Source organism: Vibrio sp. 10N.247.311.51 (assembly GCF_041467855.1).
Lineage (GTDB): Bacteria > Pseudomonadota > Gammaproteobacteria > Enterobacterales > Vibrionaceae > Vibrio > Vibrio coralliirubri.
Genome location: NZ_JBFSVK010000011.1, coordinates 57,672 through 115,342 on the forward strand (window position 1 = coordinate 57,672; position 57,671 = coordinate 115,342).

Consider the following 57,671-nt stretch of genomic DNA (forward strand, 5'->3'; position numbering starts at 1 on the left):
GCATGGTTACGCGGAAGTTCTTACCAAACATGGTGAAATCATTCACGTACAGAGAACCTAGGTTACCTTGTAGTGTTTGGAAGATTTCCGACAACGGAATACCAAGTTGCTGCGCTTTCTCACGGTCAATGTCGACATAGTAGTGCGGTACATTGGCACGGAAGGTACTGAATGTATGTGAAATCTCGGGCTGTTTAGCGGCCTCTGCAATCACGTCATTCATAACCATCGCTAGATCAGTTCGGCTACGACCTAATGTATCTTCAAGAACGAACTCAAAACCAGAAGCTGCCCCCATACCCGGTACTGCTGGAGGTCCCATTGCAAATACAATCGCTTGAGGCAATTCTGTTGCTGCTCGACCGTTAATACGTTGTGAGATAGCTTGCGCTGAATGTTGACCGTCCAGTGCGTTACGCATATCCCAATCATGCAGTTTGATAAATAACGAGGCACCATTCGAAGCAGAAGCGCCCGTCATGAATGCATAGCCATTAACCAATGTTACGCCATCAACACCCGGTTCTTGCTCAACCATCTCTAGCAATTGCTCAGTCACATCTTCTGTACGAGACAGTGATGCCGCGTCAGGAAGTTGCACGTTAACCAGTAAGATGCCTTTATCTTCTTGAGGTACAAATGCCGTAGAGGTGTTTTTCGCGAAGTAAGTTACCGCCGCTAGCGCCACAACAAAGAAGGTAAACAGTAGAACACCCTTTTTCACAAGGAAGCCTGCAATTTGACCGTACTTGTTGGTTACGGATTCAAGACCACGGTTAAACGCTTGGTACCAACGTGCTGTGTTACCACCGCCCTGTTTAAGAACCAATGAACACAGTGCTGGTGACAGCGTTAGAGCGTTAATAGAAGAAATAACAACCGCAATACAGATAGTCAGAGCAAACTGACGATACATGATGCCGGTGATACCTGGCAGCATCGCTACTGGAATGAATACTGCTAACAGAACCAATGTAGAAGTAATGATCGGACCCGTTACTTCTTTCATCGCGATGAGCGTTGCTTTACGCGGTGAAATGGTTGGGTCTTTAGCAATCGTGGTATCAACGTTCTCGATAACCAAGATCGCATCATCTACTACGATACCAATTGCTAGTATCAAACCAAACAGGGTTACCGTGTTGATGGTGAAACCGGTCATCTGCATGATGGCAAACGTACCAATCAAAGATACCGGAATCGCAACCACAGGAATCAAGGTTGCACGCGCACTACCCAAGAACAGGTACGTTACCGCAATAACCAGCAAGATAGCTTCGATAAGTGTTTTGACTACCCCTTTGATCGACTCAGCAACGAATACTGTCGTGTCATAGCTCGCCTCATAAGCAACGCCTTCAGGGAAGTTTTTGCTTAGATTGTCCAGCATCGCCATTACCGCTTTACCACTTTCTAGCGCGTTAGCGTCTGATTGAAGTGACAGCGTTACGATTGAAGCGTCTTGACCACGATATTTACCATTGCCGTCGTAGAACTTTTTACCAAGCTCAACACGTGCGATGTCTTTTAAGTAAACCGTTGAACCATCTTGGCTAGCGCGAAGCACAACATTTTCAAACTCATCAGCCGTTTCTAGTCGGCCTTTGGTTACCAAGTTGAACTGCACTTCTTGTGCGTTGTCGTAAGGTGCTGCACCAATACGGCCAGCCGCTACCTGAACGTTCTGTTCAGCCAAGGCGCGATTCACGTCAGAGGTGGTTATATTGAGGTTAGCCATTTTCTCAGGATCTAACCAAACACGCATCGCGTATTCACCACCACCCAATACGTTAACTTCACTGATGCCCTTCACACGAGCCAGCTGATCTTTAATGTTCAAGTTCACGTAGTTGATCAGGAATTGGTCGTTGTACTCACCGTTTGGCGAGTAGAAGTTCAATACCATCAACAGATCCGGAGAACGCTTCTTAACCGTTACACCCACCATTCTTACTTCTTGTGGAAGCTTCGATTCGATCTGAGCAACTCGGTTCTGAACGTTGACCTGAGCCATATCTGGATCAGTACCAACATCAAAGGTCACGTTAAGGTTGTATGAACCATCGTTAGCACTTTTAGAAGACATGTAGATCATATCTTCTACGCCGTTAACCGACGTTTCTATGGGGTCGGCTATCGCCTGTTCCACCACTTCAGCACTTGCGCCCGTGTAGAATGCCGAAACACTAACCGACGGTGGACTAATTTTTGGATATTCAGCCACTGGCAAGATAGCGAGAGAAATCGCACCCGCCAGCGTTAAGATTATGGATATAACAAGGGCGAACTTAGGCCTTTGAATAAAGAAACGACTTAACATAAATAGTCCCCTTACTCAGCTTGTTCAGCAGAAGCTTGAATACGAACAGACATACCATTACGTACACGCTGTAGGCCTTGAGTAATGACCGCGTCGTTATTCTCTAATCCAGAATGAACAATCACGCCACCTTCAATCTGGCGACCCATCTCGATGTTTCTACGCTCAGCAACGGGTTCGGCTTCGCCTTCAACCAATACCATCACGAAGTCACCTTCGAGGTCAGTTTGCACTGCGCGACGAGGAATAGTCACAACATCAATAGGTTGTTTTTCACGTAGATCAACGCGAACGTGTTGGCCTGGAAGTAGCTGCTGATTCGGGTTGTCAGCAATCGCGCGCATCGCGATCGTACCAGTATTGAGGTTGATACGGTTGCCCAAGAAGTCAAGCTGACCTAAGTGTTCGAACGCTTCACCGTTCTCAAGCATGATCTGAACTTCAACACCTGCAGAGTCGCTGCTGCCATCGCCTTCGATGCGGTCCATACCCAGCTCAATACGCTCACGCTCACTGATGCTGAACGATGCGTGGATTGGGTCTAGGCTAACCAACGTAGTCAATACACCTGAAGACGGTGAAACCAGATCACCCGTGCTCACTTTGGTATCGCTAATACGGCCAGAGAACGGCGCGATGATTTTAGTATGAGAAAGCTGAACATTCGCAGCATTTAGCTGTGCTTGGCTTGCTTCAAGCTGTGCTTGTGAACCTAACAAGTTTGCGGTTAATGCATCAAATTCAGATTGAGAGATACTGCCTTTCGGGAGTAGATTTTTACCACGATTAAAATCAAGCTCAGCTTTTTTAAGGTTCGCGTTCGCTTGAGCAACAGACGCTTTTGCGCTTGCTACTTCGGCTTCAAACGAAGAAGGTTCAATCGAGTAAAGCAATTGACCCTTTTCAACCATTTGGCCTTCATTGAAATGACGGCTTTGTAGATAGCCCGAAACTTGCGCTGTGATAGCCGTGTCTTCAACGGCTTCAATACGACCGATATACGACTTACTTTGCTGGTGAGAAACAACGCTAACATCCTGTACAGCTACGAGAGGTAGAGGCGCTTGCTTGGCATTTTGAGCATCTTGCCCACATCCAGCAAGAATAAGAGAGCTTGCAAGAGCCGTAAGGATCAACTTTTTACGCATGGTTATACCGTCACTTATTAGTATTTGAACAGCATAAAATTTACGTAACACACTCGTTACCATTGTCCGAGGAATATCAATTATAACTAGCTAAAGTGTATCAATATGTTAATTGAAACCAAGTGCTTATAAAGTAATTACAAACACGCTACAATTCCTAAGTAAATCAATCTCTCAGCTTTTGTTCTCTATGGATATTGTCTAACATAATGTATTGTCAGGCAGATAAGCATTCACATTTAATTGTTAAGGAATTTTCATGATTTCAAAATGGGCTAAACGTTTCTATCAAATGGCGGAATTGGTCGGTTCTTGGAGTAAAGATCCTTCAACTCAAGTCGGCGCCGTAATCACTAAGCACAACCGTATTGTTTCCGTTGGTTTTAATGGCTACCCACATGGCGTGTCTGATAGTGCGGATACTGATGACAGAGAGATGAAGTACCTCAAGACACTTCACGCTGAAGAAAATGCGATCTTATTCGCCAAGCGTGATTTGGACAGTTGTGAGATCTGGGTGACGCATTTCCCTTGTCCAAACTGTGCAGCAAAAATCATCCAAACAGGTATTTCAGCAGTACATTGCCCAGAGCAAAGTGAAGATTTCCTTTCTCGCTGGGGCGACAAGATTAAAGTTAGCCAAGATATGTTTGAGCAAGCTGGTGTACAAGTGGATTGGTTACCACTCGCTGACCTAGATTAAGCTAACAGATAGCAAGAACAAAAAAGCCGAGAGTCGATATTATCGCTCTCGGCTTTCTGTTATTTGGACTTATAGTTTGGAAGCTATAATTTAGAGGCTATAGCTTGGTCACTATAAACTCATGAGCAAACTAAGCGTTCGTTGGGAATGCTTCCGCGTACGCTTCCATAAAGTCTTTACGAATATCTTGCTCTAAATGAATCGCTTTTTCGGTCGGACAGAAGATCATAAAGTGCACTTCTTGCTCACCTGTCGAACTGCTTGTGATATGGATATGAGGCTCAGAACCCGGGAGGTCAACGCCAGCGTGCTTTTCGATCACACCGTTGTAACGGCGCGCAACATCGATAAACTCTTCGCAATGCTCTTCAATTTTCACAATAAGACCCGGTACCATAGGGTATAGGTTTACAAAGTCTTTCACCGTCACAAAAAAGTTATGATAAACATAACGCTTCATGAAGTTGAGGTTCTTTACCGGATAAGTGAAGAACATGCTATTAGGCAGCGTGGCTGTCTTGCCAGTGAAATGATATTGCCCATGATACAAATCGATTTCTTGAATCACAGTCGCCATCAAATTGTGCTCAATCACCTCACCGCTGATTTTACCCACTTCGATCCAGTCGCCGATTCTAAATGAGCGAGAACTCGCACGCTGAATAGAACCGGTGAAACACAAAATGATCTCTTTAGATGCGACGACTATAGCAACAGCAATGGCTGTTACCGACAGCGCAAACTCGCTGATTTCGGATTTCCACAGCACAAATAACGTTACAACAATAATCGCGAATGTGCCGTTTTTGGTTCGTGACATCCAGTTACGTTGGTCTTCGCTAAGGAAAGCAACATCACCTCTTATTTGAGATAAGGTGATTCGGCGAATGATTAAAATAATAGTGATAATCAACGCACTAAAAATAAACTTATGAGCGAGTAGAAAATCAATTACTTGCCACAACTTTTCCATTACTTATTCCTTTAGCTTTATAACGACGAGCTTTACAACAATTAGCATTTTCACGATTAGCGGAAACTTCGCTATGAAAAAGCGCTCAATTGTTGAGCGCTCGATTTCATGCTTTTATCAGCTATTGGTAAGGCTATCATTTTATCTTGGCAGAAGTAATAAATTGGCCAAAAGTTTCACACCAAATCACAACCGTATTAAATCGATTAAGATCAGTACCTTCGGGAAGCTCAACCATAAAGCGGTCGAATGTTTTCACATCTCCGACTCTCAGTAACTCATTCTTGCTGTCATTGAAAGCTTGCTCGGTTTCAATGAACTTAGGTGAGAGGTAAACCTTGTAATCAGGCCCCGGCGCCAATTCACCTTCAAAAGCGATCGCACTTTCAGATACTGAGACGATGCCTTCTCCCCAGTGCAAGAAGTCACTGTCTTGTCGATCTTTAGTAAACTCGCCCGTGTAGATAGCCTGCTCACTGATCGCTTCAACAGAACTCGAAGAAGGAGAGTCAGGCTCAATCAAGATAGGTAATGCGTAAACACCCAGCCCAAAACCAAAAGCACCCACGGCTAAGTGGGTGCAAAGTAAAACTAACTTTTTCATCGCGTACTCCCTTATGCTTAAAGAGAGTATTATTGAATACTCTCAAAAATACAAAGAGATATAACGCTCTGATGCTCTATTTTTGGTAATGCGTCGCTGTACGTTGAGACAATTCGACAATCACTTTTACCGCTTGCTCCATGCCTTGAATGGTAATGAACTCATGAATACCGTGGAAGTTGTAGCCACCAGTAAAGATATTCGGACATGGTAGCCCCATGAAAGATAAGCGAGCACCGTCTGTACCACCTCGGATCGGCTTGATCATTGGCTCAACATCGCACTCAATCATCGCTTGCTTTGCTAATTCAATAATATGTTGATGCGGTTCAACCATCTCTTTCATGTTGAAGTAGCTATCGGTTAGCACCAGCTCAACACGGCCTTTCTCAAGGCGCTCATTCAGCTCATCGACTTTCTGTTGCATGAATGCCTTACGCGCTTCTACACCCTCACGTTCAAAATCACGGATGATGTATCCCAGTTCAGAGCGAGCCACACCCATTTCCGCCGATTTCAGGTGGTAAAAACCTTCATAACCTTCTGTGCACTCTGGTGTTTCTTGCGCAGGCATCATCAATTGGAATTGCGCTGCAATGTTCATCGAGTTCACCATTTTACCTTTTGCGGTACCCGGGTGAACGTTCACGCCATGACAGATAACATCAGCGCTCGTGGCATTGAAGTTCTCAAATTCCAACTCCCCTACTGGGCCACCATCGATGGTGTACGCCCACTCGGCGCCAAATTTTTCAACGTCAAACAGGTTCGCACCGCGACCAATCTCTTCATCCGGCGTGAAACCAATGCAGATGTCGCCGTGTTTGATGTCTGGATTCGCTTTCAGGTAAGCAATTGCACTGATGATTTCAGCGATGCCCGCTTTGTTGTCGGCACCAAGCAGAGTTGTGCCGTCAGTCGTAATCAGGTCGTGACCATGTAAAGAATCAAGGTCTGGGTATTGGCTTGGATTCAAACTCTCGCCACTTTCCCCTAATTCAATCGTTCCACCTCGGTAATCTTTAATCACTTGTGGTTTCACGTTGGCGCCTGATGCGTCAGGAGCGGTATCCATGTGTGCCACAAAGCCAATCGCAGGCACTGGATAATCGACATTCGACGGCAGTTTCGCCATCAAGTATCCATTGTCATCTAAAGACACATCAACTAAGTCTAATGCCACCAATTCTAACTTTAAGGCTTCAGCAAAGGTAATTTGACCCGGTGAACTTGGGCATTGCTGATTAGAAGGATCGGATTTGGTATCAAAAGTAACGTAATTCAGAAAACGTTCTACAAGCTTTTCCATAATTCATCTCACCATGGATTAAGTAATTGATTTACTGACCTAATTATTATGCCGATAAGCGATGTATTTTTAGAAACATACGAACGCAGAGTCAGTAGCGAAGTTTTTCATCTTACGCCCCTGACCATGTATGTAATTGCTCTAAATCATTATTGTGCGAAATTTGATGCGCTTCCTATACTTGAAAACAGAGGGTTTCGTCAGTTCAACATTGCATACGGATGATAAGAGATCGCTTTGTACGCATTCTACGCCCTCCGATCTCAGCCTAACAAAAGTACAAAGTGGATGATGATCACAATTTATCCTTGATGCAGAATCTGTCATACGTTACACGGAGACACAGTTATGACGATTAATAAATATTTCATTTTCTCTCCTCAAGCCTCTGAGGAAACGCTTCGACCAGTATTAACTGAGAAAGAAGTTCAAAGGCAGGAAGCTCTAAGACAGGCGCAGACCCAGGGTGGGTTAGACACAAACGCGACCTCGTAACTCAATGAATACCTAGCACTATCAAGACCCCTATAAAAAAGCTCTACGCTCTATCCTGTAGAGCTTTTTTTATTTTTAATCTGTTCTCCTCTCCCTCACTCCCAAAAAAGCTGAACATTAAACCTTCGCTCATTGCTTGTTGTTCTTCAATTTTCGCTCACCGTTTGGCTCATAGTTTCTCGCGAATGTATTTTCACGCATTACACACCCTAGCTTGCAGCGCTGAGAAATGACTCACTAAACTCCCCGATGCCATACCTTGTCGTGTCATTTTGTGCTAATAATTCATATTCGTTTTCATTCCTCACTCGCCCTCTTTTCAAAACTATAATGCGAGTACCAGAGAACCTAACCACAGGAACCCCGAATTCAATGGAATATTCAAAGCTAGGAAGTAGTCAAATTCCCGTTTCCCGTATCTGTCTTGGCAGCATGACTTGGGGGCTACAAAATACGCAACAGCAAGCCGACCAACAGATTGAGTACGCATTAAGCCAAGGTATTAACTTTATCGATACTGCAGAGATGTACGCAGTTCCACCTTCTCCAGATACCTACGGAAAAACAGAAGCGATCATTGGTAAGTGGTTATCGCGTAACCCACAGCGTCGACAAGAGTTGATCATTGCGAGCAAAATTGCCGGGCCTGGGCTTCCTTGGGTTCGAGATGGTGGCCCGATAACCGGTGAAGCTGTGATCGCCGCGGTTGATGCGTCATTAAAACGCCTACAAACAGACTATATCGACCTTTACCAACTTCACTGGCCAAATCGCACAACGCCTCACTTTGGTAAGCATTTCCCGAATCACATTCGATTCAGTGATATTGACCGAAAGCAGCATGAAGCTGAGATGTTGGAAATCCTACAAGCACTGGCAAGCTGCATTAAGGCGGGGAAAATTCGCCATGTCGGACTTTCAGATGATTCTACTTGGGGCATTAACACTTACCTCAAGCTGAGTGAAAAACACGATTTGCCACGTATGGTTTCGATTCAGAATGAATTTAGCCTACTGCACGCAAAAGACTGGCCATATCTGATTGAGAACTGTGTGCATGAAGATGTCGCTTACCTGCCATGGTCACCTTTAGCTGCAGGCATGTTGAGTGGAAAGTACATCGATGGCGCAAGACCGGAAGGCAGCCGTTGGACTTACATGCAACGTAAAGGCATTTTTCGTGATACTGAATCTGCCAATGAAGCGGTTAAAGGCTATGTTGAAGTGGCGAATGCTCATGGGTTCACTCCGAGCCAACTGGCATTGGCTTGGTGTAATCAAGTTGATGGGGTGACGTCCACCATCATTGGTGCAACGACCATGGAGCAGCTAAAAGAGAACGTAGCCGCTTTCAGTAAACCGTTATCAGAAGAGATCCTAACTGATATCAACACAGTCTTTAAGCGCTACCCGGCTCCGTATTAGGCTGTCAGTTCAGCTTAACTTAGGTAAGTAAATCCCATAAGAGCGCGCTATTTAGTGCGCTTTTCTTTTTTAAGTGGATCGCTTTTGCTTTTTATATGGATCGCATTGAGTCATCACGCTTTTGGTTCGCCAACCTTTGCTCTATAATGCGCGGGCTTATATCTAGGATAAAAACATGATTTCAAAAAACCAATTAAAACTCCTTCGTGCTTTGGGTCAAAAGAAACAACGTAAAGCCCACGGCCTGTTTCTAGTTCAAGGTGAAAAGAACGTTCTTGAGCTGTTCAATAGTGACTTAGTGGTGAAGAACGTCTTTGCTACCGCTGATTTCTTATCTGAAAATCATGCTTCACTGATTGAGTTTGATTGTGTTGAAGCCTCGCTGGATGATCTAACCAAAGCGAGCACTTTGGTCAGTAACAACGCAGCGATTGCGGTTGTTGAGATCCCAACGTTTGAACTACCAGAAGCAACAGGACTGATGATTGCACTTGATGGCGTTTCAGACCCTGGCAACCTAGGTACGATTATTCGTGTCGCAGACTGGTATGGCATCAAGCATATTGTTGCGAGCAGCGATTGCGCAGACCCATACAACCCTAAAACGATCAGCGCGACTATGGGCAGCTTTGGCCGAGTACACGTAAGCCAAACTGACTTACCCGCTTACTTAGAGCAAGCGAACCTACCGGTTTACGGCGCATTTTTAGAAGGCGAAAGTGTTCATAATACTGAGTTTACTGCCAACGGTATTTTGTTGATGGGCAGCGAATCTCACGGTATTCGTGAACATGCGACTAAATACGTGACTGATAAGATTACCATTCCAGCATTCGGTGGCGCAGAGTCTTTGAACGTTGCAATGGCGACAGGCATTATTCTCGACAACATGCGTCGTCAGCATAGTTAATCGACTCAAGAATAAACAACTAGCCAGACTTAGCGGATACAAAGAGCAAGATTCCCTATCTTGCTCGTCCCTCACAGTAGGGAATGACGTAAAAAAGAGAATCGAAGTAAAGTTTACTTCAGCCGTCATCCTCAAGAAGGAGGGACGACTGAGTTGGGGATCTTTTTTGAGGACGGTTTATTTCAAGTAACAGAATTACTTTTCTAGCATTGCCAACTTATCAGCTACACCATTCCACTTTTCAGCGTCATCCATTGGTGCTTTTACTTCCGTTTGCACAGGCCAAATCTCAGCAAGCTCTGCGTTCACTTCGATAAAGATCTTTTGATCTTCTGGCAGTTCATCTTCTTGGAAGATTGCTTGAGCATCACATTCAGGTACACACAAGCCACAATCAATACATTCGATTGGGTTGATTACCATGAAATTTGGGCCTTCATGGAACGCATCTGCGGGGCACACTGCCACACAGTCTGTGTATTTACATTGAATACAATTATCGCCTACGACAAATGCCATGATGCTCTGCTCTATAAGTTAGTCAAAATTGAAGAATGGGGATAATACTCATCCCAAAGCAAAATTCAACATCATACGACTCTAATATCGTGTCTATTTGCTCCATGTTTCCAAATTAGTATGACAGATAAATCAATTTCTCGTAAAATGCGCGCCATTGTGAGCTTATTGCTTCTTTGAACATCAGTGTTTCCATCAAACTCTGTATTAAGAAACGATCAAGCTAAGACACCTATAAAAACGAGACATCGAAATGATACGTTTAACCGAAATTAAACTCCCTCTAGACCATGAAGAGTCTGCGATTCAAGACGCTATTGAAGCGAAACTTGGTATTAACTCTGATCAGGTACTCTCTTTTAATATCTTTAAACGTGGCTACGATGCTCGTAAGAAATCAAAGATCTTACTTATCTACACGCTTGACGTTCTCGTTGAAAACGAAGCTGACTTGTTAGAACAATTCATTAGCGACCCGCACGTAAAAGTGACTCCTGATATGGAGTACAAGTTTGTTGCTAAAGCAGTTGAGAACCAAACTGAGCGCCCTGTGGTTATCGGCTTTGGTCCTTGTGGTCTGTTCGCTGGCCTAGTGCTTGCTCAAATGGGTTTCAACCCAATCATCGTTGAGCGCGGTAAAGAAGTTCGTGAGCGTACTAAAGATACCTTTGGTTTCTGGCGTAAGCGTACACTGAACACTGAATCAAATGTGCAGTTTGGTGAAGGCGGCGCAGGTACCTTCTCTGACGGTAAACTTTATAGCCAAGTTAAAGATCCAAAACACTACGGCCGTAAAGTAATCGAAGAGTTCGTTGCTGCGGGTGCACCAGAAGAAATTCTATACGTAAGTAAGCCACACATCGGTACATTTAAACTGGTTACCATGATCGAAAAGATGCGTGCTTCTATCATCGAACTAGGTGGCGAAATCCGTTTCAGCACTCGTGTTGACGACGTTCACATGGAAGATGGTCAAATCACTGGCCTAACGCTTTCTAACGGTGAAGAGATCAAATCTCGTCACGTGGTATTGGCTGTTGGCCACAGTGCTCGTGACACGTTTGAAATGCTATACGATCGTGGCGTTTACATGGAAGCGAAGCCTTTCTCTGTTGGTTTCCGTATCGAACACAAACAATCGATGATCGATGAAGCTCGTTTCGGTAAGAACGCAGGCAACCCAATCCTAGGTGCTGCGGACTACAAACTGGTTCACCACTGTAAGAATGGCCGCACTGTATACAGCTTCTGTATGTGCCCAGGCGGTACTGTAGTAGCGGCAACGTCTGAAGAAGGCCGCGTAGTAACTAACGGCATGAGCCAATACTCTCGTGCAGAGCGTAACGCAAACAGCGCAATCGTTGTAGGTATCGACCCAGAGCGTGATTACCCAGGTGACGCACTGGCTGGTATCCGTTTACAACGTGAACTAGAAAGCGGCGCTTATGTTCTTGGTGGTGAAAACTACGATGCACCAGCTCAGAAAATCGGTGACTTCTTGAAAGGTCGCGATCCAAGTGCAATCGGTGAAGTACAACCGTCATTCACGCCGGGTATCCACCTGACTGATATTTCAAAAGCGCTGCCTGATTTTGCTATCGAAGCGATTCGTGAAGCAATCCCAGCGTTCGAGAAGAAGATCAAAGGTTTCTCTACGCCAGACGGCCTACTAACCGGTGTTGAAACTCGTACGTCTTCTCCTGTATGCATCAAACGTGGCAAAGACTTCCAAAGCATCAACCTTAAGGGCTTCTTCCCGGCTGGTGAAGGTGCAGGCTACGCAGGAGGCATCCTGTCTGCTGGTATCGACGGCATTAAGGCTGCAGAAGCGCTAGCACTATCAATGGTAGAGCAGAACCAAGCTGAGAAGATTGAGATCGCTTAAGCGCTTTCAATAAAGCAAAGCTAGATTTCGATTAACCAAAACTAAAAATCCAGTGTATTGTCGACACTGGATTTTTTTATTGCATAAAGGTATCTAAAATTATTTAGTCACGACTTCGTCAGCGTTACTTACAAGTCTCTTTTGACCAGTTCACACCATCATCTGAACACTCAAATAGACTTGTTCCATTTTGGTAATAATAACCTTTAGTCCAGCTACCATGAGAATCTCTAGACGTTATCGTTTGAGTATAATCAAACGGAGTATTTTCAATGTACGCATACTTATGTCGGTTCCAGCTGTCAGAGCCATATGAACTGTTGTCATTAAAATCTACCGATAGATAGTTGAGCGCATCAAAGTCGCTGCGCGAAACACTATCTAACGAATCACCAAGATTAACCCACTCTGGATGTGGCACGTTATTCTCAAAATTAAATTTCGCTTGTACTTGGGTAAACTGGTCTTTGTAGTCACCGACAAGATCTGCCGTCAAGGTTTGCATAAAGCCCGCACCAACGTCTTGACGAGAACAGCTGTCCCAATCAGGTTGTTTAGACCAACCACGGTTCATCACACCAAAAGTCGCAAGTGAGTTAGGTAAAACTTGCTGCTTGATGGTCTCTTGCACTGAGCATGAGTGTTGGTTTCCATCAGGGTCCAATGAGAACGAAGCTTCTTTGTCATACTCTAAGCCATTTTTCTTCTGACCATTACGCTCAAAATGTTCACTTAACGCCAGTTCTGTCTGCAGGTCGGCTGAAACTTCATGTTCAATGACAATCAGCTTGTCCGCAGTCATCACTGTTTTAACTTTATACCACTTATTAATTTCGTTCTTCTTGGAGTAATCCCAATGCTGCCAGTAATAGTCAACATAAGCTTGCTGGGCTGTTGGGTTCTCTTTTTGAGTCTCTTTGGTCTCTTGATAGGACTTTTTAATGGCAGGCATCATCTTCTGCGCTAAATCGTAGAGCTCAGTGTTTTGATCTTTAACGAAATCACCATACAAGTCCTCGACTGCGATGTTGTATCGGTTCGCAATTCGGAAGTCATGCTCTTTCACATTTTGGATAATGCTATTTTGGGTGTTCACGGCTTGCTTCAAAGCAGAGCAACTGTTTAAACCACCTTTATACAAGTCGGCTTGGATCTGATTCCATAACACGGTCGTAAGTGGCGTAGTCGACTTAATTTCTTGCTCAGAACTCACCGTCATGACTGGCGGAAAGATTAACTGATAAGGTTCAGTAATCGGTGAGTTTGGGCTGTCCGCATCAATAGCGCCTACTGGCACGTTCACTACGATTGGAGCGTAGTCCATACAGTCTGAGTTAGAGCCCGTCAAAGATAGCTCATAGCTGCCCTCATGGTCCGTGATACTGCTAGGCTCACCTTCATCTAATACGCCATTATAATTGATATCTAGAAACGCGGTCGCCCCGGAAATATACCCGTCAATGGCGACACCTTGTAAGGTTCTCGTTTGAGGAGCAGGAGCACTTGTGTTGCTACCACCGCCTCCTCCGCCACAAGCCGTAAGGCCACCAGCTATAAGTGCGATAGAAATAAGCTTAAGTTTCATTCGATTAGATCCTAATGAAATACATTATAAATGGAATTGTCATTGGGGGGATGACCGGAAATGACTGTGGTAGTCATAGCCAGCCATAATAGCGATTAGCATTAGAAAGAAACACGAAAGGGTGATAGCCGATTCGTGCATGTTTTCATTTTGAACAGAAACTAAAAGATGGGGAAATGGGGTTAAAATTGGACTATTTACTTCTCGCTCGAAGCTATCCAAAGCTTATAAAAGTCACTATAACCGGTTTGGTTAATCTCTACGCCATGAACCTCAACACTATTAAAAACCTTCTCTTTGCCGTGAAATAACGGACAAAGTAACTTCTGTTGATAAAGCGAATCTTCAATATCTTTCAAGTCGCTCATCGGGTTCTCGCCACTCATCGCGGCTCTAACTCTCTCGCAATGTGCTTTCATCTCTGAATTGTTGAAAATGAATCTGAGCCCAGAGGAAGCAAGCAGCCAATCATAAAGGCCATAATCGGCTGGCTGTTCGATAACTTCTTCAATGAATAACAGGTCTGCCGATTCACTCATGGAGCTAGGGTCACTGATATTGGGAAGCTCAACAACTTCAATAATGACACCTGTCTTTGCAATCGTTTGTTGCAGCCAGTCAGCCATCTCTTGAAGTAAAGGAATCGTCATTCTAGGTCGTGTTAACACAACAGTGCCCGTCAAAATTGGAATGGGGTTGCTGCATGTTAATTTACTCGGCGAGAAAGAGAGATCATCCGTCACCATATCAGCATCAAACTCTTTACTGCTGGACTTGATAAACGATACTAGCCTGTCGAGTTCTTCAGGGGTTATGCCCGAGTTTTCTCTACGATTAACCGCAAGATACGAAAGTGCATTGATAGTGGTTTCTTCAGCGACACCAGATTGATTAAAACTCAGGGTGTGATCATTCAAACCTTCTATGTCGGTGAGCGTTATCTGTTCTAACAAGGCATTTTGAGCAAAGTAACCTCGGTGACGTTTAAGAACCAAGCGCTCTTCGCTCCAATCATCTAATGAGAAAGGACCAGTTCCAATATAGGCACTGCGACCGCTCGAAAAATAAGTACGCTTGCAGCGGTAAATAGACGCGTGAGGACTACTCAATGCATAGAGAAACATTGGGTTTGCGTGTGTTAGCTCAATAGTCAGTTGTTTATCACCCACAACTTGAACATCACTGACCTGATCAAATAAAGACTGTACTGGCCCTTCGATATTTTTTAGCTGCAACAAACATTGAGCAACATCTTTAGCCGTTAAAGTTTCACCGTCATGGAATAACAGATTCGGTCTCAACCAAAAATGCAGAAAGCGCCCTTCCATCTTCCAATGGTGCGCGAGGCTCGCTTGGGGATTTCCGTCATGATCTTGGACGAGTAACGTATTGTAGAGACTTCTTAAGATGTGATGTTCGGCGGTTCGGTATGTTTTTGCTGGATCAAGGTTATCAACCCACGGATATTGAGTGATCAGCAAATGGTCATGTTGTTGATTGAACAGACTATGTTTTTCAGTCGCTAGCGTCAGTGCCTTTATTGCAGCATCACCATAGCTTTCTAGAAGACGAGGAATAACGTTAAAGCACCCTTGTTCTAACTGAAGCGCTAACACTTGTTCTAATGCTTCGGGAAAGCTGACCAAAATTCTAAACTGGCTAAGCTTCCCTCTTCCTTTGGACGGAATCCAACAAATCCAGCGATATTCTGATAAGCATTTAAGAATGATCGAAGTGTTTCTGCGAGAAGTCGATAGCGAATGTTCTAGATCATCGATCGTTAGGTGATACTCTTCACCTAATTCATACTTTGCAATAAGCTGCTGAAGTCTACGTAAGTTAGCGTCGTTCAATGGATATCCGAAATAAGCGTCTAGAGGAACGAGAATAGCTGTAACCCAAATGGGAGGTCTATTTACTCGTTCAAGTTGGAATATGCTTTATGAAACTGTTGATATAAATAATATCAAGATCCAACTTAATTTATAAACACCTCTTTTAGCAAACAAAATAATCACTGATCATGCATATTCAGTGACAAAAATAAGTGGGAGATTAATCCTCCACCGGATTCGCTATTTGCTCTGCATTCCACTTACCTTCATGAATCGCTGAATTGACGTCTCTTCTTGGTAGCCAACCCATGGTTTCAAGTTCTGGTTTATCTTTGAAGTGATCAACGTAGCCAATACACAGGTACGCCACAATATCGATGTTTTCCGGAATATCGAGTGCGTCTCGCAGGACAGAATCATGGAGAATGCTCACCCAACCTAACCCAAGGTTTTCAGCTCTTGCCGCGAGCCATAAGTTTTGCACCGCACACACGGTGCTGTACAGATCCATCTCTTGTTTGATGGTTCTGCCTAAAACTACTTTTCCGGTTCGGTTTCGGTCGCAAGTCACGCAGATGCCGATAGGCGACTCAACAATACCTTCAAGCTTTAATCGCTTATACATTGCCTGCTTTTCATCGGTGAACATTTCCGCTGATTCGGCATGCGCTTGATTAAAACCCGCTTTGATCTGTTGCTTGGTTTCGATATCACGGACAACGACAAAATCCCAGGGCTGCATAAAGCCAACGCTAGGAGCATGGTGCGCAGCGGTTAACACACGCATCAACACATCTTCAGGGATCTCATCAGGAAGAAACTGTCCACGAACATCTCGGCGAGAAAAAATCGTTTTATATACTGCATCGCGTTCATTCGGCGTAATTTCCATACATCCCTGTCTTATCGTCGTCTTATTGAGCCAGTATTATCCAACTAAAGTGTGTATGTTACTAGCGGTACACAAGCAACATGGTAGAATGCCGCCATTAATCTTATCCTTGTATAAGATTGTTAAACCTTTCCATCGCTATTTAGCCAAATCATACCGAGAAACTTATGCCATTTTCCAAGCTTGGATTAAGCTCACCTATTGTTAAAGCCGTTGCAAAACAAGGCTATGAAAAGCCAACCTCTATTCAAGAAAAAGCAATTCCGATTGTGCTTTCTGGTAAGAACCTTATTGCGGCAGCACAAACAGGTACAGGTAAAACTGCGAGCTTTGTTCTCCCTATCTTAGAAATGCTAAGCAAAGGTGAAACGCAGCGTAAAAAACGTATCCGCGCAGTTATCCTGACGCCAACGCGTGAGCTGGCAGTTCAGGTTGAACAGAACATCACTAAGTACGCGAAGTTCCTAAACCTAACATCATTAGCGATGTACGGTGGCGTATCTTACCAACACCAGAAAGATCGCTTGATTGAAGGTGTCGACATTCTTGTGGCAACACCAGGTCGTTTGATCGACATGTACGGACAACGTGCCGTTCACTTTGATGAAGTGGAAGTACTGGTTCTAGATGAAGCTGACCGCATGCTAGACATGGGTTTCATTGAAGACATCAACAAGATCATCGCACGTCTACCACAAGACATCCAAAACCTACTTTTCTCAGCAACGCTTTCAACGCCAGTGCGTGCGCTAGCGAAAAGTGCTATCAGCGAAGCAGAAGAGATTTCGATTGCCAAGACTGATGCGTCTAAAGCGAACATTGAGCAATGGTTAGTGACCGTAGATAAAGACCGTAAGTCAGCACTATTGAGCCACATGATTACCGAAGGTAACTGGGACCAAGCGCTTATCTTTATCGAAACCAAGCACGGCGCTGCTAAGTTGGTTGCTCAACTTGAGAAACGTGGTATTCAAGCGGAAGCTTTCCATAGTGGACGTAGCCAAGCGATTCGTGAAAAAATCTTGGCTGACTTCAAGAAAGGTCGCCTAAAATACTTAGTCGCGACGGGTGTTGCTGCTCGTGGTATCGATATCGACAACCTAAGCCGCGTAGTGAACTACGACATGCCTTTCCCAGCAGATGATTATGTTCACCGTATTGGTCGTACTGGCCGTGCTGATGCATCTGGCGAAGCGATCTCTTTCCTATCGAAAGATAACTTCAAGAACCTATGCATTATTGAAAAGCGTCTTGGTCACTTGATTGAACGTCGCGTTGTTGAAGGTTTCGAACCACGCAAAGAAGTACCCATTTCAGTATTGAACTTCGTTCCTAAGAAGAAAAGAGAACAGCAACAAGACTAAGTAATTTCAGCGACAGAAAATGCAAAGTTGCATTAACCAAAAGAAAAGTCGCGTTAGCCAAAATGAAAATAAAACGAAGCCCTATGTGGCTTCGTTTTGTTCTTTGAAATACATATAACGTTGAGGCAATAAGATGATCACTCCTATCGCAACGAGATTAACCCGCGGGCAAGACCTAAAGCTTGAGATCCAAAGGTTAGTGACCACACACAACATCTCGGCAGGCTCTATCGCGTCTTGTGTCGGTTGTGTCTCTCAACTCAATATTCGTTTAGCTAATGCGAACAACACCAAGCTCATCCAAGCTCCGTTCGAAATTGTGTCTCTTATGGCGACGCTAACCCCGAACCACCAGCATGTTCATATATCCGTTGCTGATGAAAATGGAAATGTGATTGGTGGGCATTTACTGGAAGGAACAATAATCGCAACCACAGCTGAATTGATAGTTCACCGCTACGATACTTTGACCTTCAACAGAGAGCATGACGATTCGACGGGTTACACTGAACTTACTATCAGCAATAGCAAATAACTGATTTACCAATAGTTACACCAAACGCCCCTTATAAAGCGATACTACCAAACAGCAATTAGGAAACACGATGGCTTCAAACTCCGCAGATTCCGTTATCGTTCTCGATTTCGAAACCACAGGCTTATCACCCAATATGGGCGACCGAGCGATTGAGATCGGTGCGGTAAAACTCGTTAACGGCGAAGTCGTCGACACCTTCCAACAGCTCATGAACCCGGGATTTCGTGTGAGTGGCTTCATTGAAAGCTACACCGGCATTACTAACCGAATGCTGAGCACCGCGGCCAGTTGTAGTGAAGTGATGGATGAGTTTGCTGACTTTATTCAAGACAGTCAGCTTGTTGCTCACAATGCATCGTTTGATAAACGCTTTCTCGACGCAGAATTAGACGATATAGGACGTGATTACATCGGGCAGTTTGCATGTTCGATGTTGATTGCTCGTCGGCTAATCCAAGATGCACCAACCCATAAATTGGGCGACCTAGTTCGATTCAAGCACATAGATAACGACGGCACATTCCACAGAGCGTTAGCCGATTCAGAAATGACAGCTAGACTGTGGTTATTGATGATTGATGAACTACAAAGCGACCACGGCATTCAACAGCCAAGCTTCCAATTAATGCAGAAAATATCCAAGACAGCCAAAGGTTCGATTCCAAAACTACTGATGAGTAACAGGGGTTAGGTTCCGAAATTCACCTTAAAGTTTGGTGAAAGGCTAGCTCGACAATAACCGCTAGCCTTTAAAAGGGACGCTTTACTCTTGCAGTGACTTCAACGTTCCTTTGAGGCTTTCTAATTCATTCATAAAATACGCCCACTGCTTGTTACTGCTGGTCGCGGCCATATCTACTAAAAACTTGGCTGATGTTTCCATGTTTTGGTTGAGCTGCTGCTCAAGTTCATCAGGATAATAAGCTTCATTGTTTAAAAGCAATTTCATGATAATCGGCTGAGCAATATGCAGATCGCTCTTCTTTGCCATCAGCGTCGTTAGCTCTTGATAGGTGTTGTTTTGATATTGTCGCCAACTGCTATTGGTATTTACCCACTCTTTAGACCAAGCCAAAATAATCTGTTTTTGTTCTTTCGACACCGAACCTAACCACCGCTCTGCCCGCTCTTCTATTCTAGTTCTGTATCGCTCTCTCGAATCTTCATCGTTCAACGACAACCTTTCTTCATAATAGTCTTGCTGCTTTTCACGAAAGTTCTTTAAAAACTCTCTGTCTTGCTCAGGGCTAAGCTGCATACTCAAGGCGTAAATATCTGGAGCGAACTTATTGACGATTGAGCGAATCTGCTCTTTAGTTTGTTCACTTTGACCCACAATAAAAGCGGGATTCATATCCGACCGATCTACGTTTTGAATCGCTTCTAATTGCGAGATATACAGAGGTAGCTGAGTTTCTTTATGCCATTTCTGCAATATATCTAATCGCTCTTCAAGCTCGGATTCTTGGCTATTTGAGAGGGAGACAAAATCTTCTATATAGCTAACAACAAACCAACCTATATTGTTATAGGCGAACTTGGTCCCGCACCCAGTAAATAGAAAACAGATCACTAAAACTAACCACCGGCACTTTCTCATTCTACCCTCTCACGACATTCAACAAAGCCACAAACCAATTAACTCATCCCATTAAGGTTAGCCCAGTTCTTATAACGCTAATTCTAGCTCTTATAAAAGTAGCCTTAATAAACAGTGGTCGTAAAAACTTTGAGATAAATTGAGACCCAGACTTGCTAATCTAGCTATTTAGGCAAATGATTAAACTAAAAATAATTAACAGCAGTGATGTAACTTGATTTTTATTACTCATTTGACGTAATACGACCCTTTAAAAGAGTTAGGAGAACGTATTTTCAAATGATTGATATTTGGGAGGGAAGCTATGGCCGCTATTCCTGATCATACAAGCGATTTAGAATATGAGCTTTGTTATTTTGACGATGGATCAATAACCACAATCACGATATTCGTTCACAATCGACAGGAAGCGATGACTTGGTATCTTAGCGAAGGAAAACATATCAACGATCTTTATTCGATAAGACCCGATGAATAATGCTTTGGTATAGAGAACTAGGTCGATAAACCTAAGAGAAGAAACTTGAGTGGCATTTTGTGAAACACCCTTTACTGCAATGCCATTAATTAGCAATGTCATTAATTAGACATATCGCAGCAAAGGGATTCAGTCTCGAATTACTTAAGGATTCGGGCGCGGAATTGACGACCCTTCATTTTACCTGATTCGATTTTGTTCAGTGCTTTCTTAGCTACAGATCTTTCTACCGCTACGTAAGCACGCATTGCGAACAGATTGATCTTACCTACTGATTTACCATCAATGCCGCCTTGGCCCGTCAGTGCGCCAAGAATATCACCAGCACGAAGCTTAGCTTTCTTACCGCCATCAATTTGGATGGTAACCATGTTTGAGTAGTACGGCTTAGCAATTGGTTTTGCTGGCAGTTCAGATGGCTCGATTGGCATGTCCATGTACTCATCGATTTGAGCAACACGGTACATCTCTTTTTCGCTAAAGAAGCTGATCGCTACGCCTTTGCTCCCTGCACGGCCAGTACGACCAATGCGGTGTACGTGAACTTCAGGGTCGCGAGACAATTCAAAGTTGAACACAGCATCTAGGTTATCAACATCAAGACCACGAGCCGCAACGTCTGTCGCCACTAGAATCGAGATGGTTTTGTTTGAGAACTGAACCAAAGCTTGGTCACGTTCACGCTGTTCCATGTCACCATGAAGTTCGATAACGCTGAAACCACGATGGCTTAGCTCATCGTTTACGTTCTGCACTTCTTTCTTAGTGTTACAGAACACAACCGCAGATTCTGGTTGGTGATGAAGTAACAGCAACTCTAGAGCGTCATCACGAGCTTCAGAACCTTCTAACTTGTAGAAGTGTTGTTGGATGCTTGAGTGATCGTGTGTTGATTCAACCTTCACCATTTCTGGATTGCGCATGATGCGGTCTGCAACAGATTTGATCTGTTTAGGGAAAGTCGCACTGAATAGTAGAGTTTGGCGTTCTTTTGGCGCTGCTTCAATCACAGCATCCAAAGCGTCTTGGAAGCCCATTTCTAGCATGCGGTCAGCTTCATCTAACACAAGTGTGTTCAGCTCAGACAGATCAATACGACCTTTCTCTAGGTGGTCAAGGATACGACCAGGTGTGCCCACAAGAATGTGTGCGCCATGCTCTAGTGAACCAATCTGTGGGCCCATTGGCATACCGCCACATAGTGTCAGCACTTTAATGTTGTGAATACCACGAGCAAGAGTACGAATCTCTTTTGCTACTTGGTCTGCAAGCTCACGAGTCGGACATAACACTAAAGACTGAACACGGAAACGCTTAACGCGTAGGTTCTGCAGCACGCCTAAACCGAAAGCAGCTGTTTTACCTGAACCCGTTTTACCCTGACCGATAACGTCCTTGCCATTTAGGATAGTAGGAAGACTTAACGCTTGGATAGGCGTCATTTCAGTATAACCAAGAGAATCTAACGTGTTTAGAAGCTCTGGTTTAAGGGCGATTGAAGAGAATTTTGAAGTGCTCAATGGAAATATCCAACTGGTGAAAAACAGAGTGCATTATGAGTGTTTTTGAAAATTATTCCACCTTAATCACAGTTTTGGAGAAACATGTTAGGCGAACACAAAAAAGCCAGCTTTGTTAGCTGGCTTTGACATCTATACGAATTGCTTCCTATGGCACACCGTGACCTTTAGATGCCACCCATACGCGATACCACTGCTCGCGCGTCAGTTCGATTTTCAGTGCATCAACGGCCGTCTTCACACGCTCAATCTTACCTGAGCCAATAATCGCAATTGGATTAGACGGTAAACGACGAACCCAAGCGTAAATCACTTGGTCAATGCTGCCTGCACCCACCTCTTGACGAATCGCTTCTAGTTCATCACGAACGCGAATTGCTTGCGCTGAATCGCCACTGAAGATGCTACCACCACCGAGACAAGACCACGCCATCGGGCGAATGCGGTTCATCTGCAGTTGATCTAGCGTGCCATCATGAGCCACTTCAAAGTTCAATGGGTTGATTTCAACTTGGTTGGTCACTAACGGCTTACCGAGTCGAGATTGAAGCAATTCGAACTGACGCGGTGAAAAGTTAGAAACACCGAAGTGCTTAACTTTACCTACTTTGTGTAGCTCTGCGAACGCTTCTGCTACTTCATCTGCATCCATTAACACATCTGGGCGGTGAATCAACAATACATCGATATCGTTAACACCTAAGCGCTCTAATGAGTTATTTACTGATTGGTAAATATGCTGCGCGCTAGTGTCATAGTGATTGATCTTGCGATCTGGAGTGTGGTCACCACATAGGTTGATATCGCACTTGGTGACGATTTGAATATCATCACGAAGGCTTGGTTCAAGGGCTAGCGCCTCACCAAACAACTTTTCACATTGGTAGTTACCGTAAATATCCGCGTGATCAACAGTTGTGATGCCAAGATCAATATGTTGCTTCAGGAAAGTCAGGCGTTGTTGCGGGGTCATGCCCCACTCTGCTGTACGCCAGTATCCTTGCACCAGCTCAGAAAGTTCTGGGCCTTGTGGCGCTATCGTTACTCTTGCAACCATGGGTTGTCTCCTTTATCAATACTGAACGTATCCTAAGCTCGTTTTACCGAAGGCTCAACGTATAACAAATGGCAAAGGTAAACGCTTATTAAAAATGTGAGAGCCGCAGAAAAACGAACACTTAAATAAATTATAACTTGCTGTCTGCCCGTGAGCCGTTCTCCTGAAAGCTTTGTTTAGCCTAATAAATAACGAAACTATCTATAAATTTGAGCAATTAAAAACGATTAAGTTCAACCGTTAAGTTGGCACCATCACTGTATAACTGGACCCGAGGAGAAGTAGAGCTAGAAGAAGATAAGTTAGGCACATTCCATACACTCAGTTTCTCTGCTGAACCGTGAGGCGCGTTGATGAATTCGACCAGCTGTTTATCCACCTTGTCGAAACCAACACCTTCATTTCGAGCTTGTTCGAGTTGAGCAGTAACATCGAATTCATCTTCACCAATACGAATTGAACTGAGAGCAAAGCCATCTTGGCGAAGGTATGCCTGAAGCTTTGTGTAACTTAGGTCCGAATATGGCAGGTTTAAGCGAACTGTTTCAACGCTTGAATCCCCCAACTCCAATTCAACATAAACATCCAAATCGTAATATTGGGTTAAGTCACTGCACAACAGAGTGCCTTCGATCTCACCACAATCCATCAAGTCGATATCGTTAATATAGTTTTGAGAATTTGGCAGACCTGGGCTGCTGTTAAATACCGTTCTTAGCCACCAGCTTTCGGTTGCTTGCGCTGAAAATGAAATAGCATTGAGGGACAGCATTAGAGGCAAGATTAGAACTTGAAAGATTTTCATCGACTGGGCTTATTTAGCGCTATATGAAGTGTCCATTATACGTGACCAATCGACAAACAACTGCTCGAGTCGCAAATTTTAGGCGAAAAAAAACGGGCATACATGCCCGCTAGATAAATTCATCATCGAATAACGTAATCCGTCACGTTGAGAACCATTACGAAAGAGAGGATATCACTCTCCCACAACAGTTACAATACACCGTACCCGTTACTTATAGCCACCTTCAATCGCAGGCTCTTCAAGCGACAATCTCACTTTGTTACGTTGAATAGCTTCTGGCGGTAAACTGATGAAACCGTATTGGTTCAACACGCCTTGATGATCTTGTGACAAGGTAAGCCCAACAAAGAACTTCTCTTGTTCCGAAAAGCCTTTGCGATGCGCTGGAATATTCAAGTACATGTAATAAACCGTTGCTAACGGGTAGCGACCAGAGAGGATCGTTTCTTTGTTTAGGTCGTAGTTCACACCTAGGTTATCAACCACGCTCAACCATTTCACGTCTGAGATTTGATCTGAGTAGACGGTGTACCCAATGGCTGCATCTTCGTCTTCAATCTTGTTAATCAGATCAGGCAGATCCGCTAAGAACTGAGTATGGGCATATTCGCCTTCCGTTCCACATTCGACCCAACTTGAAAAGGTAGTATGGCCTTTCAGGTTGTGATCAATGGCAAAGGGCAACATATGAGTATCTAGGCTTTCACCGTTACGAATATCACTACTTGCTGACCATTTGGGATGTTTAGGATCGTTAGAGCAACCAAACACATCAATTAATTCAGCGACAGTGATTGATGTTGCTGGGTTATTTTCATTGGCTAGAATCGCTATGACATCGGCAGTGAACATCAACTCTGTTGGCCTATAACCGTAACGCATATCAAACCTTGCCATCTCTTTGTCAGTCCACTTTTTTGAAGTGATACCAACACGCGAGCGCTGCATGATCATCTGTTCTGGGACGCTGTCACTCAACAAGATTTCTAAGTCGATCTCTTGACTCTTGAGCAGATCTTCTACAAGCCCCTGCATATTCGGCTCAATCGCGACCAAACCAATGTCACTGGCGTCATTCGCAAACGTCGATACAGAGAACAACGCAGGTACAGCAGCAAGTAGCAAGCCCGATTTATTAGATAGACATTTCATTACTGGCCTCCTACTGGATCAATCGACGTTTTAGACTCAACATCGCTATTACTATCGAGCTGCATTTCTGAAGTGAAGATGTTCCAAGATGGATTCACTTCCATGCTTTCTGTCTTAATCACCGCAATCGTTCTGCGCTTACGCTTGTGAAGATGCTGAGTTAAGCTGGTTATCTGAGTAAACTCTTGTTCGAAGATTCGCTCACCATTGATGCCTCTATCAATCAATGCGTCTCGAATCACGCCCGTTCTTTTCTTCGCTAATGCCTTGTTATACGCGTTTGTACCTTCAGAACTGGTATCACCGACCAAGGTAACCGAAGCATCAGGCTGCTCTCCTAGTAAACGCACCAACTCATTTAATACAGCGGTATGATCAGGTTTAAGGTCATACTTATCAAAATCAAATGCCACACTTAATACTTCAACATCTTCGACAATTTTCCAATTGGCACACCCTTTAATGTCTACCGTTACACCTTCTGGCGTATCGGCACATAGATCTCGCTGGTTAATCACACCGTCTCGGTCATTATCGGCTAAGTCATCAATTTGGTGGCGCGTCATTGTCGTATCAGGCGTTTCTGCACATCCCATTAGCAAGATAGAGCTAAGTAGCGCTAGTTTAAAATGTCTCATTACTTATTCTCCCCTTGCCACTCTTCTGGATGTTCAATCCTCAACGCATACGTCAACATACCCATCGCATTTAATACTCGATAAGCCGCTAACGTTTGATCATATTCAGTGCTGATGAAGTTTCTTCGAGCCAAAAACACTTCTACTTTTGCATCAAGTACATCAAGAAGGCTTCGTCTGCCAACATTGAATTGTTGGATATAGCCAAGCTCTGCAATTTTCGCTGCATCAACGTTCTGTTGAAGTAGAGATTTTTGCTGCTCTAGCATTTTGTATGCGTTCCAAGCCAGTTGTGTACCCTCTCGAACCTCACGCTCTGTTCGTAATCGGATCGCCCTTGCCTCTTCCACTCGCCAAGCTGACGATTCAACTCTAGAGTCGGTAGAGAAGCCATTAAACAAGTCATAATCCATCGTCAACATCAGTCGAGCGTCTTCATCGACACCGCCTGGAGGGTTAGATACGTTGTCATTCTTGTTAGCATGAAGTTCGAGTTTTAGCTCTGGGTAGTAATCCCCTTTCTCGCGGCGCATCTCTTTACGAGCCGCATCGATATCAAGCAAAGAGGCTTTGATTTCAGGGTGGTTCTCGACAGCTTGTTCAAGTGCGACCTGTGCTGAGCTTGGTAATAGAGCGTAATCAAAACGTGGATATACCAAGTTCACCGCAGGTTTGCCAACCAAGCGTAGATACTGAGTTTGCAAATCAAACAGGTTGTTCTGAGCGGCGATAAGTGAAGACTGCGCGGTCGCGACACGGGCGGAGATCTGAGCCAGATCCGAGTTACTACTCAAGCCTTTGCTCTTTTTATCTTGGATATCTTGGTAGATCTCTTGGTGCTCTTTTACGTTACGCTTAGACAGTTCAAGTAGCGTCTCTGCTTTGAGGATATCGAGGTAATTTCTCACCACATCTAACGATACGTTTTCAGCTCGCGAAATCAGAGTTAGACGCTCAGCTTCCGCTTCGAACGTCAGTCGATCGACATTCGACGTGGTTTTAAAACCATCGAATAGTAATTGGGATACTTTAACGCCAATTTCCGTTCTCGTTAGGCCTCGATCATCGGTGTCGAGTTTGCTACCACTGTTGTAGCGAGTCTCTTCATAACCCGCCGCCGCGTACAAGTTCACTTGCGGCATATACAAACCACTCGCCGCGTCTCCGTCTCTGACCACCGATTGGTATCGGGAGTATTGCGCCAATATCTCTGGGCTATAGTCTATGGCAAAGGCCACGGACTCTTCTAATGAGGCTGCTTGAGTCAGCCCGCTCATTAGTAAGCAAGAAGAGAGTAAGAATTTTGAATGCATTACACTTCCTTTTATATTTATGCTTTAACTCACTTCATCGTTCGCGAAGTGAGTTTTCCTTAGCTCGTAAAATAGGTTTTAACCAATAACTCAGTACTGTTTTCTCTCCGGTTAATATATCAACCGCGACTTGCATCCCTGGGATAATGCTAAAGGCAGAGTTTTGTTGCTGGTCTTCGTTTAACTGAATATGGGCACGATAATAGGCGTTTCCGTCTTCCGTTTGTAAGGCGTCGGCACTCACGTAAATCACCTCGCCTTTAAGTCCGCCATAAATGACGAAATCGTAAGCCGTGAATTTAACTGTCGCCCCCAGCCCGTTATGAACAAACGCGATATCTTGCGGAGAGATTCTCGCTTCAACAATCAGGTCACTGTTTGATGGGATGATCTCAATGATCGGCTCGCCGGGACGAACTACACCACCAATGGTACGCACAAAAATCTCTTTGACTGTGCCATCAACGGGCGCGACAATTTCAGTACGCTTGAGTTGGTCGGCAATCGCCTGCTGGCTTTCGTTCAGCTGCGCTATCTTGCTCGCCACTTCATTCAACTGACCTTGCACTTTGGTACGAAAATCTAAGGCAATGCTTCGATGATCCGCTATCGACTCTGAGTAGGCAGCTATCTGCTTCTGCGCTGCTACTTTTGAGCTAGCAATATCACCTTTGAGTTTGACTACATCACGGTTGAGTTTAAGTAGCTCAACTTCCGCAACAGCACCGCTCGCTACCACGTCTTTCAGCATGTTGCGCTCACGAATCACAATCTCGAGGCTGCTTTCAAGAGTCTGGATATTATTGAGCGTATCGACACGTGCTTGGTCTTGTTGCTCGATACGAAGTGCCGCCTCTTCCAGTTCAGACTTCAACTGTCCTAAACGCTCTCGGTAGTTCGCCTTGGCATTCATTAACGCAGGGTGGCTTGATACATCAACCGCAATATTTTGAGGCACCAAGACCACTCGCTCATACCACTCTTTCGCATCGTTATTCAAAACGACCGTCGACAGCTCAGCCTTTAATCTTAATTGCTGAGCCAGTAACGTATCCGCTTGTTGAGCCGACTCTAGAAACGCCGCCTTAAAACGTGTGTCTTCTAACTTAGCTAGAGGTTGCCCCTTCACTACAGATTGGCCTTGTCGCACCATGATCTCTTGAACCAGTCCACCTTCTAAACTCTGAATGGTTTGCACCGAAAGACTTGGAACAACTTTACCTTCACCGATCACGACTTCTTCTAATGTTGCCCACGTTGCCCAGCCGATAATTGAGACAATGAGTAGAGCACTCAACCAAATCAGCTTTCGAGAGCGGAATGCTAAGTGGTTGTTGGTCCATTGAATATCATTACTCATGACGACCTCCCTTCACCACAGATACCGTCTTAAAGCGACTCGCACCTTTAGGTACACTTTTCTTCTGTAAAGAGAGAATATCTTTAGGCTCACCTTCTGCCACGATTTGACCTTTATCTAATACAATCACTCGATCACACATCATCAAGAATGAAGATTTGTGGGAGCTAATTAGCATTGAGGTTTCTCTCGGCATACTTTGAAGTGCATTGAAGAACTGAATCTCAGCCTGATTATCTAGCGCACTGGTTGGCTCATCCATAATCAATAACTTTGGACAGCGATAAAGCGCCCTTGCGATAGCCACAGCTTGGCGTTGGCCTCCTGAAAGCAATCGACCACCTTCACCGACAGGCGTTTCTAAACCATTGCTTAAGCGCCCCATGTAACCGTTGAGGCCAGACTGTTGCAGCGCTTGTCTTAGCTTTTCTTCATCAACGTTGGTCGCACCCAAAGTAACGTTGTCGTAAACACTGCCAAAGATCAAATTAGTGGTTTGCCCTACCCAACCCATTCCACTACGTAGAACACTGGTTGGCCATAATTGCCCATCAATCTCTTGATAGAAAGCTTGCCCTGTCGTTGGTAAATACTGACGAGCCACAATCGATAAAAGTGTGGTTTTTCCAGCACCTGCCGCGCCCACAAGACCAACTCGCTCACCCGGTTTGATCTCAAGGGAAATCTCCTTTAATGCAGGGCTTTGAGTGTCAGGATAAGTAAACGTCACTTCATCTAGCCTAACCCCACCATCAAAGTCTCCTTTATCGATAACTTGGTGTTTGGACTCTTCCTGAGGTAGCTCCATAATCTGATTCAGCCCTTCAACGGCCGAACGTGTTTGTTGGAACCTCAGCAATAGAAGAGAAAGCTGGTTCACCGAACTTGCAGCGCGCCCACTCAACATCACAACGGCTATCAAACCACCCATACTCAGCAAGCCTTCAGAGATCTGATACACGCCGAAGATAATCAGAGTGATGGTAACGATCTGCTGACTCGACTGAATAGAGTGCGTCACGATATTGGAGTAATGACGAGATTGAGTCTGCCATTGAGAGAGCGATGAAATCGTCTGTTCCCAACGCTTCTGGGTAATACCCTCAGCATTGTTTTGCTTGATATCCGGAAGGGTTGTTAAGCAATCAAACAGCTGGGCTTGTCTTTGTGTCGACAAACGTGCGGTTTCATCAAATGTTTTCTCAACTTTGCCTTTCATCGCAATGCTCAGCACAATCAAAACAAGCATGATCGCGACAGGGATCAACATCATTGCGCCACCGAGCCAGCCGATAAGCAGTAGGAATAACAAAGTGAATGGCAAGTCGACCAGAGTGACCAAGGAGATGGAGGTAAAGAAATCTTTCACGCTATCGAAGTCTTGAAGCTGTCTTGCGAATGCACCTACCGATTGAGGTCGATTTTCGAGCTTCATACCAAGGACTTTCGAGAACAGTTGAGAAGACAACTTGTTATCAATATAGCGCCCAGCCATGTCGGTCACAGAGCTTCGTGAGCTTCTCAATACCCAATCAAAAATAACGACAATACCAACGCCTGCAGCCAAGACCCAAAGCGTGTTAAACGCTTGGTTTGGCACAACGCGGTCGTACACATTCATGGTAAACAGGGGAACCACCAACGCAAGCACGTTGATCAAGAACGAAGCGATAAACAGATCGCGATACCAAGGCTTTACTTCTTTGACCACACGCCACAACCAACGAGTGTTGGATTTACTGTCATTGCGCTCATGTGCCTGAACACGGGCGTCATCAAGCACTTGAGCACCGACTTGCCAAACAAATGAGTCCACTTTAATGACTAAGTCTTTAAGGAGAACTTGTTGGCTTAAGTTGGATTCACAATTCAATACTTGAAAGTCGCCACCGGAGCTTTGGGTTACGACAAGAGGAAACCCTGTAGCGGACTCAACAGCAACAACAGGGAACTGACATTGATTCAGTAACTCTTTTTTAACGTGGCTCAGCGTTAACCCCGATTTCTCAATCGCTCTAGGAAAAAGGGATTCATTAAGCCTGCCTTCATCTAAAGGTAGGCCAGACACTATTTTGGAAGGGTGACTGCGAACATTAAAATGCTCACACAACCACTCAACACAACCTAGCCAGCTGTCTTTTTGTTCTACCAATCTAAACTTCCTTTTATAGACTGTACATCTAACTTACAGCGTTAAATTATTGTCATCTATCATTTTTTGTAAAATTTGAGCCTCTGATACGATGCTACTATCGCCGTGAGTCAAGTCATCGTAAGTGATATCGGTTAACAGGATATTTTGTTGAACGTCTTCGTCACCATTAGGCTTGATAGAAATGGTCACGCCTTCTGCTGACTCTTCTAGATCTAGGTACTGTGTAGCACCAATACCTGTATTAAGCCCTAGGCTTCCCAAAATACCCGAGAGGTCAATTGCATCAGTATCTGGAGACGCATCAAAGTCTTGAACTACATCTAAGCTTGGCTCATCAATGCTGCCTAAACCTGAAGATGCAAATACAAAACTATCCGAGCCAGTGCCACCAATCAGCAGGTCATTATCATCTGTTGCGGTGATGGTTGAATCACCTTCATCCACTAATTCGACCGAGACAATCTGTGATAAGCCCACAGCTTGGTCATTGCCTAGCTCTGCCGCAGGTTCAATAGTCAAATCAAAGGTTGTTGCACCACTGTAACCACCGGTAATAGCCAAGTCGGCGACATCCTCTAGATTTACGACGTACTGCCCATCAACATAAGACCCGTGAGATAACGTCAACCCTGAAGGCATATCGTAAATAGTGATAAACCCTTCTTCAGAGGCTGCTGGATTAATCAAAGATAACTCGAGCCCTAGTGGAATCGTGCCACTGGCTTCCGCCACAATCGATGAGTATTCAATACTCAACAGAGGAGCGTCGGGTTCAGGTGTGATGATGAGTGTCATGTCTTGTGAGCTCGGGTCACCAGTATCAGTCACTAGATTTCCCAGTACCGTATTTTGATCAACGGTTTGCCCTGTGATCGTAATATCAAGGTTGCCAAATGCATCGCCAGCAAAGAATTCGAGCTCATTAACAGAGCTTGCCGCCACTAAGATGGTCGCTTGTGCTGTTCCATTCCCCAATGTTACAAACGCACTGGTTTCCGAGCCAATTCTAATTCGGTCTAAACCGACGAGTCCTGTTGCGTCAGAGGTCGCATTCACTGTCACTGTGATTGACAAAAACTCGTCGCTGTTGGTTTCAAAACTATTGGCATCAAGAGGAATAACAATAACGTCATCCTCACTTCCCGTGAGCTGTTCAGGTAAGTCAAAGAACTCAACCTTATCGCCGATTGGGTTAACACCAACGGTAAATTCAGACTGAGTGTAGCGAATATCAGTAGTGCCAATTTCTTGAGTAATCGCTTCCAGGGTTAACCCGATATCGCCACTAAAATCTCTTGGCGGTAAAATAACCAAATCAGAAAGCTGACTTGGGTCTAGTTGCCATTCATAGGTTGCACTTCCATTAAATGAACCACCATCAGGGCCATTGTTTGGAACCAACTCATAAGTGTCCCCTACTTTAATCGCGACAACTGCGCCTTCAGGAACTCCCTTCAACGAAAGCGACATGTTTTCAGAACCATCTTGGTCAATCAGCTCTGCGCTAAGTGATGACAATGAAATGTAATTATCTTCGTCTCCGATAATATCCTCTGTTATCAAGTTCGCCGCATCAGCGACTGGCTCAACAGTAATAGTCACGACCGCCGTTTTATCTTGCGTATCCGTTTCTGTCACGCAATCCGCTTCATCGGTAATATTTGATGTCACAGTGAGGGTAATTTCACCACTGTAATGCTCAGGTGGCGTAACTAACACATCACTCAAACGGCTAGGGTCTGTGACCGTCCAAGTCCCATCGCCATTATCAACTAACAACCCGGTGTCAGTTGGAGTTTCAGACAAGGTCGCTCCATTCGAAATGCTCACCGTTAGAGAGTTAACGGTTTCTTTACCGGTAGCGCTATTGCCTTCACCAGTGATTAATTGTCCATCTTCAACGCTATCACCAAGAACCAGTTCAAGGTTAAGGTCTGTCGCGATGTCTTCTTGAATGGTTGTGGAGTCGGCTTCAACCGTAATGTCATCGACCACAGGCAGAACTTGGATACTAATGGTTTGGGCCGTCGTCACCGTATCACCGCTACATGGTGAGGTTTCAATAGTCTCTATGGTGAAATCAATACACCCTGCAAAATCTTCATCCAAGCCCGTTAACGTTAGTTTCGAGAGTCCATCTGCAGTGATTGAATAACCGACGATCTCACCAGAAGCATCGTATTCAGCAATCACACCATCACCGGAGATCTCAACGCCTTCAGGAAGTGAATCAGCAGGAATATAGAAAGAGATTTCATTGTCTGGATCACTGCCAACATCGGTGTTTAGCAAGCCAGTGAGATCAATATCTTCCCCTTCAGGTGTTTTAATTTCGCCATCGGGTTGAATCGGGCTTGGTGGGCCAACAGGGTCACAAGAACCGCCACCGCCGTCATGACCAGTAATTTGCAGCGGGAAAGTCGCATCAATATATCTTGCATCTTCACCATCAATCACACGAGCACGAACTACAATATCCAGTACCGGAGTATCACTTGGGCTGGAAATCGTCGCATTATCTAAAATGTACGCTGCGAGTTCTTGGAAAGAGTTACTCGTTAACCCATCCGCAGATATGATCCAATTCCCAGAGCTATCTTGAGCGGCACCATTAGGGTGCTCAACAATCAACGAATAGCCGTCGGGAATCTCGATCAAAATATAATCGAGGTACTCTGACCCATCGATATCCGCGTCGACGAACGTCACGGCATTAGAGATATCAACAGGCGAGCCGTCTGTACTCTGTAACAGCTCTGTAGAGCCTTCTAATCGAGTATCTAGCTCGACACGAGCATCTACAGTCACGCTAATAGAACCAGTAATATCTTTAATATCCGTTGCACCAGTTGGAGAAGTATCCGTGACTTCATAGGTGATAGGAATTGAGAATGTTCCGCTTAAATCTTCTGTCGCTGTAACAGAAAGCCTACCGCTGCTTAGAAGATCCGAAAGCGTTGGCGTTGTTGAGTCCAGTAAAGTATCCAAATCTAAGCCTGAAGCTGGGACCTGAATAACACTCCCATCAAAATAAAGAGTGAGATCTGCAGGTAGGCTATCAATGACATATCCCGTCAAGGATTCGCTGCCATCAATATCCTGATTCACCGAAGGCTCAAGGTTAAGGCCGATTTGACTGTCTTCGATGCCTTGAGTAATGACCACTTGGCCATCTTCTTGATCAACGACCGGCGCTAGCTCTACTTTAAGTGTCATCGGAAACTCGCCCGAATCACCATCGGGCTCAGTTGAGATAGCAATAACGGTGAGTTCTAATTCACCACTAAAATCAAGAACTGGCTTGAGGTACAGGTCATTCAGTTGAGCGTTAGAGACTTGGAATACAGGTCCTGTCACATCATCAACATACGCAATCGTTAGCGATACTGGCTCACCCAACGCATCCACCAGCAAAGTGCCTTCAGGAATGTTGGTAAGCAGTATGTTGATCTCTTCTGAAACATCGTCATCCGTCGTTTGTATGAGGAAGTCAAGCTGTATTAACCCATCTTCATTTAAGACCGATTGGTTGCTGATGACTTTACTGTCACTGTCGTATTGCCAATGACCATTACCACCGTCTACCGCGACAGGTTCATCCACAACACCTTTCAAAAAGATGTTAATGGTTTTTGTATCGCTTGACGCTTGCCCGTTGATAGGAATAAGTGAATCGATCGTCGACTCGGTCGCTATCGCTGTTACGTCTATTGACAGGTCTTCAGTAAAGGAACTGATGTCTTCTTTAGGCTGAATATAAGCAACACCATTAGCGATAGCTTCGGCAGTGACTGAATAGGAATTATTGCCTATCTTTGCGGTACCATCACCTTCAACAGACCAACCATCTTGAACTTGGATAATATAACTTAACGATTCAGAACCATCCGTGTCCGCCAAAGCGCCTTCAATAACGTCTTTGAGGTAAATAGCTTCATCCTCTAGTCCCTTGTAGTCTTTAACAGACACATGAGGAGTATCAGCATCAGGTGAAATATCGACAGTAACGGTATGTACAATACTTGCCGTTTTATCATCTGGGTCAGCGAATGAATTGCCAGACTCTGTTGCAACCGCAGTAATCTCAAACTCAAAGCGACCCGCTAGGTTGTCGTCAGCTCTGATTTCCATTTTATCAATCTGAGCCTGTGTGTAAGATTTCCCTTCTTTGACTGCGTTGCCATTTAACGTCAAATTCAAGCCGTCAGGAATCCCACTAATCTGGTAGCTCAATGTTTCTGACGTATCTTGATCCACCAGCTGAGCCGTTATGTCCAAAGTGACTGGGTCTGAGTCATCTTCTACTGAATGATAGGAGAACACGGAAGCCGACCAATCCGGTGCATCAGCCACCGGTAAAACAGACACTGCAACATCAGCAGTCAGTTCTTTAGGATCCGTATCAGTGCTAATGATTGCGTTGATCGCTAGGATAACCGTTGAGGTGGTATTGGATTCATGAAGCGCGGGACGATAAGTCAACTGTCCATTAGGCCCAGTGAACTGACTATCAATCGCTGCCAATTGACTTCCCGATAAGGTGACCTTACCGCCTACAACTTGAAGCAACACCCCATCAAGATACAAGCTACCACCATTTAACGATGCTTCTGAGAACTCGATAGCAGTAACGGTTTCGCTTTGGTCGACATCGCCGGTTGCCACACTTACAACGATAATCGCGTCATTGTCTTCTGTGGTTTCAGAATCTTCATAACGAATAAAACCTTCGTTATCATCTAGGACAAGTGTCGCTGTACTCGTGACCTCATCACCATCAGCATCACGAACCAAATAATCAATGTCATCAACGATCTTAGGATCAGCAGGATTAGTCGTTACATTTGGGTTCGTGGTTAGTTGATAGCTACCATCAGGTGAAAGGGTAAACTGACCATAAATAGAATTATTGTCATAAACATTAATTAGGTCAATTGTGATAGGAGTACCAACATCATCAAAGGTATACGTGACATTTCGATAGGTGAAGCTAATGATTTCCGCACCATCAGCCCCTGCAAATTCCTCTGTCAGGAACTTCCCATTAAGGTTATCACCCTCAACCATTTCAATTGCCCCTGAACGCGCAACCGGAATGGCATCTTTCACGTTCACTTCATAGATGGCAGGGTCTGAACTATCTCCATCTGCATCGTTAACAGTTAGTTCAAAATTAAGAGCCAGATTATTCTCTCCATCAGCATTGGCGTGATCGAGAGGTGCATAAAGGTCGAACTCTGTTGTCCCGTCAGTATTAAAACGAATCCTAAATATATTGTTTCCATCAGAATCTTGACCGTAATACCAACCATCAGAATCGACAGCTTGAAGGGAAATCGCTTTCCCGGCACTGCTGTAGCCAAGCGCATCAAATGCAGCGGTGTTTACCGTGACAGAAACAACATCATCGGAGCCCTCAATAATACCTACAGAAGGGCTGCGATCTTCAACACCAACTTGCTGGCTATCTCCCAACAGCCCATCTTCATCAACTGAGATGCTTCCTATAACCGTTATTTCAGGATCTTTACCATCATAGATTTTAATATCAGACTCTTGAGTATCTCGTGAACCATCTGAGTCGATGGTGACGATTGAGGCTGGAATCGACAGTTCTGTGTCCTTCACACCGGTTCCGTGGTCTATTGACTGGTACAAATCAATCTCAACCGTGACATTCGTAGAACCATTGGCTTCTAAGCTAAAATCTTCAGGAAGTCTCACTTGGAAAACAGCATCGCCATTCGACAACACCGCATCAAATGTTCCATCCCCATTATCTCGCCAAGACAATCCTTCTTCATTACGCGTCACCACCTCACCATCACTATCGAGAACGGCTTGGCCAGTTGTCACATCTAACCCCAAGAACACGAGTGGATCATTGCCCGCACTCACGGCTAAGCTTGCACTCGCTGTTGTTCCAACACCAGACGGGGTTGTATCAGCAACAGGGTTTTCACTCAACTCGACCATGCCAGAGCCAATCGTAGGTTCTCCACCATCCGTAATCGAGACGTTCAAGGTTAATTGAGTTTCATCGTTGTCATCATCTTTTTCTGTGATGACAAAAGGAACTTGGTCGGTTCCATTCGTTTGGTCGAGGCCCTTGAATAGTTCAAAGATGTAAGTGACATCAGTATCGGCCTCACCTGACAGAGAGGTAAAGCTCAAGGTGAACGCTTTATTTTCAGCACTTTCAGAGCCAACATAACCCGTAAGTTCATTTCCGCCTGCAGAGACCACATAGATGATCTGTACGCCCCCACTAAATAACTGCGGCTGATCTCCAACGTCAAAAAATACAGACTCAACAAAGTCACTTCCGACGTTGAGATTGAAAGTGCCAGTATCTGAAACACTGCCGTGAATAAGATCTGATTCGTCCACAGCAGCATTGCTAGTTGAAGTTAATATTGGGTCGGCTCCATCCTGGATGATCCAATCGAATTGCCCTTGTTCTAAAGAAGTACCATCTAAATCCGTTCCATCAATAATAAGTGGCAGGGTGATGGAGTCGTTTCTGAACAGGTGGTTTATAGGCTGTTCTAACACTAATGTGACATCTGCTAGAACATCGATACCACTAGCGACTGCACTCAACGTTAGCGTGAATATCGTTTCACCATTTGCTTGTGCGGTAATCGTTTTACCATCATTCGCTAACGTGTAGGTTAGAGAAAACTTCTCATCTCCGGTCGTCAAGCCCATGGCGTCTAGCTGCACCAAGGTATTAGCATTAAATACAATAGAAGCGGGATCTGGATTATCTGAGCCAGCGGAAACGGTAAACTGGCCGACTACAGTTTGAATTCCATCAGACACATCACCTTCAGAGCTGGTCGTTGTCCCATCAACAACTAGCCCTGCATCACCATCAAAAATATCAATGACCGCAGTGCCGTTCCCGAAATCATTACTGATGTCGCCAGCAACATAGTTGAAGGTGATGTTCTGATCAACGGTGTGGTCCAAATTCCTGTTGGCGACGAACGTCCAGTGGCCATTCGCAAATACAGTCAAGGAGCCTTCGCTAGTAGTAAATGAAACCGGAGAGCCACCAACAATCGTCTTGGTCGTACCATCAACTTCAACACTTTTAATCGTAAGTTGAGTATCCAAATCGATGTCGTTATTCAACACGTTACCTGACGCAATCTCACCCTCGATCATTTGATAAGACTCATCAAAAACCAGAGGTTCAGAATCTTTGATGACAATAGGTAAATGTCCGATGACTAACTCCGTTGTACCATCGGCATCGGTTTGCAGACCTTCGATGAGCAGAGCCGTCAGAATTGAATCTAATCCAGCTTCCTGATCAATCGCCTTATAAAAATTGATATTTACGTTGCTGCCGGAAATTGACGCATCGAATACTTTTTGTCCATCGCTTCGTGTGCCGATGAGGCTTTGTTTATCAGCCGATACAGCAACGGTTATCGATAGAGTTTGAGAAGTTAGTGACTCTGCGATGCTTTGATCATCGCTAAAAGAGAAGTCCGCATAATCGATGCGAATATCAGAGGTCTGAGTTTGATCTCCAAAAATCCCGACAACAGTTTCTGAGAACACAACCGACTCGGGCAGGATAATGCTTGGCATATCATCGATAGCTTGATTGCCTACCGTATTGAAAACTTTGGCATCAACCGTCCATTCTGACGCCAAGTTTAGGGACGAGACATCAATATTTTCAACAACCCAATTACCTGATGCATCAACAACACCCTCAAACACAAGAGTCTGAGAGCCATCATTAACTTCAATATAAACAAGAAGACCTTCGGCAACATTGGTTGTGCCTTGCATGGTTGTAAGTTGGCCGCCACGAAATGCCAAAATGCTAAAACCGTCTAGCGTATCAATGTCTATAACAGGCGAAACAGTATCAATAACAATTTGCCCTGCGCTATTTATTGCTGAAGCAGGGTTACCGGCAACGTCAACGGTGTCAGCCTCAATTTGAATACCACCATCGGAAAAGCTGGTTAGATCCACGCCTTCGACTGACCAAGCACCATCAATCACGGTTGCCGTCAGAACAATGACATTCGTTGTGCTGTCAGAAATACGAATATTGACCGTTTGGCCATCTTCTACGTTCTGTACCGTACCAAAAAATTTAACAGATTGGATTTCGAAGCTATTGAGTTCACCGTCACCACCATCATCAACCGCAGCGGTGATGTTCGCTAGCGTATCTTTCACGATCGTGTCTGTCGCTGTTGTAGGGTTTCCAGCAATATCGATAGTATTGGCAACAACGGTCAGCTCACCTTCTGCAAAGCTTGAGTAGTCTTGAAGAGTCAGAGTCCAAGTTCCGCCGGATACTTCCGTTGTGTATTCTTGTATCGTTCCTTGGCTATCGGTAATTGAAATGTTGATGGTTTGCCCATCTTCTACATTGGCAATCGTACCAACTAGCACCCCATTCGATATTTCAAATTGATTGTAAAACTCATCACCAAAGCCATCGAAGTCAACCTCAATGTTGGCTAATGTGTCTTTGATTGTGGAATCGTTAGCTGCAATGCTATTGCCAAAATCATCAGCAATGACCGCGTCGACTTGAAGATCCCCCTCCTCCAATGAAGAGAGGTCGACGCCATTGACGACATACGTTTCATCGCTTGTGATGGCTGTAGTGGTTACTGTGTTGCCGTTAACATCAGTGATGGTCAGAACAACGGTACGCCCGTCTCGAACATCCACAGCCGTGCCCGTAATCGTGACACCAGGTACTTCAAACTGGTTTTCGTAACCGTCTCCACCATCCAAAATATCAACGGTTAATAGTGCACTAGGTAACAGAATATCAAGGTTACCCTCATTCGAGGTTGTATCTTCGTCGGCATATTCTGTAGGACGAGTATCAAAACCCGCCTCTGCAAGCGTTTCATCTAAGGTGGAACGAACATAAGCGATAAAAGAGGCACTGGAACTAGGTTGGTCATTTACTGAGTTAGGCTGTTGAGGTGCGCTTTCAATGTTGTTGACGAGTTCGGTGACCACCTTTTCCAACTGTTGTTCAACTGCGGCTATTTGTGGTTCAGTTAAGGGCTGAGCCTCTTGTAAATTCTGAGGTTCAATGCTGACGACTTGTACGCCTTCAACTTTTGGCTGCGTAGTAGGTAATTGAAGCCAAGTACCATCAGGGAATACTTGCCAAACAACACCACCAACTTCGATATATAAAATAGGATCCATCCTAAACCTCTTCCTTACAAAAGCGCTGACCTGAGTACATCAATTTACTCAATAAAAGGTTGGATAAATCAGCGAACTATTTCTAATTAATACTAGCAAACAACAAATCATTAACAGTTAATTAATTATCACTAATACGCTGTAAAGTAAACCGATAGGCTGTGACTTGCATTCAGTTATATCTATCGTCACAAAATACATTCAATGAATGTGTCATAATGTTGAAATTACTGGTTAAATTTCAAGGAATGTCATGACTGCAACGAACTATCTCAACCAATTGAATCAAAAGTATCTTGCGACTCATAAAGCGAAAGAAGACTTCTTTTGGGATACATATATGGGCATCAGTGACGACCACGATGGCTCGACGCTCGCGCAAACTCAGTGGACGGAATTTCTAAGCTCTGCCGAACAGATTGCTGCTATCGAAACGCAACTTGTTGCTATCGATGAAATTCAAGATCCCCGAGAAAAAGAGAGTACGCTAACAGGCTTGAATGGTTGGTTAGCGACCTTTAGATCTCACGCTATTGAGTCTGAGCAGTCACAGAAGCTTAAAGCCCACCTCATAAAATTTGAGGCTGAACTGTTTGAGAAAAAACAGAATCATGTGATGACTTACGTAAATGAAACAGGCGATGAAACAGAAGGGTCACTGCCCGTTTTAGGTTCAGCCGTTAGAAGTAATGGTAATGAACAAGTTAGGCTTTCTGCACATCAAGCACTATTAGATTTAGAGCAATGGCTGCTGGCTAACGGCTTTATTGAGCTGATCAAAAAACGTAACCAATTTGCTCAATCACTGGGTTTTAAAACCTTCTTTGATTACTCGGTGGTTAAAACCGAACAGATGACGACAGAGCAACTGTTTACGATTCTTGACGACTTCGAAGCACGTACACGCGATAGCCATCAGCAAAGTCTAGCCAATTTGGCAGAGCAGAAAGGCGAGAATGCACTTCAAGCCCATAACTTTACCTACTCTTTTGCAGGTGACGTTATGAATGATCTTGATCCTTATGTTCCATTCTCAAAGTCACTTCGACGCTGGATTGAATCTTTTGGTCGCCTCAACATCGAATACTCTCAAGCGACATTAAAATTGGATCTGCTTGATCGCAAAGGTAAGTACCCTAATGGCTTCTGTCATGGGCCTATCCCTTCTTTCTACGATCAAGACACATGGGTAGCGGCTCAAGTTAACTTCACGAGCAACGCAAAGCCCGATCAAGTTGGCAGCGGCTATGATGGCATCAACACACTATTTCACGAGGGTGGTCATGCTGCACACTTTGCTAACGTAAAAATGAACGCACCGTGTTTCTCTCAAGAGTTTGCACCAACCTCAATGGCTTATGCCGAAACGCAATCCATGTTCTGTGACAGCTTGTTGAATGACGCCGATTGGCTCAAACAATACGCGCTTAATGCAGATGGCCAAGCAGTACCTGACGAGTTAATCAAAGCAATCATCGATAACAAACAACCCTTCAGAGCTTATCAAGAACGCAGCATTTTAGTGGTTCCGTATTTCGAGCGAGCACTTTACGAATTGGCGGATGAAGATCTGACACCTGAAAAGATCACTGCTCTTGCTCGTAGCAGTGAGAAAACGATTCTTGGATTAGCTTGTAGCCCTCGCCCATTAATGGCGATCCCGCACCTGTTGTCGGATGAAGCATCTTGCGCGTATCAAGGCTACCTGCTGGCTCATATGGCGGTGTATCAAACTCGTGCGTATTTCACCGATAAGTTTGGCTACCTAACGGATAACCCAGAGATCGGCCCTTTGTTAGCTAAGCACTATTGGCACCAAGGCAATAGCGTGAATCATAATAGGACAATCGAAAGCCTGACTGGGGAAGGTTTTAATGCCAAATACCTCGCTGACGAGTGTAACTTATCGCCAGAGGAAGCTTGGGCGATTGAGGAGCAAAAAATCAAACAACTGTCGACAAGAAAACGTGCACCAGTCTCTGATTTGAATGCGAAGATATCGATCGTTGATGGGGCTACCGAGTTGGCGAATAATGACAAATCAAATCATCAGATGTGTGATGAGTTTGAGAAATTCATTGTTGGGCAATACGGTCGATAACGGGTTCTGAGCACCTGTAACCAAGGTTGAACCAAAACTCAAACGAAAAAAGGACGATAATTTATCGTCCTTTTAGTATTTAGCTTTGGATTTATTCCGTGACACATGTCGAGCGAGTTTCAGTATCAAACTCAACATCAACAGAATCAGCACTTCGCAATGATTTTCGATGAATGCCAAATACTTGCCCCGTCAAAACAATATAAAACTTCTCTGTTTTGAGTAGATTCCAAGCTTCATCAAGAGATTCAGCATAAACCTTATTCTTGAGATCTTGTGGGCGAGTACCTGCTACTCTTCCATGTTTACGCGCCAATTCAAATAGTCCATTACGATTCGGTTTACACGTAAACAGGGTATCATTTCCATAAATAACACCCTTGGCTGTAATGCTTTTAATCATTACATTTCTCCAGATAATAATTTCACTCGTAGCACTTGAGTGACAAACCACATATCAATCTGTGGATGCTTACACTGCAAAAAGAAGAGAACATGGTGTAACGACCGGGCAAGCTATTACACCATTACCATCAAATGTCTTAGAAGTTCTTAAGAGGTCAAGTTCTTAGAAGTAGTAGTAAGCCGCAGCGAATACGTGTGTTTCTTCGTCGTATTGTGCGCTTGTCGAACCAATACGTGCACCATCGATGTCTTGCTTAATATCGATACCCATGTCAACGTTGTCAGCGATACGGTACATTGCCGCGATGTTGATGTAAGAAGCATCTACATCTGCGTGGCCATCAAGTTCATTGTTGCTAGACGCGTAACCTGCTGCGATTGTTAGGTCTTCAGAAACCGTGTAACCACCTGAAACGTAGTAGCCTGTGTTCTTAGCAGAATCACTCTCTTCAATCCAAGAGTTCATACCCAGTTTAAGAGCACCAACCTTCACGTTACCTGTTACTGTGTAAACTTCGTAATCAGCATCGTCATCACGAGCTTCATAACCTGCGTATAGGTTGAATACCTCTTGCTCTAAACCGATGTAACCATTAATGCCTTTATCCGCATCATTATGATCATCACCTGTTTCAAAGTAAGAAATACCGTAAGCGATACCGCTTGTCGCACCTTGGAATTTAACAACATTGAAGCCGTCAGAAGCATCACCAGCAGAAGCGCCAAACTCGTATGTGTTATCGCCAGCGCCATCCACTTTGTCTAGTGCTGTGTCGTTTTCCCAACCGAATGAAGCGATACCGAAACCAGTATCGAAACCAAGCCATGCTTTATCTACATCGGTTGCTGGACCAGTATCGATACCGTTTGTCCAACCAGCTGTTGCCGCGTCATTCGCAGATACGTTATTGTCTGTCGTGTAGTTCACCATTAAGTCAGTTTCGAAGTAACCAACAATACGGTTGTTACGGTAGTTAACTGCAAGAGTAAGGCCTGTTGCCCAGTCATCGTAGAACGCTTTAGAGCCAGTATCGTAGTAACCACCAACACCGAAAGAACCTGATACTGAGAATTGATCTTTGTGCATTGAATCGAATGCAAACATGTCTTCGTTTTGGCTGTTTTGGCTGCTTGTGCTTACAGCGAAAGCTGAACTTGAAATGCTCGCAATCGCAAGTGCTACTAATGTCTTTTTCATGATAACCACTACCTATATATATTGATTCGGCCTTGTTAGTCCGGCCTTTTGGAGTGGCGCTATTGTTCAAAAAAACACGTTATTGATATACCGTAAATTTACTGAAAATTTTATAGCTTTGGTGAATTTCATGAAATAAGAATATATTAATGTGCCTTTTATATTGAAAAACGTAATCCGAGTGTAAAACCTATATCCGTACTGTTATCCATATTACGGATGTTCTCAATCATCAGCGCTTCGACTGCGAGTTGATTGAAGCGGTAGCGATAACCCAAAACGACCTCATTAGAAGGTTCAGAAAAGTCCGGGTCATTAGTCGCCCAGCCTTGGTAGTTTAGAGACTCAATCAATAAGCTATGGCGTTGATTCAACCGATACTCATACCCAATCGCCCAACTTGCGCTGAAGCTTTCAAGACTAACGACATACACATCGCTATCTCGATGCACAACACCAATAGTTGAAAAAACACTGTGTCTTGGGGGGATATAGCTGTAGTTAAGCTGAACGCCTTGCTCAAAACTGGTTCTCGCAAACTGCCCACTTCTTACATTGTTGTAAAACAAAGAGCCACCAGCAGAGAACGACATTGGCCCCCTCGAATAAAGCAGAATCTCATTGTAGAACGTTAGCGCGTTGGTTAAATCATCACCTTCAAAATCAGATACATGCACACCTGCATTATGAAAATCCATGGTGAACTGATCTTCCGCCACTTCATCACGCCCGTTTTGTCCAATGCGAAACAGGTCATGAAACCCCATCACAAAACTGTCTAAGCCATTATCTTTTGCAGTCAAAACTCGGTAATCCAGCTCGGTTTTCCAGACAGGTGAAGCTTGCCACTGAACCGCAATATTTGACTGGTTTTGATAATAGTCGAGCGAATACGCACTCGTGTGCGCCCAAATACTGGCCTGAGTATAAGAAGACTTGAACTCAATGGTGCCCACTCGATTAGGTTGAGCGGAGCGAAGTTGTGTTGAAAGTACATTTGAATGAATGGGTGACTGAGCATACACAAACATTGGAGAATTATTTGCGTGTGTAGTCGGATGAAAAAAGCTCAACATAGAGACTGAAATAGGCAGTAACGTCCTCAAACTTTTCACAGTGTTTACTCGGTTATAAAAACGCCCGATTTTAATAAAATACACCGTTCAATTAATGCAGTAGATATACTGCTTATCGCCTCTCCACATAGAACTAAGAGTTATAAAAAACTTTAAATTAGAACCTATGATATATATAAGAATCTTATCTTGCACTGAGCGACTCGAACGAATATCTTCTGTGCATTGATGAAATGAATGTATCTATAAAGGAAAAATGTGTCTGCTTTAAAGCTAAGTTTTGAACAACTGTTAATGAAACAATCGACATCTCTCATTAATAGCGATCCAAAGAACTTTCAAACCACTTGGTCAGAAGCAAGCTTTGATGTACTCGATTGGTTTGGGATTGATCGTTTGACACTCTACCCTAATTCAATGGTCTTACTTGAAGAAGGCAAAACGTGTTCAGTTTCCAAAGCACACATTCCTCCTGTTGATATAAAAAGTTTGGTCGGCGGTAACTACCTTGATTACCTCAAGCTTCTAAAAACCAATGAAACCTACCTTGCTTTTACCAGCAACGAACTCGTTTCAAGCAAAAACTATGTGTTAAAGAAACTCTATAAAGAAGGGGGAAGATGGCACTGCATCATTCCTTTGCAGCTCTTTAACCAACGCTGGGGGGCGTTGTCTTTTACTAACTTTCACGACAACGATACTACCTTCGACCTCGAAGACATCCAGCGCTTAAAATTAGTCTGTGAACTTTGGCTCTGTTATTGGCAACACTCAACGTTAGCCAGAACACTAAAGCAAAATGAAAACTTGTTAGAAGATGACAGTGAGAAGTTATTGTTGCTCACCAAAAAACAAACCAAGGTTCTGGCTCTAATTGCTCAAGGATTTAGTGCAAAAGAGTGTGCTGATAAGCTTCACTTAAGCTCACGAACCATTGAGTCGCACAAATACCGCATGCTAGGTTTGCTGAATCTCAACAGCCACAATGACTTGATTCAGTTCGCCTTACGCAATGGTTTGGGGATTGCAGAGAACATACACACAACACGTTAGAACAAGTTGTTCGATGTCCTTCTTCTGTTTATATCTTAACGTTCGATGTTTCTTGAGTTCAGCTTTTCTTAAATTCAATCACGCACGCTACTCATTGCCTTCACTCAGAGCAAATTTGATCTCGTCTGAAGAGAACCCTTTTCGACTTAGCATCGCGTAAGCCTTAGAGCGTTCTTTATGATCGTTTAGATCATAAGATTTCTTCTGTAACTGTTCTAAACACGAAGAATAGAAATCTAGCTGCTCTTCATTAATCAATCGGTCGATGAGCGATGACAGTTCACTTGTGTCGATTTGTCGTTGTCTAAGTTCTTGCTGAATGGCAGTCAGTCCCTTGCCTTTACGAGCATACTTGAGTACCTCTTTTTCCAAGTCGGCTTTCTCGGCCTTAATTTGAATGTTACTTTTCAGTTGATGCGCTTGTGGGTGCTGGTCAATCGCTACCTTAACTTGTTGATAGCTAAAGCCACGCTTTTGCAGAGTCGCGACAAGCTTTTCACGGCTCATGGTAAAGCTTGTGTAGTAATGGTTGATTCGGTCTATCAAGATGGTTTGTTCATCGATAGACTTTTCGAAAGACACTTTATGGATTGCATCAGAAATCACTGAGTCGGTCAGACCCTTCTTCTTCAGTTTTTCGACAATGTATCGAGAACCGAATTCACCAGAAAAAGCTTGTTCCACGAATTGTTCTGCAAACACTTGGTCAGACTTGAGATATCCAAAGCCTTTCAAAGTATTCAACGTTTCATCGATCCATTCTTGATTGTCGGTTTTCACTTTGAGCTTCGCAATCAACTCGCTTTCCGTCATGTCTCTCTGAGTTAAATGCCACATCGCAGAGTTCATAACGCTTTCAATTCGCGTCGCTTTTCTTACCGTTGTATTTCTACTATTCGTTTTTTTCTGTGAATCATCCATTCGCTTTCAACTGTCCAAACTAAGCCTGCCCCATCATAACTCAATTCTAAGGCGGTTGAGTGACATAAAAGAATGAAGCTAAACATAAGCGGCAGCCAATAAAAATGGACGCTTGTTCAGCGTCCATTTGATATCACATTAAGAATGATGGCTCTAAGCCATGCTTAGCTTTTTCGTATTAGCTTTTTCGTATTAGCTTTTTTCGTAATAGCTCTATTCGAAATTGCTTTTCATACTAGCTCTTTCGCTTAGTTCTCTTCGTGATTGTAAATATGCACATCTCGTTGAGGGAATGGAATCGTGATGCCTTCTTCATCGAAGCGTTTCTTCACGGTTTCCGTTACATCCCAGTACACATCCCAGTAGTCATCAGTCTTAACCCAAGGTCGCACTACGAAATCAACTGAAGAGGTATTCAAGGTATGAAGCTTGATCATATGTTCTGGTTTTTTCAACACTAGAGGGTGCGCAAGAATGATGTCGTTCAATACCGCTTTCGCTTTATCGATATCATCTGAGTAACCAATACCGAAAACCATATCAACACGTCTCACACGTTCTGCCGTAATGTTGTTGATCACGTCACCCCAGATCTTGTTATTTGGGATCACCAAGCGTTGGTTATCGATGGTTTGAACAGTCGTCGATACTAAGCTCATGTCTTTTACCGTGCCTTGCACGCCCGCCACTTTAACCATGTCACCGACGTCATAAGGACGGTAGATCAAGATCATCAAACCCGATGCAAAATTAGATAGTGTGTCTTGCAATGCGAAACCAATGATGACACCCGCTACACCGAAACCAGTCAGAAGTGGTGCTAGCTCTATCCCTATTTGAGACAGTGCGATAAGCAAACCAATAAACACGACCGCTTTAGATGCGATGGATACAAAGAAGTCCTGCATCAATACGCTGAAGTCCATTTTAGAGTGCGAAACACTCTTACGAACGGTTTTGCGAGCCACGTTAGCAATAAGGCGAGTTACATACAAAATACCGAGAAACAGAGCAAGTTTAACGATAAAAGAAGGGGTATTTTCAAAAGCCCATGAACTGAACGAACGAAGCCAACCATCCAACAGCTCCAGTGCAACATCAACATCCAACACATCGGCGTTAATGTCACCTGTCGTCGCTAGCAAAACACGTTTGTACGAAGTCACATCCACGCCAAACGGTTCCATTAGCGTGATGGTTTCTTCTAAGCTCGCGACCATAACGCTAGTACGCTCGCTGAAACGCTCAAGCTCCTTTTTAATCGTCGCTTTCTCTTCTTCATTCACAAAAGACAAACGCGCTTCTAGATCTTGTCGCTGTGTGTCTGTGTAAAGAATGGCATTAGTCAGGTATTTAGAACGAGCAATTAACGCCGTTTTAAGTTCACCTTCAGGAACAGCAACATCAACACCACGCTCTTTCGACCAATTTAAGGTCTTAGCAAGCTGCTGATAATAGACATCCATCATTCCGATTCGTTTTTGAATACGCAACTCAAGGCGTTTTTTAGCGTCACCCTCAGCGGAACGGTTTTCTTTACTCATTGAAACGATTTTAGTTTCATTCAACGACAGCAATTTTTGTAGCAGTTCGACCTGCTGAGCAAGCGTGACATCCAGCCCCTCTTTTTTATCTGACGATAGCTGTGAAAAAATCTCTTCGCGTAGGCCCTGGTTCTTACGCCTTAAGATATCTTCAAGAAAGGGTTTTTCAGCATCATGCGCCGTTTCTAATGTTGCTAGATCGAGCATTAACTGATCTTGTACTTCTGCGATTTTATCAACGCTCTGCGCATAACTTCCAAATGCGACAAACGCCAACATTAACAATAGACAACGCCAAACCTTCATCATATTAATTCCTATTACTGTCTAAATTGACCCTATAAATAGTAGTAAAAAGAATATGGATAACAAGCATTTAAACGTATGTTATGTTAAAAATTCGCAAATTATCAGCCTGCTTCTAATATTTGAGAGTTCCAATCCCCTCTTATGACCTGTAGAGTACGCATCCAACAAAGAACAACAGCCAATATCTTCATTCGAACACATGCACTAAAGCGCCCTAAATACGATGTTGGCTCACAGCAAGAGAGCATAAAAATGAACAACGAACTTGATATTATTGAGTCTCTAGAAGAACTAGAGCAATTCCTAATTTCAGTGGAAGCTGGCGGTTTAGGCCTTGAAGGCGTTGAAGGTGTTGGCATGGCAACCAATAATTCAGATGGTCGTCACTTCGTTGCTGTATTCAACAGCAGCCACAAAGTTCTGCTTGCTCGCTGGATCACCAAAGAAGTGTTTGATAACGGTAAAGACTTGGTACGTAACGGCCCTCGCCGCACTCACTAAGCCTTTCCAATAGCACCAATGATTAAAGCCCAACACGTTCAACGACGATCTGTTGGGCTTTTTTGTATCGCCTCATGATGAATAAACAACTCGATACAGAATAAATTAGCGATAAATTTCAGTTGTTGTGAACTTTAGCTACAGCTCAATGTCGTATTCGCGTGAATTGGTGTTTATGCATCGTTTATCGTGTATCTGCGGTTTCCCGCGTTTATAGATAGTTTCACTTTAACCATTTTATGACTTGTGGCGCGAAGAGAACTTATCTAAGCTAGCCACAATTCAACGAGCTCGCTTTAACGACTAACAAATTTGATTACTGACTAATTTGCTGAACACATCGCTACTTTTCTTATCCACGCAGAACCGCCGACAAAAGCATTCGCTTTGGGCGCTCTTCCTTACCGGACTGGTTATCGTAACTTGTCTGGCGAGCACTCTGGCCGTAAAGAAAGTATCGTTATCTGCATCCGCTAATGGTCAATCAGTCCTAGTTGGCGCGCAAACTCATACTGAAACCAGTAATCCTCAAACCGACATCGCTTCTTCAGAAAAAATGGCCACTCTATACGCCAGTGTTTTCGGCTTAGAAGCGTCAAAAATGTTAACGTCCCCCAATTCAAGTTCATGCAGCCTGAGTTCGAAAATGCTGACCTTTGCCGCCCCGAAAACCGGTTGGCTGATCCCATTCGTACTTATTATTGCTGTTGCGTTTAACTTACCTCCTCACATCTCGAGATTATCTAGAGACAATCATCGCTCAACTCGACCGACAAAACACCGATTGCATCTAAAGCACTGTATATTTAGAGAGTAAATAACCGGGCTACTACACCCTTTTATTTATTTTTTGGAGATACATTTGTGTACAACACACTACTAACTAAGTTTGTCGATTCATTGGCATTCTCTATGCGTACATGCGCGAAAACCTTAGTCACTGCCCTTTTGGTTATGACGTCATTTACCGCCTTGGCACAGACAACGGGCTGGCTTAGTGTGCCTGAGCATCCGCCTGTGAAGATGCGAATGATGTCGACGGGTGAACAGTCGGATGACGGCTCTAAGATTCAAACCGTGCTCGATGTCGTGCTCGACGGCGACTGGAAAACCTATTGGCGCAGCCCAGGCGAAGGTGGCATTCCGCCAAGCTGGGACTGGTCTGGTTCAACAAACATTGAGTCAGTAGAGTGGCACTGGCCGATACCTAAGTACTACGAGCAGCTTGACGTCATGACGTTAGGCTACAAAAAGCATGTCAGCTTTCCTGTCACGTTAACCCTGAAAGACAACACGAAGCCTGCAATATTCAGGGCGTCGTTTACCTTTCCGTCGTGTACCAATATCTGTGTGTTAACCGATTACGATATCGAACTGCCGATTGACCCACAAACCTTAGCGCTCGATGAAGAAGCGATGTTCTTGTTCAACCAAGGGATGAGCCAATCTCCACGAGAAGCTAATCGCACTTCGGTCAATGGTCTATTTTGGGACAAGAGCAAGCAGCAACTGGTTACTCAGCTGACGAGTAAAGATGGCTGGGATAAGCCGATGGTGTTGATTGACGGGCAAGAAGTGATTGATGACTTCTTCTCTCAACCAAGCGTCCACATCACAGACAATACAATGACGGCCGTATTTGATGTGAGCAACTGGATAGGTGAAGTCGACTTAACGGATCGCACCGTTAGTGTCACCGTTTCAGACACTAATTTTGCCGAAGAGATGACGGCTCAAATTGGCTCAGAACCGATCGCTTACCAAACAAGCAACAACGGCTTTCTAGCAATGATTGGCTTTGCTTTAATTGGTGGTTTGATCCTCAACATCATGCCATGTGTGTTGCCAGTATTAGGAATGAAATTAAACAGCATCATTCAAAACCAAGGTGCATCTAATCGTCATATCCGACTCTCATTCTTAGCTTCTGCTTCAGGTGTCATTACATCATTTGCACTCCTAGCCCTTGGCATGACCGTTCTAAAAATGGGTGGCAATGCGATTGGTTGGGGAATCCAGTTCCAAAATGTTTGGTTCATCGGATTCATGCTGATCATTACTTTGCTGTTCTCGATTAATCTACTTGGGTTATTCGAATTCAGACTACCATCAGGTTTAAACACTTGGATGGCAACCAAAGGCGATGACTCACATTCAGGCCACTTTGTTCAAGGTATGTTTGCGACGCTGTTAGCAACGCCGTGTAGCGCACCATTCCTTGGCACTGCGGTTGCGTATGCACTTGGAGCAAGCTACCAAGAGTTATGGGCAATCTTCATCGCACTCGGTATCGGTATGAGTGCACCTTGGTTGATCTTTGCGCTATTCCCAAGCCTAACCAAATTGCTTCCAAAACCTGGGGCGTGGATGTTCAAAGTTAAGCTGGTGTTTGGCTTAATGATGTTCATTACCAGCCTATGGCTAACAAGCCTCCTGAGTCCATTCATTGGTAAATTCCCAACTATCCTGCTGTCGCTATTTATCGTGATTTCAGTACTGGTTTGGATTGGCATGAAACTGGGTCGCAAGGTACTGATTCCTATCATGGCAACCACTACCTTGATGTTTGGTGCAGCTCTTATTGTCGGCAGTGTTACTGCAGATAACTGGGCGACACCGATTGTTGATGACCTTGCTTGGCAAAAGCTGGATGCGAAGCAAATCCCTCAGTTAGTTGATGAAGGCAAAACGGTCTTTGTTGATGTGACTGCTGATTGGTGTATCACCTGTAAAGCCAACAAGATCGGCGTCATCCTTCAAGATCCTGTCTACAGCCACCTTCAGCAAGAAGACATTGTTTTGATGAAAGGGGATTGGACAACACCAAGTGAAAGTGTCACTCAATACTTACAAAGTAATGGGCGATTTGGTGTGCCATTTAATATCGTCTACGGTCCGAGCTATAAAAGCGGTATTCCAATGCCTGTCATTCTCAACAGTGACACTGTCGTTCAAGCCATCGATGCTGCGAGATAACTGATGAAGACTCCCAACAATGAAGAGAAATCTAGCACGACTGAAGACAACGCTGTAAAGGGTGAGGCCAAAAAGCCAAGCCGTCTTAAGAAGTGGGGAAAGGAACTGGTTTCAATGATATTGATCGTTGGCGTGGTTTCATTTGCCATGGACTTTTATCACAGCAGAAGTATGCCTCAGGGCGATGCGATTCCAATTGTGGGCCAATCGCTCCAAGGCGAAGATATTGATGTTATCGAGCTAAGTAAAAATGGTAAGCCAGTCATTGTCTATTTTTGGGCGACTTGGTGTGGTGCCTGCAAATTTGTAAGCCCAACCGTCAATAGCTTCAGCGATTCCCATCAGGTGGTTTCGGTCGCTCTATCGTCTGGTCCAGACGAACGTGTCCAGCGCTACTTGGATGCAAAAGAGTATGACTTCCCTGTTATCAATGATCTTTCTGGATCAATCAGCAGAAGTTGGGGCGTAAATGTCACTCCAAGCATCGTCATCATCAAAGACGGAAAGATCAGCAGTATCGCAACAGGCGTTACTTCTCCTATAGGGCTGTGGTTAAGAACCTACTTTGCCTAACTCGCTCACAAAGCAAAACAGAGCAAAACAGAGCAAAGCTAAGTGAATAAACCGACTCAGTCCGTTTAACAAACAATATAAATGTGAGCGCAACCTAATAAGCGCTCACGATTATCACGAATTAGAGAAAAGACAATATGAAAAAGCATCTGATAAGCGCACTGGTTTTAGGCTCACTAATGAGTACTAATGCCTTCGCAGAATTAAACAAAGAACAAACTCAACAACTTGAAGAAATTAATCAATTCCTGAAAGAAAACCCATCGACGATCTCTGGATTGCATACCAGTTTAGAGCAGTACGTAGCAGGTCAAGAGCAAGCGAAGAAAGCCCAAGCGGAAAGCCATGATTGGTTGTACGACAATGACGCTCACCCGATCCTTGGCAATCCAGATGGCAAATCGGTCATCGTTAATTTTACCGACTACAACTGTCCTTTCTGTAAGCGCTTAAAAAAAGGGTTAACTCAACTCACCTCTGAAAATAGCGACATTAAAGTAATCAATGTCTACCTATCATTTAAGCAGCAACAGGTTTCGGGTCTAAACACCAACGCAGCGCTATACGCGATGAAAGTATGGAAAGATAATCCAGAAGCGTTCCCTGAAGTAGACCGACTATTAATGGCGAAAAGCGGTAGCCACACAAAATCGTCACTGCAAGCTGTAGCCAAGAAGACGGGAACAGAAGCGCAACTAGACACCACCACAGAACAAAGCAACACACTAATGACCAACCACCAAACCTTTAGCGCATTGGGTTTAACTGGCACACCAACATTAATGATGAACGGGCAGATCTTACCGGGATACGTGCCTTACGACCGATTAAAAGAGATCGTCGATGACGCTTTTTAATCGAGTGTAGTTAGAGATAAAATTCGAAAGAGAAGTGAATAAAAAGCCGACTCGCGTAACTCGCAGTCGGCTTTTTTATGAGCTTAAGATAATGTTTTCAATATTATTTTTGAAACAGAAAAACAGTCGAAGTGTCACTATCTTGCAATGGATTCTTAATCTAGCCTCGCTACTCTAAAAGCAGTTCTCTCGATGAGTCCAAGACGTGCTTACTCTAGACAACTGTCCTTTGACCGAGCCTAGCTCGGTCTTTTTTTTACGTGTTTTAGAGCGCGACACAGTGCATTAACACGGAAACGTCCAACCGACTAAGCCTAACTTAGCAAGCGACAAACAAGCGCACCCGGCTCCCTTAACGCATCCACGTTGTAGCTAAGGACATGTCCAGCCGACGGCGCGTGATAACGGCGACACTCATTACCAAAAGCGTCATATTGAATAGCCAATAAATCATCTTGTTCTACGCTCTGCAGAAGCTCAACCTGCGGCAATACAAAACCACCAATATCAGCGCGGATAGAAACCACATCATTACCCTCTATCCAATCCATGCTCGGCAGTTGCATTTTCTCGGGATGATTTATTTCAACCTCGAACATTTCATAGTAAGACAGCATGTTAAAAACACCGTCTACCGCTCGTTGAATCATGTCAGGCTGAGTAAATTTCCCCATCCCAACTTCCACCGTGATGCTCGGAATTCCACTTCGATTCCAAACTGTTTCTAAAATACCTGGGTCGCCAGGGTCATTCAGAACACAATCGGGCTGCATCAGCCTCGCCATCTCCAAACATTGCTCAATTCGGTAGTCAGCAAACACATAAAGTGGGTAGACTGCGCCACGAGTTTGAGTGTGGAGATCAACGGCGAAGGTGGCATTATGCTTAAGCAAACGCTCCCACAAAGACGCAACAAAGCGTTCCGCAGCTAAGCCATTAGCATCACCCGGAAAGAGCCGATTAAGATTGGCAGGACAAGAGCCCGGATCCGAAGAGATGAAATCACGGCTATGGTTCAGCAAACCAGACAAATTCACAGTAGGCACAATCGTTACCGTACCTTTGAGCGTTTTACCGACTAACTCCCTGATAATTTGCTGTGCAGCCAACACTCCGTTTAGCTCATCACCGTGAATACCGGCGGTGATCATCAACTTAGGACCTTCTTGACTACCTTTGAAAACAGAAACCGGCATGTTTTTGGGTTGCCCTAACCCATCACTGGTGACTTGAAACCAAAACTGGTGCTCTCCAACGGGTAGGTCTTCAACATTCAAGGAGCCAATAACCTGCCTACCTTGTAAAACATCGCCTAAGTACTCTGTTTTCATCCAACGTCTCCATCTTGTTGAGCAGAATCTATTCTCTTCTAAGTTTTTGCATCATAGAGGATATTCTAACCAGTACAAGCAGTTAATCAGATTAACAAGCCCTCATGCGCTCCCAAAATTCATCACCATCGACATCAGTGATTCCAAGGTAAAACTTGTCAATGTGACCGTTGAAATACACGCAACTTGTATATCTATTCACAGAATACTCAGTCGCATGAAATAAAAGTGCAATAAAATCAACACTTAAAAAAGTTCCCCATTCACGAAAATGTAATTTTATGGAAATGAAAGCTTAATTTATCTGCTCTAAATTAGCTTCATATCGAAACGGAGAGCACATTGCTCACGGATTTTAAAATACAAGGTAAGTGATTATGAAAAAGGCAGTTCTAGCTTCTGCAGTGGTAGCGGCACTAGTTTCAGGTTCATCTCTAGCAGCAACAGTTTACAGCTCTGATGGTACAGAACTTAAAATTGGCGGTCGTGCGGAGGCTCGTTTCAACATATCTGACGAAAACGAAAGCACATCTAACAGCTCTTTCGAAGACAAGTCTCGTGCTCGTGTGAATATTTCAGGTAAGTCTGAACTTTCTGACGGTCTATATGGATTCGGTAAGTATGAAGCAGAGTTTACTAGCGCATCAACAACTGAGGTCGAAGACGTAAATGGCGAAATTGCAGAAATTGAAAGTGACTCTCTTAGCAATCGCTACTACTACGCAGGTTTAGGAACCAAATTCGGTGAGTTCTCTTACGGTAAACAAGATTCTGCGCAAGTAATGCTAACTGATATTACAGATACAATGGCAACATTCGGTGCAGATGCAGCAGATATCGTCTCTGGGAACAAAGATAAGCGTGAGAACAACTTCCTTTACTCTGGCCAATTTGACGCGCTATCTATTCAAGCTAACTACATCGCTGCAAACGAAAAAGATGCAGACAGCTTCGGCCTTGCTGCTATGTATAACCTAGGCGCTTTTGACCTTGGTGCGGGTTATGTTTCTCAAAAGAATGGTAACTTCGATGATGACCAAATCAACTTTGTAGCTCAATTCTCTATGGATGCGTTTACGGTTGGTGGTTTATACACCATGGCTTCAAAGGAAGATGACGATTACACAGGTTACGAGCTATCTGCTAAGTTCAAAGCAAACAATCAGCTTTCTCTAGTAGGTGTTTACAACTTCCAAGAGAATGACGATACAAGTACTGAAAAAGCAAATAACTTTGCTATTGAAGCGGTGTACAAGTTTAACGGCCACATTCGCACATATGCTGGTTACAAGTTTGAACAGCTAGACAATAAAGATGACCAACTACAAGCGGGCATCCGTTACGACTTCTAATCTAAATCGACTTTAGATACAGACTAAAAGGTTGGGCAATGGCTCAACCTTTTTTCATATTCAAATATTCTGATTAACTTCATCAATGCTTTTTCTGGTTAAGTGGTGCTAAATCCGTATCATAGGTGGACCACATCAAATAATTAGAAGCATCATGTCACAACACCATCCGATCCAAGGCGCTAGCTGGATGCTAACCGCAGGCCTAGCCTTTGCCGTTATTAACAGCCTAACTCAAATTGCTAGCATTCATTTCGGACTTACTTCTACCACCGTTGCCGTTATTCAATACGCCATCGCGTTGTTCGCTATTCTTCCTTATCTGAAAACGCTGGGCATTCGTCGCGCGCTAAAAACCAACAACCTCAAATTGCACGTATTCCGTGTCTTCTTGTCTGTTATTGGTATTCAACTTTGGATATGGGCACTGGCTTACCCAGTACCAATTTGGCAAGGCATTGCCCTTCTCATGACGTCGCCATTGTTTGCAACCATAGGTTCAGGGCTTTTCTTAAAAGAGAAAGTTGGGGCTGCTCGCTGGGGCGCAACCTTAGCCGGCTTCGTTGGTGCGATGGTGATTCTAGAGCTGTGGGCTGAAGATTTTAACTGGGCAACGTTATTACCAGTCGGTGCCGCTTTCTTCTGGGCATGCTACTCACTCATGGTGAAAAAGCTCTCTTCGCAAGACAGTCCTTCAACCATGGTGGTGTACCTGCTGCTATTAATCACACCATTTAACATCCTGCTTGCCGCGCCAGATTGGCAGACGCCAAGCGGCGGTACAATTTGGGCTATATTGATTGTTATCGGTGTTATGACGGCACTCGCTCAATGGGCGATTGTGAAAGCCTACTCAGTCGCTGATGCTTCGTTTGTGCAACCTTTTGACCACGCCAAATTACCGCTAAATGTTTTAGCAGGTTGGATTGTGTTTAGTTGGGTTCCACCGGGTCGTTTATGGCTAGGGGCTGCTATTATTATTGCGTCAGTTGCATTTATAACGCACTGGGAAACCAAAAAACCTTCAAAAGTGAAGAAAGTTTAAGGTTGGTGAAATAAATAGTTCGACTATCCGTTCTATATGGATAAGAGAATTCAAACGAGGCCGTAACCATGAAGAAACCAGTCAAGATTACACTATACCGTTGGGCAGGCAGCTGGGGTCCATTTAAAGTTAATATCCCATGTGGGGAATGTACCCTTACCAAAGACATTCTGAAGGATACTTTTGAGAATGAGTTGGCCGATGTCGATGTCGAACTGGAAGTGAAAGATTGGTTGTCTCACTGGTGGGAGCCGCTAAAACTAGGCTCTTGGCATGCTCCAATTCTTGTTGTAGAAGGCAAGGTTGTCAGCCAAGGTGAAGCGCTTAATCGCGGTGTGTTAGTCCAATCCGTGATCAAAGAGTGGACCAAACGAGACAGCCTAAAAGGCAACATCGTTTATGGTAAGGCGACCTGCCCATTCTGTGTTAAAGCAAAGAAAATGTTGGATGAAGCGGGTGTTGAATACCAATACCACGATGTCGTAAAAGATAGCGCCGCTTTATACCGTATGATTCCAGAGGTAAAAGCACACATTGGTGAGAAAACACCGGTCACCGTCCCACAGATCTGGCTTGATGGTAAATACATCGGTGGTGCCGATAACTTAGAAGCGTGGATGAAAGAGAATGGCT

43 protein-coding genes (2 of these 43 cut by a window edge) are annotated in these 57,671 nt (G+C 44.2%); 18 read left to right on the plus strand and 25 right to left on the minus strand.

The genetic code is table 11. The annotated features are described in order from the left end of the window. Together AB6E85_RS12125 and AB6E85_RS12130 are read right to left on the minus strand one after the other, a co-directional pair. A protein-coding gene (locus tag AB6E85_RS12125) for an efflux RND transporter permease subunit (RefSeq protein WP_372142809.1) crosses the window boundary here: on the minus strand, positions 1 to 2,320 show its 5' portion. It extends 833 nt beyond the left edge of the window; only the first 2,320 of its 3,153 coding nucleotides appear in the window; its start codon is at positions 2,318 to 2,320; its stop codon lies beyond the left edge, outside the window. 11 nt (positions 2,321 to 2,331) lie between these two features. Next, positions 2,332 to 3,468: an efflux RND transporter periplasmic adaptor subunit gene (locus tag AB6E85_RS12130; protein WP_372142811.1), complete on the minus strand. Its 1,137-nt coding sequence runs from the start codon at positions 3,466 to 3,468 to the stop codon at positions 2,332 to 2,334. 259 nt (positions 3,469 to 3,727) lie between these two features. Here AB6E85_RS12130 and AB6E85_RS12135 point away from each other — a divergent pair, with 259 nt between their 5' ends. Next, on the plus strand, positions 3,728 to 4,171 hold the full coding sequence (locus AB6E85_RS12135) for a dCMP deaminase family protein (protein WP_004737813.1): 444 nt from the start codon (positions 3,728 to 3,730) through the stop codon (positions 4,169 to 4,171). A 130-nt stretch (positions 4,172 to 4,301) separates the two neighbouring features. Here the strand turns inward: AB6E85_RS12135 and AB6E85_RS12140 are convergent, their stop codons facing one another. From AB6E85_RS12140 to pepT, 3 genes are all read right to left on the minus strand, one after another. Further along, positions 4,302 to 5,144: a mechanosensitive ion channel family protein gene (locus AB6E85_RS12140; protein WP_050647866.1), complete on the minus strand. Its 843-nt coding sequence runs from the start codon at positions 5,142 to 5,144 to the stop codon at positions 4,302 to 4,304. A gap of 136 nt (positions 5,145 to 5,280) precedes the next feature. Then, on the minus strand, positions 5,281 to 5,748 hold the full coding sequence (locus AB6E85_RS12145; RefSeq protein ID WP_081230873.1) for a DM13 domain-containing protein: 468 nt from the start codon (positions 5,746 to 5,748) through the stop codon (positions 5,281 to 5,283). Between the two features lie 76 nt (positions 5,749 to 5,824). Further along, positions 5,825 to 7,057 (minus strand): peptidase T, encoded by a 1,233-nt coding sequence (gene pepT, locus AB6E85_RS12150; protein WP_065676874.1) that lies wholly within the window; start codon positions 7,055 to 7,057, stop codon positions 5,825 to 5,827. 867 nt (positions 7,058 to 7,924) lie between these two features. Here pepT and AB6E85_RS12155 point away from each other — a divergent pair. Together AB6E85_RS12155 and AB6E85_RS12160 are read left to right on the plus strand one after the other, a co-directional pair. Beyond that, complete coding sequence (locus tag AB6E85_RS12155) at positions 7,925 to 8,977, plus strand: aldo/keto reductase (RefSeq protein WP_372142814.1); 1,053 nt, start codon at positions 7,925 to 7,927, stop codon at positions 8,975 to 8,977. A 175-nt stretch (positions 8,978 to 9,152) separates the two neighbouring features. After that, complete coding sequence (locus AB6E85_RS12160; protein WP_372142816.1) at positions 9,153 to 9,887, plus strand: RNA methyltransferase; 735 nt, start codon at positions 9,153 to 9,155, stop codon at positions 9,885 to 9,887. 195 nt (positions 9,888 to 10,082) lie between these two features. Here AB6E85_RS12160 and fdxA read toward each other — a convergent pair whose 3' ends face one another. Beyond that, on the minus strand, positions 10,083 to 10,406 hold the full coding sequence (fdxA, locus tag AB6E85_RS12165) for a ferredoxin FdxA (protein WP_010431058.1): 324 nt from the start codon (positions 10,404 to 10,406) through the stop codon (positions 10,083 to 10,085). A gap of 253 nt (positions 10,407 to 10,659) precedes the next feature. On the opposite strand from fdxA, the gene AB6E85_RS12170 reads away from it, so the two are divergent. Further along, positions 10,660 to 12,291, plus strand: a complete 1,632-nt coding sequence (locus AB6E85_RS12170; protein WP_050712407.1) for an NAD(P)/FAD-dependent oxidoreductase — start codon at positions 10,660 to 10,662, stop codon at positions 12,289 to 12,291. Positions 12,292 to 12,415: 124 nt separating this feature from the next. Here AB6E85_RS12170 and AB6E85_RS12175 read toward each other — a convergent pair whose 3' ends face one another. The 3 genes from AB6E85_RS12175 to bluB all read right to left on the minus strand — a co-directional run bounded on the left by AB6E85_RS12175 (position 12,416) and on the right by bluB (position 16,603). Then, entirely contained in the window at positions 12,416 to 13,876 is a 1,461-nt protein-coding gene (locus tag AB6E85_RS12175) for a hypothetical protein (protein ID WP_372142818.1), read from the minus strand. 197 nt (positions 13,877 to 14,073) lie between these two features. Then, complete coding sequence (locus AB6E85_RS12180; protein WP_372142819.1) at positions 14,074 to 15,729, minus strand: ABC transporter substrate-binding protein; 1,656 nt, start codon at positions 15,727 to 15,729, stop codon at positions 14,074 to 14,076. 202 nt (positions 15,730 to 15,931) lie between these two features. Then, positions 15,932 to 16,603 carry a 5,6-dimethylbenzimidazole synthase gene (bluB, locus tag AB6E85_RS12185; RefSeq protein ID WP_048605988.1) on the minus strand — a complete coding sequence of 224 codons (672 nt, stop codon included), beginning with the start codon at positions 16,601 to 16,603 and terminating at the stop codon, positions 15,932 to 15,934. Between the two features lie 167 nt (positions 16,604 to 16,770). On the opposite strand from bluB, the gene AB6E85_RS12190 reads away from it, so the two are divergent. The 3 genes from AB6E85_RS12190 (at position 16,771) to AB6E85_RS12200 (ending at position 19,196) form a co-directional block, all read left to right on the plus strand. Then, positions 16,771 to 17,967 (plus strand): DEAD/DEAH box helicase, encoded by a 1,197-nt coding sequence (locus AB6E85_RS12190; protein WP_017064352.1) that lies wholly within the window; start codon positions 16,771 to 16,773, stop codon positions 17,965 to 17,967. A gap of 133 nt (positions 17,968 to 18,100) precedes the next feature. After that, positions 18,101 to 18,502: a PPC domain-containing DNA-binding protein gene (locus AB6E85_RS12195; RefSeq protein WP_372142820.1), complete on the plus strand. Its 402-nt coding sequence runs from the start codon at positions 18,101 to 18,103 to the stop codon at positions 18,500 to 18,502. A gap of 70 nt (positions 18,503 to 18,572) precedes the next feature. Further along, positions 18,573 to 19,196, plus strand: a complete 624-nt coding sequence (locus AB6E85_RS12200) for a PolC-type DNA polymerase III (RefSeq protein WP_372142822.1) — start codon at positions 18,573 to 18,575, stop codon at positions 19,194 to 19,196. A 72-nt stretch (positions 19,197 to 19,268) separates the two neighbouring features. Here the strand turns inward: AB6E85_RS12200 and AB6E85_RS12205 are convergent, their stop codons facing one another. Then, on the minus strand, positions 19,269 to 20,105 hold the full coding sequence (locus AB6E85_RS12205; RefSeq protein WP_372142824.1) for a DUF6279 family lipoprotein: 837 nt from the start codon (positions 20,103 to 20,105) through the stop codon (positions 19,269 to 19,271). Between the two features lie 304 nt (positions 20,106 to 20,409). On the opposite strand from AB6E85_RS12205, the gene AB6E85_RS12210 reads away from it, so the two are divergent. Next, a complete protein-coding gene (locus tag AB6E85_RS12210; RefSeq protein ID WP_065677708.1) occupies positions 20,410 to 20,583 on the plus strand; it encodes an RNA helicase in 174 nt (57 codons plus the stop codon). A gap of 140 nt (positions 20,584 to 20,723) precedes the next feature. On the opposite strand, the gene dbpA is transcribed toward AB6E85_RS12210, so the two are convergent. The 9 genes from dbpA to AB6E85_RS12255 all read right to left on the minus strand — a co-directional run bounded on the left by dbpA (position 20,724) and on the right by AB6E85_RS12255 (position 39,796). After that, positions 20,724 to 22,103 (minus strand): ATP-dependent RNA helicase DbpA, encoded by a 1,380-nt coding sequence (gene dbpA / locus AB6E85_RS12215; protein WP_017064348.1) that lies wholly within the window; start codon positions 22,101 to 22,103, stop codon positions 20,724 to 20,726. Positions 22,104 to 22,251: 148 nt separating this feature from the next. Continuing rightward, positions 22,252 to 23,160 carry an aldo/keto reductase family oxidoreductase gene (locus AB6E85_RS12220; protein ID WP_048610753.1) on the minus strand — a complete coding sequence of 303 codons (909 nt, stop codon included), beginning with the start codon at positions 23,158 to 23,160 and terminating at the stop codon, positions 22,252 to 22,254. 217 nt (positions 23,161 to 23,377) lie between these two features. After that, positions 23,378 to 23,965, minus strand: coding sequence for a hypothetical protein (locus AB6E85_RS12225; protein ID WP_372142826.1), 588 nt, complete (start codon positions 23,963 to 23,965; stop codon positions 23,378 to 23,380). Between the two features lie 210 nt (positions 23,966 to 24,175). Beyond that, a complete protein-coding gene (locus AB6E85_RS12230; RefSeq protein WP_372142828.1) occupies positions 24,176 to 25,120 on the minus strand; it encodes a PstS family phosphate ABC transporter substrate-binding protein in 945 nt (314 codons plus the stop codon). Beyond that, positions 25,120 to 25,758 (minus strand): OmpA family protein, encoded by a 639-nt coding sequence (locus AB6E85_RS12235; protein WP_059017391.1) that lies wholly within the window; start codon positions 25,756 to 25,758, stop codon positions 25,120 to 25,122. Before AB6E85_RS12235 ends, AB6E85_RS12230 begins: the two co-directional genes overlap by 1 nt. Beyond that, positions 25,758 to 27,071, minus strand: coding sequence for a TolC family outer membrane protein (locus AB6E85_RS12240; protein ID WP_248382579.1), 1,314 nt, complete (start codon positions 27,069 to 27,071; stop codon positions 25,758 to 25,760). The genes AB6E85_RS12235 and AB6E85_RS12240 overlap by 1 nt, the downstream gene beginning before the upstream one ends. 34 nt (positions 27,072 to 27,105) lie before the next feature. After that, complete coding sequence (locus AB6E85_RS12245; protein WP_372142830.1) at positions 27,106 to 28,431, minus strand: HlyD family type I secretion periplasmic adaptor subunit; 1,326 nt, start codon at positions 28,429 to 28,431, stop codon at positions 27,106 to 27,108. After that, positions 28,424 to 30,583, minus strand: a complete 2,160-nt coding sequence (locus AB6E85_RS12250; RefSeq protein WP_372142832.1) for a type I secretion system permease/ATPase — start codon at positions 30,581 to 30,583, stop codon at positions 28,424 to 28,426. The genes AB6E85_RS12245 and AB6E85_RS12250 overlap by 8 nt, the downstream gene beginning before the upstream one ends. Before the next feature lie 33 nt (positions 30,584 to 30,616). Next, on the minus strand, positions 30,617 to 39,796 hold the full coding sequence (locus AB6E85_RS12255) for a type I secretion C-terminal target domain-containing protein (RefSeq protein WP_372142834.1): 9,180 nt from the start codon (positions 39,794 to 39,796) through the stop codon (positions 30,617 to 30,619). Positions 39,797 to 40,049: 253 nt separating this feature from the next. On the opposite strand from AB6E85_RS12255, the gene AB6E85_RS12260 reads away from it, so the two are divergent. Next, positions 40,050 to 41,897, plus strand: coding sequence for a M3 family metallopeptidase (locus tag AB6E85_RS12260; protein WP_372142835.1), 1,848 nt, complete (start codon positions 40,050 to 40,052; stop codon positions 41,895 to 41,897). A 91-nt stretch (positions 41,898 to 41,988) separates the two neighbouring features. On the opposite strand, the gene AB6E85_RS12265 is transcribed toward AB6E85_RS12260, so the two are convergent. The 3 genes from AB6E85_RS12265 to AB6E85_RS12275 form a co-directional block, all read right to left on the minus strand. Continuing rightward, positions 41,989 to 42,300, minus strand: coding sequence for a hypothetical protein (locus AB6E85_RS12265; protein WP_050632907.1), 312 nt, complete (start codon positions 42,298 to 42,300; stop codon positions 41,989 to 41,991). Between the two features lie 165 nt (positions 42,301 to 42,465). Beyond that, positions 42,466 to 43,500 carry a porin gene (locus AB6E85_RS12270; RefSeq protein ID WP_372142837.1) on the minus strand — a complete coding sequence of 345 codons (1,035 nt, stop codon included), beginning with the start codon at positions 43,498 to 43,500 and terminating at the stop codon, positions 42,466 to 42,468. A gap of 158 nt (positions 43,501 to 43,658) precedes the next feature. Then, complete coding sequence (locus AB6E85_RS12275; RefSeq protein WP_372142883.1) at positions 43,659 to 44,576, minus strand: DUF3187 family protein; 918 nt, start codon at positions 44,574 to 44,576, stop codon at positions 43,659 to 43,661. Positions 44,577 to 44,834: 258 nt separating this feature from the next. On the opposite strand from AB6E85_RS12275, the gene AB6E85_RS12280 reads away from it, so the two are divergent. Further along, entirely contained in the window at positions 44,835 to 45,629 is a 795-nt protein-coding gene (locus tag AB6E85_RS12280; protein WP_050712398.1) for a response regulator transcription factor, read from the plus strand. 87 nt (positions 45,630 to 45,716) lie between these two features. On the opposite strand, the gene AB6E85_RS12285 is transcribed toward AB6E85_RS12280, so the two are convergent. After that, positions 45,717 to 46,550, minus strand: a complete 834-nt coding sequence (locus AB6E85_RS12285; RefSeq protein WP_372142839.1) for a RecX family transcriptional regulator — start codon at positions 46,548 to 46,550, stop codon at positions 45,717 to 45,719. A gap of 248 nt (positions 46,551 to 46,798) precedes the next feature. Further along, the gene (locus AB6E85_RS12290) at positions 46,799 to 48,403 is read right to left on the minus strand and encodes a mechanosensitive ion channel family protein (protein ID WP_372142841.1); all 1,605 of its coding nucleotides are present in this window, start codon (positions 48,401 to 48,403) and stop codon (positions 46,799 to 46,801) included. 252 nt (positions 48,404 to 48,655) lie between these two features. Between AB6E85_RS12290 and AB6E85_RS12295 the strand changes: the two genes are divergently transcribed. The 5 genes from AB6E85_RS12295 (at position 48,656) to AB6E85_RS12315 (ending at position 53,310) form a co-directional block, all read left to right on the plus strand. After that, the gene (locus AB6E85_RS12295; RefSeq protein WP_017062732.1) at positions 48,656 to 48,904 is read left to right on the plus strand and encodes a hypothetical protein; all 249 of its coding nucleotides are present in this window, start codon (positions 48,656 to 48,658) and stop codon (positions 48,902 to 48,904) included. 328 nt (positions 48,905 to 49,232) lie between these two features. After that, positions 49,233 to 49,721: a hypothetical protein gene (locus AB6E85_RS12300; RefSeq protein WP_157373157.1), complete on the plus strand. Its 489-nt coding sequence runs from the start codon at positions 49,233 to 49,235 to the stop codon at positions 49,719 to 49,721. Between the two features lie 95 nt (positions 49,722 to 49,816). Then, on the plus strand, positions 49,817 to 51,880 hold the full coding sequence (locus AB6E85_RS12305) for a protein-disulfide reductase DsbD family protein (RefSeq protein WP_372142885.1): 2,064 nt from the start codon (positions 49,817 to 49,819) through the stop codon (positions 51,878 to 51,880). A gap of 3 nt (positions 51,881 to 51,883) precedes the next feature. Continuing rightward, positions 51,884 to 52,453, plus strand: coding sequence for a protein disulfide oxidoreductase (locus AB6E85_RS12310; protein ID WP_048610736.1), 570 nt, complete (start codon positions 51,884 to 51,886; stop codon positions 52,451 to 52,453). Positions 52,454 to 52,590: 137 nt separating this feature from the next. Then, positions 52,591 to 53,310 carry a DsbA family protein gene (locus AB6E85_RS12315; protein ID WP_372142842.1) on the plus strand — a complete coding sequence of 240 codons (720 nt, stop codon included), beginning with the start codon at positions 52,591 to 52,593 and terminating at the stop codon, positions 53,308 to 53,310. Between the two features lie 314 nt (positions 53,311 to 53,624). Here the strand turns inward: AB6E85_RS12315 and AB6E85_RS12320 are convergent, their stop codons facing one another. Further along, positions 53,625 to 54,641, minus strand: coding sequence for a succinylglutamate desuccinylase/aspartoacylase family protein (locus tag AB6E85_RS12320; RefSeq protein WP_372142844.1), 1,017 nt, complete (start codon positions 54,639 to 54,641; stop codon positions 53,625 to 53,627). A 377-nt stretch (positions 54,642 to 55,018) separates the two neighbouring features. Between AB6E85_RS12320 and AB6E85_RS12325 the strand changes: the two genes are divergently transcribed. From AB6E85_RS12325 to AB6E85_RS12335, 3 genes are all read left to right on the plus strand, one after another. Then, positions 55,019 to 55,993 (plus strand): porin, encoded by a 975-nt coding sequence (locus AB6E85_RS12325; RefSeq protein WP_372142846.1) that lies wholly within the window; start codon positions 55,019 to 55,021, stop codon positions 55,991 to 55,993. A gap of 154 nt (positions 55,994 to 56,147) precedes the next feature. Next, positions 56,148 to 57,038: a DMT family transporter gene (locus AB6E85_RS12330; RefSeq protein WP_372142848.1), complete on the plus strand. Its 891-nt coding sequence runs from the start codon at positions 56,148 to 56,150 to the stop codon at positions 57,036 to 57,038. Between the two features lie 68 nt (positions 57,039 to 57,106). Then, a protein-coding gene (locus AB6E85_RS12335) for a glutaredoxin domain-containing protein (protein WP_050620585.1) crosses the window boundary here: on the plus strand, positions 57,107 to 57,671 show its 5' portion. The gene runs 53 nt beyond the window's last position; only the first 565 of its 618 coding nucleotides appear in the window; it begins with the start codon at positions 57,107 to 57,109; its stop codon lies beyond the right edge, outside the window.

Coding starts and splice junctions, on each gene's coding strand:
- AB6E85_RS12130 (WP_372142811.1), bottom strand. CDS start 3,468: ATGCGTAAAAAGTTGATCCTTACGGCTCTTGCAAGCTCTCTTATTCTT.
- AB6E85_RS12135 (WP_004737813.1), top strand. CDS start 3,728: ATGATTTCAAAATGGGCTAAACGTTTCTATCAAATGGCGGAATTGGTC.
- AB6E85_RS12140 (WP_050647866.1), bottom strand. CDS start 5,144: ATGGAAAAGTTGTGGCAAGTAATTGATTTTCTACTCGCTCATAAGTTT.
- AB6E85_RS12145 (WP_081230873.1), bottom strand. CDS start 5,748: ATGAAAAAGTTAGTTTTACTTTGCACCCACTTAGCCGTGGGTGCTTTT.
- pepT (WP_065676874.1), bottom strand. CDS start 7,057: ATGGAAAAGCTTGTAGAACGTTTTCTGAATTACGTTACTTTTGATACC.
- AB6E85_RS12155 (WP_372142814.1), top strand. CDS start 7,925: ATGGAATATTCAAAGCTAGGAAGTAGTCAAATTCCCGTTTCCCGTATC.
- AB6E85_RS12160 (WP_372142816.1), top strand. CDS start 9,153: ATGATTTCAAAAAACCAATTAAAACTCCTTCGTGCTTTGGGTCAAAAG.
- fdxA (WP_010431058.1), bottom strand. CDS start 10,406: ATGGCATTTGTCGTAGGCGATAATTGTATTCAATGTAAATACACAGAC.
- AB6E85_RS12170 (WP_050712407.1), top strand. CDS start 10,660: ATGATACGTTTAACCGAAATTAAACTCCCTCTAGACCATGAAGAGTCT.
- AB6E85_RS12175 (WP_372142818.1), bottom strand. CDS start 13,876: ATGAAACTTAAGCTTATTTCTATCGCACTTATAGCTGGTGGCCTTACG.
- bluB (WP_048605988.1), bottom strand. CDS start 16,603: ATGGAAATTACGCCGAATGAACGCGATGCAGTATATAAAACGATTTTT.
- AB6E85_RS12190 (WP_017064352.1), top strand. CDS start 16,771: ATGCCATTTTCCAAGCTTGGATTAAGCTCACCTATTGTTAAAGCCGTT.
- AB6E85_RS12195 (WP_372142820.1), top strand. CDS start 18,101: ATGATCACTCCTATCGCAACGAGATTAACCCGCGGGCAAGACCTAAAG.
- AB6E85_RS12200 (WP_372142822.1), top strand. CDS start 18,573: ATGGCTTCAAACTCCGCAGATTCCGTTATCGTTCTCGATTTCGAAACC.
- AB6E85_RS12205 (WP_372142824.1), bottom strand. CDS start 20,105: ATGAGAAAGTGCCGGTGGTTAGTTTTAGTGATCTGTTTTCTATTTACT.
- AB6E85_RS12210 (WP_065677708.1), top strand. CDS start 20,410: ATGGCCGCTATTCCTGATCATACAAGCGATTTAGAATATGAGCTTTGT.
- AB6E85_RS12220 (WP_048610753.1), bottom strand. CDS start 23,160: ATGGTTGCAAGAGTAACGATAGCGCCACAAGGCCCAGAACTTTCTGAG.
- AB6E85_RS12225 (WP_372142826.1), bottom strand. CDS start 23,965: ATGAAAATCTTTCAAGTTCTAATCTTGCCTCTAATGCTGTCCCTCAAT.
- AB6E85_RS12230 (WP_372142828.1), bottom strand. CDS start 25,120: ATGAAATGTCTATCTAATAAATCGGGCTTGCTACTTGCTGCTGTACCT.
- AB6E85_RS12235 (WP_059017391.1), bottom strand. CDS start 25,758: ATGAGACATTTTAAACTAGCGCTACTTAGCTCTATCTTGCTAATGGGA.
- AB6E85_RS12240 (WP_248382579.1), bottom strand. CDS start 27,071: ATGCATTCAAAATTCTTACTCTCTTCTTGCTTACTAATGAGCGGGCTG.
- AB6E85_RS12245 (WP_372142830.1), bottom strand. CDS start 28,431: ATGAGTAATGATATTCAATGGACCAACAACCACTTAGCATTCCGCTCT.
- AB6E85_RS12255 (WP_372142834.1), bottom strand. CDS start 39,796: ATGGATCCTATTTTATATATCGAAGTTGGTGGTGTTGTTTGGCAAGTA.
- AB6E85_RS12260 (WP_372142835.1), top strand. CDS start 40,050: ATGACTGCAACGAACTATCTCAACCAATTGAATCAAAAGTATCTTGCG.
- AB6E85_RS12265 (WP_050632907.1), bottom strand. CDS start 42,300: ATGATTAAAAGCATTACAGCCAAGGGTGTTATTTATGGAAATGATACC.
- AB6E85_RS12270 (WP_372142837.1), bottom strand. CDS start 43,500: ATGAAAAAGACATTAGTAGCACTTGCGATTGCGAGCATTTCAAGTTCA.
- AB6E85_RS12275 (WP_372142883.1), bottom strand. CDS start 44,576: ATGTTGAGCTTTTTTCATCCGACTACACACGCAAATAATTCTCCAATG.
- AB6E85_RS12285 (WP_372142839.1), bottom strand. CDS start 46,550: ATGGATGATTCACAGAAAAAAACGAATAGTAGAAATACAACGGTAAGA.
- AB6E85_RS12290 (WP_372142841.1), bottom strand. CDS start 48,403: ATGATGAAGGTTTGGCGTTGTCTATTGTTAATGTTGGCGTTTGTCGCA.
- AB6E85_RS12295 (WP_017062732.1), top strand. CDS start 48,656: ATGAACAACGAACTTGATATTATTGAGTCTCTAGAAGAACTAGAGCAA.
- AB6E85_RS12305 (WP_372142885.1), top strand. CDS start 49,817: ATGCGTACATGCGCGAAAACCTTAGTCACTGCCCTTTTGGTTATGACG.
- AB6E85_RS12310 (WP_048610736.1), top strand. CDS start 51,884: ATGAAGACTCCCAACAATGAAGAGAAATCTAGCACGACTGAAGACAAC.
- AB6E85_RS12315 (WP_372142842.1), top strand. CDS start 52,591: ATGAAAAAGCATCTGATAAGCGCACTGGTTTTAGGCTCACTAATGAGT.
- AB6E85_RS12320 (WP_372142844.1), bottom strand. CDS start 54,641: ATGAAAACAGAGTACTTAGGCGATGTTTTACAAGGTAGGCAGGTTATT.
- AB6E85_RS12325 (WP_372142846.1), top strand. CDS start 55,019: ATGAAAAAGGCAGTTCTAGCTTCTGCAGTGGTAGCGGCACTAGTTTCA.
- AB6E85_RS12330 (WP_372142848.1), top strand. CDS start 56,148: ATGTCACAACACCATCCGATCCAAGGCGCTAGCTGGATGCTAACCGCA.